48 protein-coding genes and 1 tRNA gene (1 of these 49 running past the window's edge) are annotated in these 57,671 nt (G+C 66.0%); 13 read left to right on the forward strand and 36 right to left on the reverse strand.

The window, feature by feature from the left end; genetic code table 11:
• The 8 genes from ASF51_RS12870 to ASF51_RS12905 form a co-directional block, all read right to left on the reverse strand.
• On the reverse strand, positions 1-1,714 hold the 5' portion of the coding sequence (locus ASF51_RS12870; RefSeq protein WP_235497233.1) for a DUF5605 domain-containing protein. The gene continues 113 nt to the left of window position 1, outside the view; the window shows 1,714 of its 1,827 coding nt (coding positions 1-1,714); its start codon is at positions 1,712-1,714; the stop codon falls past the left edge of the window.
• A 128-nt stretch (positions 1,715-1,842) separates the two neighbouring features.
• Positions 1,843-4,704 (reverse strand): GH116 family glycosyl-hydrolase, encoded by a 2,862-nt coding sequence (locus ASF51_RS12875; protein ID WP_055930212.1) that lies wholly within the window; start codon positions 4,702-4,704, stop codon positions 1,843-1,845.
• A 129-nt stretch (positions 4,705-4,833) separates the two neighbouring features.
• Positions 4,834-6,351, reverse strand: coding sequence for a glycoside hydrolase family 43 protein (locus ASF51_RS12880; RefSeq protein WP_082479850.1), 1,518 nt, complete (start codon positions 6,349-6,351; stop codon positions 4,834-4,836).
• Positions 6,344-9,187, reverse strand: coding sequence for a family 78 glycoside hydrolase catalytic domain (locus tag ASF51_RS12885; protein WP_055930215.1), 2,844 nt, complete (start codon positions 9,185-9,187; stop codon positions 6,344-6,346). Before ASF51_RS12885 ends, ASF51_RS12880 begins: the two co-directional genes overlap by 8 nt.
• 50 nt (positions 9,188-9,237) lie before the next feature.
• Complete coding sequence (locus ASF51_RS12890; RefSeq protein ID WP_055930218.1) at positions 9,238-10,077, reverse strand: ATP-binding cassette domain-containing protein; 840 nt, start codon at positions 10,075-10,077, stop codon at positions 9,238-9,240.
• Positions 10,070-11,863: a dipeptide/oligopeptide/nickel ABC transporter permease/ATP-binding protein gene (locus ASF51_RS12895; protein ID WP_055930221.1), complete on the reverse strand. Its 1,794-nt coding sequence runs from the start codon at positions 11,861-11,863 to the stop codon at positions 10,070-10,072. The genes ASF51_RS12890 and ASF51_RS12895 overlap by 8 nt, the downstream gene beginning before the upstream one ends.
• Positions 11,860-12,801, reverse strand: coding sequence for an ABC transporter permease (locus ASF51_RS12900; protein ID WP_055930224.1), 942 nt, complete (start codon positions 12,799-12,801; stop codon positions 11,860-11,862). Before ASF51_RS12900 ends, ASF51_RS12895 begins: the two co-directional genes overlap by 4 nt.
• A gap of 19 nt (positions 12,802-12,820) precedes the next feature.
• On the reverse strand, positions 12,821-14,344 hold the full coding sequence (locus ASF51_RS12905; protein ID WP_055930227.1) for an ABC transporter substrate-binding protein: 1,524 nt from the start codon (positions 14,342-14,344) through the stop codon (positions 12,821-12,823).
• 312 nt (positions 14,345-14,656) lie between these two features.
• Here ASF51_RS12905 and ASF51_RS12910 point away from each other — a divergent pair, with 312 nt between their 5' ends.
• The gene (locus tag ASF51_RS12910; RefSeq protein WP_055930229.1) at positions 14,657-15,673 is read left to right on the forward strand and encodes a substrate-binding domain-containing protein; all 1,017 of its coding nucleotides are present in this window, start codon (positions 14,657-14,659) and stop codon (positions 15,671-15,673) included.
• Positions 15,674-15,685: 12 nt separating this feature from the next.
• On the opposite strand, the gene ASF51_RS12915 is transcribed toward ASF51_RS12910, so the two are convergent.
• Positions 15,686-15,759, reverse strand: a tRNA-Leu gene (locus ASF51_RS12915).
• A gap of 104 nt (positions 15,760-15,863) precedes the next feature.
• Between ASF51_RS12915 and ASF51_RS12920 the strand changes: the two genes are divergently transcribed.
• The 5 genes from ASF51_RS12920 to ASF51_RS12940 are packed head-to-tail and all read left to right on the forward strand — an operon-like array spanning position 15,864 to position 21,023.
• On the forward strand, positions 15,864-16,916 hold the full coding sequence (locus ASF51_RS12920) for a LacI family DNA-binding transcriptional regulator (protein ID WP_055930233.1): 1,053 nt from the start codon (positions 15,864-15,866) through the stop codon (positions 16,914-16,916).
• Entirely contained in the window at positions 16,913-18,193 is a 1,281-nt protein-coding gene (locus tag ASF51_RS12925; protein WP_055930236.1) for an extracellular solute-binding protein, read from the forward strand. The genes ASF51_RS12920 and ASF51_RS12925 overlap by 4 nt, the downstream gene beginning before the upstream one ends.
• Before the next feature lie 12 nt (positions 18,194-18,205).
• Positions 18,206-19,126, forward strand: a complete 921-nt coding sequence (locus tag ASF51_RS12930; RefSeq protein WP_055930237.1) for a carbohydrate ABC transporter permease — start codon at positions 18,206-18,208, stop codon at positions 19,124-19,126.
• On the forward strand, positions 19,126-19,959 hold the full coding sequence (locus ASF51_RS12935) for a carbohydrate ABC transporter permease (RefSeq protein ID WP_055930240.1): 834 nt from the start codon (positions 19,126-19,128) through the stop codon (positions 19,957-19,959). The genes ASF51_RS12930 and ASF51_RS12935 overlap by 1 nt, the downstream gene beginning before the upstream one ends.
• A 2-nt stretch (positions 19,960-19,961) precedes the next feature.
• Positions 19,962-21,023, forward strand: coding sequence for a glycosidase (locus tag ASF51_RS12940; RefSeq protein ID WP_055930243.1), 1,062 nt, complete (start codon positions 19,962-19,964; stop codon positions 21,021-21,023).
• 4 nt (positions 21,024-21,027) lie between these two features.
• Here ASF51_RS12940 and ASF51_RS12945 read toward each other — a convergent pair whose 3' ends face one another.
• Positions 21,028-22,899 (reverse strand): alpha-amylase family protein, encoded by a 1,872-nt coding sequence (locus tag ASF51_RS12945; RefSeq protein WP_235497234.1) that lies wholly within the window; start codon positions 22,897-22,899, stop codon positions 21,028-21,030.
• Between the two features lie 69 nt (positions 22,900-22,968).
• Here ASF51_RS12945 and ASF51_RS12950 point away from each other — a divergent pair, with 69 nt between their 5' ends.
• On the forward strand, positions 22,969-23,955 hold the full coding sequence (locus tag ASF51_RS12950; protein WP_055930250.1) for an alpha/beta fold hydrolase: 987 nt from the start codon (positions 22,969-22,971) through the stop codon (positions 23,953-23,955).
• 56 nt (positions 23,956-24,011) lie between these two features.
• On the opposite strand, the gene ASF51_RS12955 is transcribed toward ASF51_RS12950, so the two are convergent.
• From ASF51_RS12955 to mfd, 11 genes are all read right to left on the reverse strand, one after another.
• Entirely contained in the window at positions 24,012-25,478 is a 1,467-nt protein-coding gene (locus tag ASF51_RS12955; protein WP_055930253.1) for an NAD(P)/FAD-dependent oxidoreductase, read from the reverse strand.
• Between the two features lie 38 nt (positions 25,479-25,516).
• Entirely contained in the window at positions 25,517-26,782 is a 1,266-nt protein-coding gene (locus ASF51_RS12960) for a S8 family serine peptidase (protein WP_055930256.1), read from the reverse strand.
• A complete protein-coding gene (locus tag ASF51_RS12965) occupies positions 26,779-27,297 on the reverse strand; it encodes a DUF501 domain-containing protein (RefSeq protein WP_055930258.1) in 519 nt (172 codons plus the stop codon). Before ASF51_RS12965 ends, ASF51_RS12960 begins: the two co-directional genes overlap by 4 nt.
• Complete coding sequence (locus tag ASF51_RS12970) at positions 27,294-27,845, reverse strand: septum formation initiator family protein (RefSeq protein WP_055930261.1); 552 nt, start codon at positions 27,843-27,845, stop codon at positions 27,294-27,296. Before ASF51_RS12970 ends, ASF51_RS12965 begins: the two co-directional genes overlap by 4 nt.
• 42 nt (positions 27,846-27,887) lie before the next feature.
• Positions 27,888-29,168, reverse strand: coding sequence for a phosphopyruvate hydratase (gene eno / locus ASF51_RS12975; protein ID WP_044439059.1), 1,281 nt, complete (start codon positions 29,166-29,168; stop codon positions 27,888-27,890).
• Positions 29,169-29,266: 98 nt separating this feature from the next.
• Positions 29,267-29,722, reverse strand: coding sequence for a MarR family winged helix-turn-helix transcriptional regulator (locus ASF51_RS12980; protein WP_055930264.1), 456 nt, complete (start codon positions 29,720-29,722; stop codon positions 29,267-29,269).
• Positions 29,723-29,732: 10 nt separating this feature from the next.
• Positions 29,733-31,334, reverse strand: a complete 1,602-nt coding sequence (locus tag ASF51_RS12985) for an MDR family MFS transporter (protein WP_055930883.1) — start codon at positions 31,332-31,334, stop codon at positions 29,733-29,735.
• 198 nt (positions 31,335-31,532) lie between these two features.
• Positions 31,533-31,976, reverse strand: coding sequence for a MarR family winged helix-turn-helix transcriptional regulator (locus ASF51_RS12990; RefSeq protein WP_055930267.1), 444 nt, complete (start codon positions 31,974-31,976; stop codon positions 31,533-31,535).
• 28 nt (positions 31,977-32,004) lie between these two features.
• On the reverse strand, positions 32,005-33,288 hold the full coding sequence (gene hisS, locus ASF51_RS12995; protein WP_082479852.1) for a histidine--tRNA ligase: 1,284 nt from the start codon (positions 33,286-33,288) through the stop codon (positions 32,005-32,007).
• A 41-nt stretch (positions 33,289-33,329) separates the two neighbouring features.
• Positions 33,330-33,980 carry a MazG family protein gene (locus ASF51_RS13000; protein ID WP_055930273.1) on the reverse strand — a complete coding sequence of 217 codons (651 nt, stop codon included), beginning with the start codon at positions 33,978-33,980 and terminating at the stop codon, positions 33,330-33,332.
• The gene (gene mfd, locus ASF51_RS13005; RefSeq protein WP_055930276.1) at positions 33,977-37,588 is read right to left on the reverse strand and encodes a transcription-repair coupling factor; all 3,612 of its coding nucleotides are present in this window, start codon (positions 37,586-37,588) and stop codon (positions 33,977-33,979) included. Before mfd ends, ASF51_RS13000 begins: the two co-directional genes overlap by 4 nt.
• A 59-nt stretch (positions 37,589-37,647) precedes the next feature.
• Between mfd and ASF51_RS13010 the strand changes: the two genes are divergently transcribed.
• Entirely contained in the window at positions 37,648-38,223 is a 576-nt protein-coding gene (locus tag ASF51_RS13010) for a hypothetical protein (protein WP_055930279.1), read from the forward strand.
• Positions 38,224-38,242: 19 nt separating this feature from the next.
• Here the strand turns inward: ASF51_RS13010 and pth are convergent, their stop codons facing one another.
• The 4 genes from pth to ASF51_RS13030 form a co-directional block, all read right to left on the reverse strand.
• Positions 38,243-38,827 carry an aminoacyl-tRNA hydrolase gene (gene pth, locus ASF51_RS13015; protein WP_082480010.1) on the reverse strand — a complete coding sequence of 195 codons (585 nt, stop codon included), beginning with the start codon at positions 38,825-38,827 and terminating at the stop codon, positions 38,243-38,245.
• 4 nt (positions 38,828-38,831) lie between these two features.
• Positions 38,832-39,452 carry a 50S ribosomal protein L25/general stress protein Ctc gene (locus ASF51_RS13020; RefSeq protein WP_055930890.1) on the reverse strand — a complete coding sequence of 207 codons (621 nt, stop codon included), beginning with the start codon at positions 39,450-39,452 and terminating at the stop codon, positions 38,832-38,834.
• A 196-nt stretch (positions 39,453-39,648) separates the two neighbouring features.
• A complete protein-coding gene (locus ASF51_RS13025) occupies positions 39,649-40,593 on the reverse strand; it encodes a hypothetical protein (RefSeq protein ID WP_055930282.1) in 945 nt (314 codons plus the stop codon).
• A 12-nt stretch (positions 40,594-40,605) separates the two neighbouring features.
• A complete protein-coding gene (locus ASF51_RS13030) occupies positions 40,606-41,496 on the reverse strand; it encodes an EamA family transporter (protein WP_055930284.1) in 891 nt (296 codons plus the stop codon).
• Between the two features lie 71 nt (positions 41,497-41,567).
• Between ASF51_RS13030 and ASF51_RS13035 the strand changes: the two genes are divergently transcribed.
• Entirely contained in the window at positions 41,568-42,470 is a 903-nt protein-coding gene (locus ASF51_RS13035; RefSeq protein WP_055930287.1) for a LysR family transcriptional regulator, read from the forward strand.
• Between the two features lie 6 nt (positions 42,471-42,476).
• On the opposite strand, the gene ASF51_RS13040 is transcribed toward ASF51_RS13035, so the two are convergent.
• The 6 genes from ASF51_RS13040 to ASF51_RS13065 form a co-directional block, all read right to left on the reverse strand.
• Positions 42,477-43,541 (reverse strand): L-idonate 5-dehydrogenase, encoded by a 1,065-nt coding sequence (locus ASF51_RS13040; protein WP_055930290.1) that lies wholly within the window; start codon positions 43,539-43,541, stop codon positions 42,477-42,479.
• A 12-nt stretch (positions 43,542-43,553) separates the two neighbouring features.
• Complete coding sequence (locus ASF51_RS13045; RefSeq protein ID WP_055930293.1) at positions 43,554-44,291, reverse strand: fumarylacetoacetate hydrolase family protein; 738 nt, start codon at positions 44,289-44,291, stop codon at positions 43,554-43,556.
• On the reverse strand, positions 44,291-45,070 hold the full coding sequence (locus tag ASF51_RS13050) for an SDR family oxidoreductase (RefSeq protein ID WP_055930296.1): 780 nt from the start codon (positions 45,068-45,070) through the stop codon (positions 44,291-44,293). Before ASF51_RS13050 ends, ASF51_RS13045 begins: the two co-directional genes overlap by 1 nt.
• Positions 45,057-46,475 (reverse strand): MFS transporter, encoded by a 1,419-nt coding sequence (locus tag ASF51_RS13055; protein WP_055930299.1) that lies wholly within the window; start codon positions 46,473-46,475, stop codon positions 45,057-45,059. The genes ASF51_RS13050 and ASF51_RS13055 overlap by 14 nt, the downstream gene beginning before the upstream one ends.
• A gap of 121 nt (positions 46,476-46,596) precedes the next feature.
• Entirely contained in the window at positions 46,597-47,385 is a 789-nt protein-coding gene (locus ASF51_RS13060; protein WP_055930302.1) for an IclR family transcriptional regulator, read from the reverse strand.
• 27 nt (positions 47,386-47,412) lie between these two features.
• A complete protein-coding gene (locus tag ASF51_RS13065; RefSeq protein ID WP_235497235.1) occupies positions 47,413-48,471 on the reverse strand; it encodes a D-2-hydroxyacid dehydrogenase in 1,059 nt (352 codons plus the stop codon).
• Positions 48,472-48,558: 87 nt separating this feature from the next.
• Here ASF51_RS13065 and ASF51_RS13070 point away from each other — a divergent pair, with 87 nt between their 5' ends.
• The 3 genes from ASF51_RS13070 (at position 48,559) to ASF51_RS13080 (ending at position 51,439) form a co-directional block, all read left to right on the forward strand.
• Positions 48,559-49,476, forward strand: coding sequence for an NAD(P)-dependent oxidoreductase (locus tag ASF51_RS13070; RefSeq protein ID WP_235497236.1), 918 nt, complete (start codon positions 48,559-48,561; stop codon positions 49,474-49,476).
• Between the two features lie 101 nt (positions 49,477-49,577).
• Positions 49,578-50,984 (forward strand): NADP-dependent phosphogluconate dehydrogenase, encoded by a 1,407-nt coding sequence (gene gndA / locus ASF51_RS13075; protein ID WP_055930897.1) that lies wholly within the window; start codon positions 49,578-49,580, stop codon positions 50,982-50,984.
• An 86-nt stretch (positions 50,985-51,070) separates the two neighbouring features.
• Positions 51,071-51,439 carry a hypothetical protein gene (locus ASF51_RS13080; RefSeq protein WP_055930308.1) on the forward strand — a complete coding sequence of 123 codons (369 nt, stop codon included), beginning with the start codon at positions 51,071-51,073 and terminating at the stop codon, positions 51,437-51,439.
• On the opposite strand, the gene ASF51_RS13085 is transcribed toward ASF51_RS13080, so the two are convergent.
• Genes ASF51_RS13085 through glmU form a run of 3 tightly spaced genes read right to left on the reverse strand, consistent with a single transcriptional unit; the run spans position 51,432 to position 54,147 of the window.
• Positions 51,432-51,686, reverse strand: a complete 255-nt coding sequence (locus tag ASF51_RS13085; protein ID WP_055930311.1) for a mycoredoxin — start codon at positions 51,684-51,686, stop codon at positions 51,432-51,434. The two genes, ASF51_RS13080 and ASF51_RS13085, sit on opposite strands and share 8 nt — an antisense overlap.
• Positions 51,687-51,713: 27 nt before the next feature.
• A complete protein-coding gene (locus ASF51_RS13090) occupies positions 51,714-52,691 on the reverse strand; it encodes a ribose-phosphate diphosphokinase (protein ID WP_055930314.1) in 978 nt (325 codons plus the stop codon).
• Position 52,692: 1 nt separating this feature from the next.
• The gene (gene glmU / locus ASF51_RS13095) at positions 52,693-54,147 is read right to left on the reverse strand and encodes a bifunctional UDP-N-acetylglucosamine diphosphorylase/glucosamine-1-phosphate N-acetyltransferase GlmU (RefSeq protein ID WP_055930317.1); all 1,455 of its coding nucleotides are present in this window, start codon (positions 54,145-54,147) and stop codon (positions 52,693-52,695) included.
• 145 nt (positions 54,148-54,292) lie between these two features.
• Between glmU and ASF51_RS13100 the strand changes: the two genes are divergently transcribed.
• Positions 54,293-55,084, forward strand: coding sequence for a LysM domain-containing protein (locus tag ASF51_RS13100; protein ID WP_162236960.1), 792 nt, complete (start codon positions 54,293-54,295; stop codon positions 55,082-55,084).
• A 357-nt stretch (positions 55,085-55,441) separates the two neighbouring features.
• Here the strand turns inward: ASF51_RS13100 and ASF51_RS13105 are convergent, their stop codons facing one another.
• The gene (locus ASF51_RS13105; protein WP_055930323.1) at positions 55,442-56,740 is read right to left on the reverse strand and encodes an HNH endonuclease signature motif containing protein; all 1,299 of its coding nucleotides are present in this window, start codon (positions 56,738-56,740) and stop codon (positions 55,442-55,444) included.
• Positions 56,741-57,133: 393 nt separating this feature from the next.
• A complete protein-coding gene (locus ASF51_RS19155) occupies positions 57,134-57,661 on the reverse strand; it encodes a hypothetical protein (RefSeq protein WP_055930332.1) in 528 nt (175 codons plus the stop codon).
• Positions 57,662-57,671: the final 10 nt, after the last annotated feature.

Consider the following 57,671-nt stretch of genomic DNA (forward strand, 5'->3'; position numbering starts at 1 on the left):
CGGGTAGGCGGTCGATCGTCATGTCCCACGTGTCGAGGACATCGATTTCTGCTGTACGGCCTTCGGGGATGCGGATGTCTCGGTAGCGAGGACGATGGCCACCGTAGTAGGTGACCCCGTAGTTTCCGGCACCGCCGGTGGGAAAGTCCCAGTCGCTGGGCAGCGGGTCGATGCGGCCGGAAGGCGACTGCTCGATGATCCGTCGCAGGAAGGCCAGACGGGGAAGGCTGTCACCCTGAAGGGTTCCTCCCTTGGACCACCAGAGAATGTCGTCGTCTGAGACGTACGTCTCGCCGTGGGTGAGGTAGCCCCCGAACATTGTCGCGTCCCAGAAGCGGCGAACCATTTCTTCGGCAGGGAGGTTTCCCCAGCCCTGGTCGATGTCGCCTTCATAGCCGGACTCGTCGACGACGACCGGTTTCTGCCAGCGCCGTTTCCACTGCGCCACAGACTTGCCGATGGTGTGGTCGCCCCGCTGGATGCTGCAATGGGTTGTCCAGTCGGCCGTGTAATCGAAAAGATCGACCCAGTTGTGGATAGAGAGCAGATGGTCGACGTGGTCGTTCTCCTGCACAATCCCTGCAAGACGGTCCCAGTCGTCGCGGTTCTTCGTTGTGATGAGGTCGTACTCGTTCGCCATCGACCACCACACGTTTGCGAAAGCGGCCAGACGTCGCGTTACGTACGAGGTATAGCGGTCATCTGCGGTGGTTCCCAGCGTGGCGAACCCCCATCGGTCATAGGGATGGAAAAGAATCAGGTCGGCTTCGATACCCAGCTGCTCGAGCTCGTCTAGGCGTCGTTCGAGGTTGCGGAAGTACTCCGGATCGAACCGCGTCGTGTCCCAGCCGCCCTCGGAATCCCGAGGAAAAACGAAGAGATCCGGCTCGTTCTCGTTGAACATGAATGACTTGGGGAACAGTCCCATCCTGATCTTGTTGAAAGGCGCATCCACGAGCGATTGGACAGTCTGATCCTGGAGCTCTGTGGTCTGGTTGGTCCAGGCGTAGGCGGTGGTACCGACGGGAACATGTGGGGTGCCGTTGGCATAAGCAAAATGTCCATCGACTACCCGCACCGGGCCTCGGCGGTCACTGTCCACGACCTGCAGCTCACCCGTGATGCCGTCCAGCGATCTGGCGTTGGACGACGTCGCGAATGTCCAGGTGCCTACTGCTGGCGCCAGGAAGCGAACGCGGTAGGTGCCGTCTTCGTCGTAGAAACCGCCGGCGCTGATTTCTGTCTGTCCAAGAATGAACGTGGCATTGAGCTCGACGTCGACAAACGGATTGCCGTGAGACGGGCCATGTAGCACGAGCTCGCTACGGCGATGCAGACGCGCTGTCGCTATCGGGTCGATCGAGGCGCTTCCTGCTACGACTTCTGACGGCTCGTAGTCCGTGCGAGGGATGATCGGGGGCGACGATGCCGGCACTGGGCTCAGGTCTTCGTAGTCTGCGATCGACTTCATGATCTCGTCGATACGAGGATCGTCGTCTCCAAGGATGAGCCCCATGATGGGTGCAACGGGGAAGTCGGCTAATTCCACCACCATCGGCGACTCCAGCACCTCGGGCGCGATCGAACTCAGGACTCTTCGCGCGTCGTCGTGCATCAACACTGAGGAGATGGGGGTAGATCGTTCGATCGTTCGCAACGGGTGCTCCTTGTTCGCGAGCCTCATCGTCCGGTCGGTCGACGGCGGCGTCTTCAACGACGATTCCAGACTCGACGCCGTCCTGGCCACCTGTTGCGCAAAAGTTCTTTGCAGACGAAGACGGCGAGGTTCCTTTCACGGGAACCTCGCCGTCGTCACTCTCGGCACTACTGGGAAGGCCGAATCTACTGCTGGAGGCGGCGACTTCTACGACGTAGCAGAACCAGTCCCGCGATGAGCAGCACTGCACCGGCCAGCATGGGCAGTTCGAGGTTCTGCCCGGTGGCCGCCAGCCTGTCCTGGGCAATAGCCGATGTTTCTGTGGCTGGTTGGTCACCAGGTGCTGGATCACCGGGGGTCGGAGTCGTTCCAGGCGTCTCCGTTGCCGGGTCCGGCCTGACAACGTCGATGAGCTGCCAGATCGCGAGGTTGTTCTCGAACGATGGGTAGATGTACCTGGCAGGGTTCACCGCGTCGTATTGGAACGGCGCATTGAACTCGTATCCGTTTTCTCTGACGTCCCAGATCTGGGCGGAAACCGCGGATGCCATCGTCAATCCGTCCTGTTTTAGCCGGTCGCTTCCAAAGCGCTCGCCCGCTGCGAAGTAGGTTGCACCCGCGGCGTAGTTCGCGCCCGGCCAGACGTTGGGTTCGTAGATGGTTCCGGAAGTCCCCACGAGCGGATACTGGGTGCTGCCGGCCGGAAGACCCATGTTGATTGCTCCGGTCAAACGACCCGCTGCGTCGGTTTTGCCACTCACGAGCGGATACATGGATTCAAGGTGCTGCCTGTACCGCTCCGGCTGCACGAGATCCGGAAGGCCGGCCCGCTCAGCCAGCGATTGTGCCAGGAAGGTGGTCAGCAGAACGCTGTCGTTCTCCGGCGTTCCCTGTGGCAGCGTGTACCGGTAGTACCCGTTCTGCTCACTCCAGAACGTCGTCTCGAACGCGTTCTTGGCCGCTACCAACTGGTCCTTGAGGTCCGCGATCCGTGCGGGGTCCTCGTTGACCTGCTCCCCCGCTGCGATCATCGATTCCAAAGCCAGGAGGTACAGCATCGACGTGTAGGAGTCGAATCTGTCCGACGGAATGATGTTGTAGATGTTCGACATCGCGATGGGACTGGACAGATCCGGTTTGGGATTGAGAGCCGACGGAACTTCAGGCAAAGGCAGATCGGCAGGGATCGTCTGCTGGAGGAATGCGAACGTCTTCTCCATCGCCGGGTACGCGAACTCGAGGAAGGCCTTGTCGTCGTGCCGTTGCGCGTAGTCGTACATCCTGAATATGTTCTCGGATGGCCGGTCAAGGAACCATGCGCGCCCGGGGCCTGGTGTGGCTCCCTGGTTCCAGGTAACGAACGGGTCGCCATCCGCGTTGTAAGCAGCAGGGTCTGTTGATCCGGTCATCCCGAAGTCCGAGGGATCTCCAGCCGTCGTACCGGCGAGAATTGCCTCAACTTTGCCTCTAAGCCGGTCACGTTCGATCGAGGGGAACATCTCTGTGTAGAGGATGTTGCTGTAGATTCCGACTTCGCCTCCCATGCCCAGCGTCGATACGCCTCCCGCGTTCGAGTCCACGCCGAGGTAGTTGTGAGTGTCCGGCACGGAAGTACCGATCCGATCCTCTCCGGTGATCACCGGCACCGAGTTCCTGACCAGCCCGCCTTCCCACAGCGAGGTATGGAAGGGAACATTGGCCAGATGATTCAAAGCGGACTCGCTCATCCAGTCGGGGTAGTCCCCGGACTCGGCTATCGGTGACCACCAGGACTTGACGTCGGCGAGGTTCTGCTCGCTCTCGTTGAGGGCGTCACGAGCGATCTCGTAGCTCTGATTGAACTGATAGGTGCCGGGAACGTAGTCGTTGGTCTGGTTCGTCTGCGCTCCGTAGAAGTTCGTGTAGCGGCGCATCCAGACCGTGTTGTTGTCAGCGAAACCGACCTCGGGGAAGTCCCAGGTCAGAACGAACGGGATGGTGGTGACTTCGCCGGGCTCGAGTGTTGCGGAGACTGCTACTGCCCCGGCGCTGGCCGAGTCATCGAGGGCCCCATCGTTGAGGGAACCGTCTGAAGAGAATAGGTCGTAGATGTCGGATCCGTCGCCCTCGCCGTCCCATGAGGTCGTGTAGCTGACGCTCTGGCCCTCGTCAACCTTTGCTGCGACGGTCCACTCGGACTTGTACGCGTCAGGAGTGTTGCTTTCGGAGTCTGCCGAGAGGGTCACCGCGTGAATGCCGGTTGTTTCGTCGACTTCGTAGCTGCTGGAAAGTCCCTCCCGGATCGTGGCCGGCTGCTTGCCGACATGGGCCGGGGCGTTCGGCATGGTGAACATGGTGGAGACTTCGGCCTGCTCGTCGGTGTGGTTGGCGATTCGCACATCGAAGTAAGCCACCGGTAGAGAACTCCGCCGGTCATCGCCCGCGACGATCGGCGAGTGGAAGCGCATGGAGATGTCCGTTGCGAACGGCTTGTAGGTCATCCATCCAAACGGGTACAGGGCGGAGTAGTCCGCGTCACCGGTTTCTAGCGTGTTCCAGGCCGGCAGCGGGCCTTCCCACGACCTGCTGGGCACGGGGCCGTTCGCCCCAACGTTTTCGACGCCGTCGGTGGCAAGCGTGCGGACCTCGGCGGGACCGTCGCCGATCTGCTCGCGTACATGGAGTGCTGCCTGCGGAAGGGTACGCACTTCCCACGCGTCGCTTTGCGATCCTCCGAAGTACCACGGGCCGAACATGCCCGACTGGTTGATCATGAAGGACCCGGCGCCGATGCCGCCGAGCGGAACACCCATTCCGGGCAGCGAGTTCGGGAAGAAGCCGGCGTTGCCATCGCATCCGGTCGGGAAGAAGCCCGCGCACGGACCCTGTACGACGTCGCCGAGCGGCCGCACCGTGGCAGCCGAGGGGATGTCGTACCAGTCGCGCCCAGCCACCGGCGCGGCCGACGCGCTTGAATCTGCGGAGGTCACGGAGATCGGCACGATGAGTGCAGCTGCGAGAACGGCGACGCCAAGTAGACGGGCGTGCGACCGGGCTCGTAATGTCATTTTTGGAGGGTTTAACAACGGGACTCCTTTGTCGGTTGCAAGGTGCGATGATGCTCGCAGAGACGCTGGCCCGGGCCCATCCTTTTGCGCAAAACATCTGCCAAGAAGGTCGACGCCGACCTCCTGCGTTTAGGCGGCGTCCGAGCTGTATTCGAACGAGATGATGCGGCCCCGAGCGTCAGGCGAGCCGATGGCGAGCATTCTTCCCGTGAAGCCCGCCGCGACCTCGGTCGAGAAATATCTGCCGTCAACACGGGCGAGCTCAGTGAATCCGTCCCCCGTATCGACTGACAGCGTGATGTCGTCCGGACCGGCAGAACCGAATGGAACCGGGGCGCTCCTGGGTGGCGACGCGCGCAATCGCACGGTCGCGATGGTGGCTGGGAGGGCAACAGATGCAAGCTCGAGCTGCATGTCCCCGACATGCAGCACCGCACGGACGCAGTCCCGATCTACGATGATTCCGCACCAGTGACGGTCGTCGATGAGAAGTCGGAGCTCTCCAGCTGATTCGATCACGGCGTCCGCGGTCCATTCGAAGTCCCGTACCCGTGTGTAGAGCATGTCGGAGGCTGCCCCTGATCGAGGGAATGCGATGCCGCCACGCGCGTCGCGAGCTGAGGCGTCTTCAGGCTCACCGTCCGCGACGACCCAGCGCTGATCGAATGATCCACCCAGGAATTCATCCCGGAACGACGTCTCACCCGGAGGGATCTCGAATTGGTACTCGTCGATTACTGGCCAGCCATCCGCCCAGGTCACGCCGGCGATAAATGTCTCGCGACCGAGTACGTGGAACCCGGGTGTGGAGCCGCGTGGCCGTGCGCCCAGGTAGACGACAGCCCACCGCCCGTCCGGGCCTTCGACGAGGTCGGCGTGACCAACGCTCTGCACCGGGTGGGACGTGCTTCTGTGGGTGAAGATCGGATTCCACGGACACGGTTCGAATGGACCCGACGGGCTCGTCGCGCGGGCCGCAGTGACGCAGTGACCTCGTTCAGTGCCTCCCTCGGCGAGAAGGATGTACCAGTATGCACCCACGTGGTACAGGTGCGGACCTTCGGCGGCCTGCATACCACTCCCCTGCCAAACCGGGTAGTCAGGCCCGACAAGCGTGCCTGTCTCGAGGTCGATGCGTGCTTGCCGGATGCCTTGGCCACCCACAATGAAATCCAGAACATGCCAGGTGAGAAAGCACTGCCCGTCGTCATCCCAGCTGAGATCCGGGTCAATACCGGTGGCATCCGGGACGAAGACCGGCTCGCTCCAGGGTCCTCGAGGATCGTCTGCGTGCACGATCACTTGGCCGGATTCGAAGTCGCTGACGTTCGTCGTGATGAACCAGAATGTGCCGTCGTGGTGACGCAGCGTGGAACCGTAAATGCCCGTGGACGGGCCTGGTGTCGTCAGTCGGAATTGCTCGCGGGTGGTGAGAATGTTGCCGATCTGCGTCCAACTCACGAGGTCGCGGCTGTGGAAGATCGGGGCACCGGGAAAGTATTCGAAGCTCGATGTTGCGAGGTAGAAATCGTCGCCGACTCGGCAGATGGTCGGGTCCGGGTAGAAGCCCGGCAGGATAGGTTGCACGGCGCCGTTGGCGGCGGGATTGGTGGCGGCGAGTTGAATTTCGGCCGTGCTGTCAGACATGAAGTGCTTTCGTGTCAAGAGGGTCAAAGTTGTCTGCCCCGGGTGATGTGAGCGAGCGCACGAATGCCGCAAGCTCTTTCTTGGCGGATTCCGAGGGCCACCCCTTTGTCCAAACCCCATCCACCAGACTCGCTACTGGGTGATTGAGGTAGGACGAGAGCAGCTGCGCAAGTCGCAACTCGTTGGGGGCTAGGTCGGCGCCCAAGGCGAGAGCCGTGAAACGCGCCCAGTGCTGCTCGTCGTCGATGAGGTCGCGAATCGTTGAGGTGGCCTGGATTGTGAGCTCAGGGGCCGGTATCTCCCAGCGATGCTGTCCGTGGCTGACGGAGAACTCGCCCGCGTTCCAGGGCAGCTCCACATCTGCGGTCGTCCCTACGGGAACTGTCACATCCAAGGTGAGGACGCCGCCCTCCCTTCTCCAGGCAACGCGTGCTTCGCCGTAAGGCGTGATGTGCCGCGCGGACGCCGAAGTGAGCTGAGCCGGCGGCAGCGGGCGAACGCTGATACCTCGGTATCCCGGAGCACTTGGAGCGAGACCTGCCACGCGCCGGTGAACCCAGTCGACGACGCTGCCCAACGCGTAGTGGTTGAAGGACGTCATGCCGCTGGGATTGATGGTGCCGTCCGGGAGTAGGGAATCCCACCTCTCCCACACCGTCGTTGCGTCCATTGTCACGGGATAAAGCCAGGAGGGCGCTGACGTCTGAAAAAGTAGTCTGTGAGCAAGGTCAGCATGGCCGGTGTCTGTCAGCGCGTCACAGATGATCGGAGTTCCGACGAATCCGGTTGCGATACGAAACGCGCTCCCCCGAACGAGATCGGCGAGCCGGTTTCCGGCTTCGAGCCGCTGGTCACTGTCGGTGACCAGATCCCATTGGAGCGCCATGGCATAGGCGGTCTGCGAGTCCGAGAGTACGCGACCGGTTCCCGTAACGAACTCGCGGACGAACGCTTCCCGGACTTGTCGGGCGAGAAGTCCGTAGTGCGCTCCTTCGTCTGCACGGCCCAGTTCAAGCGCAGCATCAGCTACGAGTTGCGCAGACTTGGCGAAATGGGCAGTGGCGACCACGTCTGGATCGGCTTTCGCAGCGGCGGGGTCGTCGAAGGGCGCCGTCGGATCCAGCCAGTCACCGTATTGGAAACCGCCGCGCCAGATGAGGTCGGGGCCGGCGATCCCGTTGAGGCGGTCGACCCACCCTCGCATGCTGTCGAATTGGCGAGCCAGGACTCCGGTGTCTCCGGTGCGTTGCCAGAGCGTCCATGGAACGACGGTTGCCGCGTCTCCCCATGCTGCCGCCGGCGCCGATGTCAGTGGCGTTCGCAGGATGTCGGGGATGACGTGCGGTACCGTGCCATCCGCGCTCTGTTCGGCGGCAAGGTCTTTGAGCCATGAGTCGAGGAACCCGGCGCTGTCAAACAGATAGGTTGCGGTCGGTGTGAATACCTGGATGTCGCCTGTCCAGCCGAGACGTTCGTCTCGTTGTGGACAGTCGGTCGGCACGCTGAGGAAGTTGCCGCGCATCCCCCAGACGACGTTCTCGTGGAAGCGATTGAGGAGTTCGTGTGAGGAGTCGAACCATCCGGTTCGCTGCAGATCGCTCGAGATGACGATGGCTTCCAGGTCTCTTGCTTCAATGCCGTCGAGGCCCTCGATTTCGGCATACCGGAATCCGTGGAACGTCAGCGATGGTTCCAGGATCTCCTCGTCATCACCGCGAATGAAGAATGTGTCCGTGGCTTTCGCACTTCGCAAAGGCTCGATGCCCAGTTCGCCGTTCTCAAGGACTTCCGCGTGTCGGAGAGTGACCTCGGTTCCTGCCTTTCGCGAATGGACTCGCAGTCGCATCCACCCGACCACGTTCTGGCCGAAGTCGACGAGCGTCTTGCCGGATGGTGAAGACCAGACACGTCGGGCCTGCAGCGTTTCGACGACGCGCATGGGAGGGCCGTCCTCGCCTGCAAGCGTGCGAAGATTCCCGGCGACCTCGTCGACTGGCACCGTGAACTCGGTTCTGTCGTCGAACCGGAGATCGGTGATTTGACCGTCGTAGATGTCGTCGGCAAGTATGCCGGTCGCTCGTGCGCGCCAGGTGCCGTCGGTCGAAAGGGTATGGCGAAGACCGTCGGTTGTCGTCACCTCGAGTTGCGCCAGCAGGGCGAGGGTGTCGCCGTAGAGGGCGCGTTCGCCGAGAAAGCCGAATCGACCTCGCCACCAGCCGTTGCCCAGCAGTACCGTCACCTGATTGAGCCCGTTTTGGACCAGTGCTGTGACGTCGTAGGCCCGGTAGCGGAGGCGATCCTGGTATGCCGTCCACCCCGGCGCCAGGACTGTGTCATCTGCTGGAACTCCATTGATGCGAGCCGACATGATGCCGTGCGCGGTTGCGAACAACCGCGCGGACGCGATCTCCCCGCTGATCACGATCGAACCCTGGAGTTCGGGCGCCGGCTGGTGGAGACCGCCGATACCTCGCGGCGAGATGAATCCCGCACTCCAGTCTTCGACTTCCAGCAACCCGGCCTCGACAACGCGAGCAGGACTCCAGTCGCTTTCATAACCAGCCGCCCGAACGCGAACCCGAACCGATGCACGTTCGCGCGAATGAAGGGCATCAGCAGGCCACGGCACGAGAACTTGCTCGGCCGACTCGACCGCGAATACTGTCACACCCGCCGGCCGACTGACCTCGACGTCATAGCCGCTCTGTACGTAGTCGTCAGGCGCCGTAGCCACCGTCCACGAGAGTCGAGGCGTGCCGGTGCCGAGCCCGAGGGTGTCTCCCGGATCCGTTCGATGTTCAAATCTGGGCGCCGTTGGCGGAGTGAGAGAAGCCATGAGGTCTCCTGTAGCTGAAGGGGAACTGTGGACGGGACGCGTTCAACGGCTCAGGCTGTCTCCGTACCCTCCAGTCGGTCGGCAGCGAGAATTCGTAGTCGCTCCGCGCGACGAGCCCGTTGTCTTGGTGGGTCCGCGATGGGCGCCGACATCTGGAGCTGGCGCGTATACGGGTGCTGCGGCGCGGTCGCGACCTGATGGGCGTCGCCAATTTCGACGATGCGCCCTCCTCGTAGAACGGCGATCCGGTCACTGATGGCGTGGACAACACCGAGATCGTGGCTGATGAACAAGTAGGCGACGCCCGTGTCTTTCTGCAGGTCGCGCAGGAGCGTGAGAACGCGAGCCTGGGTCGTTACGTCGAGAGCACTGGTCGGCTCGTCGCAGACGATGACTGCAGGGTCCATGGCCAGCGCACGGGCTATAGCAATGCGCTGCCGTTGCCCGCCGGAGAACTCGCGCGGGTACCGTGATCCCGAGTCGCCCGGCATGCCCACCGCGTCAAGTAGTTCACGAACGCGAGTCTTGCCCTCGGAGACTCCCGCAGCGCGAAGAGGCTCGACAAGGATACTTTCGATCGTCATGGACGGATTGAGCGATGAATACGGGTCTTGGAAGATGACCTGGATGTCTCGGGCGACCTGTCGTCGACGCTGGCGGCTGATGTTGCTGATCTCTTGATCGCGGAATCGGATGGTTCCGCCTGTGACCGGTGCCAGGCCGAGGATTGCCCGACCAATGGTGGTCTTGCCGGAGCCTGACTCGCCAACCAGACTTACCGTCTCACCGGCCCGCAAGTTGAGCGAGACGTCTTCAATAACGGTCTTTCCACCCCGGCGGCCGCCGTAACGAACGACCAGATCCTTGATCTCGAGCAGGTTCTCACTCATCGTCAGCCTCTTTCAGTTCGACGGTGCGCGAGGACACCAGGAGATCTTTGGTGTACTGATCGTGCGGGGCTGCGAATAGCGAGTCGACGTCATTGCTTTCAATGATTCGACCGTCTTTCATCACACTGACGGTGTCGCAGATGTCTGCGACAACGCCGAGGTTGTGCGTGACGATAATCATGGCCATCCCCCGTTCCCTGCTGAGTTCTCGAAGGAGTTCTAGAACGTCCGCTTGCACGGTCACATCCAGAGCAGTTGTCGGCTCGTCGGCGACGATCAGATGAGGTTTAGTCGCCACGGCGCCGCAGATCAGCACGCGTTGTGCCATGCCACCGGAGATCTCGTGCGGGTAGAGACTCATGACCCGTTCCGCATCCTGGATACCTACGCGGGTGAGGAGGTCGAGCAGCTCCCGGCGAGCCTGCGCCTTCGAGACACCAGTCGATGCGCGGAGCCCATAAATGAGCTGGGCGCCGATCGTGAATGACGGATCGAGATTCGACATGGGCTCCTGCGGCACATACGCGATACCACGACCGCGGGCCCGGCGCATGCGCATCTTGTCCGCAAGAAGGTCGCGGCCCTCGAAGAAGACACTGCCGCCTAGAACTACCGCTTCGCGCGGCAGAATGCCGAGCGTCGAGAATGCGAGCTGCGACTTTCCTGACCCGGATTCGCCCACGAGGCCGTGGATTTCGCCTTTTCGAACATCGAGGTCTACGCCGTGAACCACGGGGCGTACGTCATCGGCAGATGTCGGGTAGCCGATCCGCAGATTGCGGATTGAGAGAATGACGTCCTGCGCCGGAGTTAGGTCATTTACGCCAGCAACTCGCTCGTCCTGTGCCGACATCATCAAAGAACGTCGTCTGGCGCCTTTGAGCACCGCACTGCGGTTCGAGGCCTGGAGCGTGTCGCGCAGAGCATTACCCAGCAGCACGAATGACAGGATCGTCAGGCTGATAAGAATCGAAGGCCAGATGACGTTGGCTGGGTTTGTGTACAGGTTGTTGAACGCTTCCTGGAGCACTCGACCCCAGGATGGTGCCGAGGGGTCACCGAGTCCGAGGAAGTCGACTCCGGCGAGAATTGCGACGGCTGTAGCGAGCACGAACGAGCTCTGGACAATGACTGGCGCCCGCACAGCCGACAGCACATGCCGACCGATGATTCGCGCATCAGAAAGTCCGACGACCTTGGCGGCATCGATGTAGAGCTCGGACCGAACCGAGATGACAACGGAGCGGACCAGTCGGTAGAACGACGGGGCGACGATGACGCCGAATACAGCCATGGCGACGGGGATGTTCGGGCCAGTCAGCGCATACAGCGCGATCAGCAAGACGATTCCCGGGAGCGACATGATCACGTCTGAGACGAAGTTCACGACGGTCTCGAACTTGCCGCGATAGAAACCGGCGAGTAGTCCGAATGTGAGCCCCAAGACCAGGGAGACCCCCAAGACGAGCAGGCAGGCGATGATGGTCTGCTGCGTTCCCCACATGAGGCGCGAGAGGATATCGCGACCTGAGGCGTCGGCGCCGAAGAAGTGACCGTCGGTGAAAGGTGCCGCGTTGGTAGCCGCAAGGTCTGTCGCGTTCGGCGAGAATGGCGCAAGCCACGGCGTGGTGATCGCGATGAAGACAATAAGAAACAGGAAGGCAATGCTGACGGACGCGAAAGGATTCGCGAGCAATGATCGCAGCGGTGAGCGGCGGACACGTTCGCCGGTGATTGCTGCGGTGCCGTCTGCAGCAGGGTCGAGTTCGTGCTGATCGATGGTCATTTGATTCTCGACTTCGGGTTGAGGATTCCGACGAACAGGTCGGCGAGGAAATTGACGACGAGGATGAGGATCATTGCGAAGATCACGGTGCCCATCACCATGGGAACGTCTCCCGCCTGTGCAGACAGGTTGGCGAGCTGACCTACGCCGGGGAGGGCGAACACCGACTCGATGAACAGTGCGCCGCCCAGGAGTCCCAACGTGGTCAAGCTGAGGACGATCAAACCCGGACCCGCGGCATTACGCAGCACGTGCCTGAATACGATGGCGCGCTCTGAAATACCTCTGGACCGGAGTGTGCGGACGTAGTCCTGAGAAAGGGCGTCGGACACAGATCCGCGAAATTGCGAGGCGGCGTTGGCGATCGTGCCGATGAGAAGAGCTGTGACGGGAAGAGTCAGAGACCAAAGCCACCCCTGCGGGTCGTCTGTAATCCGGATGTAGCCCGTAGCCGGATAAAGAGGTATCGAGATCGCGAAAGCGAAGATGAGGGCAATAGCGATGATGAAGCCGGGGACAGCGGCGCCGAGAACAGCGATGAACTGGACGAGCTTGTCGACCCAGCCGCCATAGAGGGCGGCTGTGACACCGAGGATGACACTGATCACGGCGGTCAAGATGATGGTCAGGATGATGAGGGACAGAGTGACCGGTGCCCGGTTTGCCATTGCGTCCGTGACCGGTTGGCCGGTGAGGAACGAGGAGCCAAGGTCTCCTCGGACGGCACCGGCCAGCCAGCTGAAGTATTGCTCGTAGAGGGGGCGGGTAAGCCCCAACTCTGCAGCGCGCGCTGCTACCTGCGTGTCCGTTGCCGTCGGTCCCAGGACCGCTCGTGCAATACCGATGCCATCGCTGAACATCAGGCAGTAGGTGGCAAAGCTCACGACGAGCAGAACACCGACCGCGCGGACAAGATTGAGCAGGAGAGTGCGGAACATAGTTGGGGCCTACCGCCGGTTACTTGGTCTGGAAGTCGCGCAGCAGCGGGTGCAGTGCGGCGAAGTCAGACTCGGTGGGAATGGAGATGTCCGGGTTGTACACGTAGAACCCGTCCGGGTACGCCATCGGCACGAACCATGCCTGGTCGATGATGTACTGGTTGATTTCCTTCTGGGCCGAGACTCGTTCTTCGTCCGTTCCGGTCAGGACCTTCTGCCACAGTGCGTCGACTGTCGCGTCCGGCTGGTGCTCGACGTTCCAGATGCCGTCCGTCAGAACGTAGTCCTTAATGTCCTGGAGCGACTCGCCGTAGTTGCCGAGCTGCCAGAGCGGCACGGGGTACTCGCCACTGAGAAGGTCGGTGATGGCGTCCGGTCCGGTCAGGTTGACCTGCTCGACCTTGATGTTGAGCTGGGCGAGCTGCTCTGTGATGTACGGGAACAGGAGATCGTGATTCTGTCCTTCAAAGAACGGTATCTGCAGGGTGAAGCCATCTGCATAGCCGGCTTCGGCCATGAGCGCTTTGGCAGCGTCGACGTCGTAGGGGTACGGGTCTTCCGTCAGGTCATCCAGGTACGCATCGCTACCGACACGGAAGATCTGATAGGCGGGATCGGCGAAACCTCGGTACAGCTGCTCGGAGATCGCGTCACGGTCGAAGACCATGTTCATGGCCTGTCGCACGCGGACGTCGCCGAGTGCTGGGATCTTTTCTCCGTTGTGATCGGTGATGAGAAGACGAGTCGTGACACCGCGAAGAGTCACAACCTCCATGCCCGAGCTCTTGGCCTCATCGACCGTCGATGCGTCGGCCAGGATGCCGTCGATCTGCTTCGTCTTGATGGCGTTGATACCTGCCGTGCTGTCGGTGAACACCTTGAGCACGACCTTGTCGAAGGGATACGTTTCTGCGTCCCAGTAGTCCGGGTTCCTCGTCAAGGTGTACGACGAACCTTGTGTGCTCGCGCCGGCGTCATATATGTATGGACCCGAACCGACAACAGTGGTGTCCTGCGCATCACCGGCGTAGTACTCCGAGCTAGAGATGTTCGGCTCGCACAGTACAAGATCCAGGGTCGGGATCGGCTGCGGCCAGGTGAGGGTGATCGTGTTCTCGTCCTCGATGTCGAAAGCGACGTCCGCGAACCGGTCGTTGACCTCTCCCGCGGCAGTAATCGCAGCCTTAACGTCCTCTGCGTCGAAGTCGGTGCCGTCGGAGAACTTCACTCCTTCCCGCAGCTTCAGCTTGGCAGAACTGCGGTCGTCGTTGTATTCCCACTCGGTTGCCAACTGCGGTGAGGGCTTCCCCGACGAATCGCAGATCAGGAGGGTGTCCCAAGCCGCATCGGCGAACCATCCTTGATACGCGGGCTGGATTGCGACACCGAGACCGGGTAGGTCGGCAGTCATTCCCAGCGTCAGAGTGGATCCGCCTCCGCCTCCGGAGGTCCCGCCGCCGGGCGCGCATCCCGTGAGGGCGACAGCCGAGGCGAGGAGAGAGATCGACAGCGCCGATATGGCGCGTCGTCGGGTTTTGTTCATAACAACTCCTTTGTTGGTTTGGGTGTCACTGAGCTGTGAACCCGGGAGGAGAGCCAATCGTGATTGCAGGGGCTTCGATCTCCGAAGCTGACGCTACGCATAGCAATCTGCCGCGGCAAGAAAACCAGAGACTTTTGCGCAACTCGTCGGGTGTTGCCAAATCGTTGCAGACGAGCCCGCGCATCAACGCAGTCAGGTCAGCGTCATTCTTTGCTGTCCTCATCGCTTGGTGTGATCAGCCTCGGGTCCGAGCCGGTCTTCGTTCCTGTAGTAACGTGCCGGAAACAGCCGCCGCACGATCAAAGGAGATACATGACGGAGCATGGCCCTGACTCTGTCACTTTCGCGATGATCGCGGAAGCCGCAGGGGTGTCTGTGTCATCCGTGTCGCGGGTGCTTGCCGGTCGCGGTGATCTGAAGCGGCAGACGCGCGAGAAGGTTCTCGAGGCGGCCCGGGCACTGGGATACAACCGCAGTTCGGCCCTCCGGGGCAGACCGGCGACATTGGACCAGCGGCTCATCGAATTGGTGTTGGGCAGCTTCGACGACGCATGGACGAGCGCAGTGGTTGCCGGTACCAGGCAGGCAGCCTTTCGACTTGGATTCGATCTCGTGCTGACGCTGGAGCGCGACGATCCGTCCGACGATTGGCCGGCTCGCGTCGCAATGCGCAAACCCTCCGGAGTGATACTCGGAATCATCCGCCCGACACATAGTCAACTCGACGAACTACGAGGCCTTCGCATCCCCATAGTCCTGCTCGATCCACGCTCCGACCCCGAGGGCGAACTCGCCAGCGTCGGCACAACCGATTGGCAAGGCGGTTACGACGCCGGGGAACACCTTGCTCAATCTGGAGCCTTGAGCTTTATCGTCGTGACCGGAGTCCCCGCGTATCGATTCGGCCGCGCACGGGAAGAAGGTTTCCGGGCAGCACTAGCTGAACTGGCTCCGGAGGCCAGCATTCGGCGCGTCGAAAGTCAGTGGACCAACGCCGCTCCCACGACCGCATTGGTGCGTGCCCTGAAAGAGTCGGCATTACCCGTCGGGGTCTTCGCAGGCAACGACGAAATGGCTCTTTCCGTCTATGCCGCGGTCCAGCGATTGGACCTCGCCATTCCCGCAGACGTCCGCATCGTGGGGTTCAATGATGAACCTAGGGCTGTCGCTGCTACACCGCCGCTGACATCCGTTCGCCAACCGCTCCGAGAGATGGCAGGTCGTGCGGTGGAATTAGTGCGGGAACTCCGAGAACATCAAGACGACCAATTCGAGCGAGTGGAGATCCCCTCCCGTCTCATCATCCGCCGGTCCTCGAACCGAGACTGATAGCGCGGCTCGTACCCCCACAGGGACTCGAACCCTGACTGAAACGATTTTAAGTCGTCTGCCTCTGCCGATTGGGCTATGGGGGCCCGGCACCCTCGAGACTACCGAACACTCCCTTGACCGGGGCGCCGAACGGGTCTAGCTTGTCTCTAAACCGGTTTAGACCGTCCGACTCGATGAGGAGATCGCGATGCAGGCATCCCGCCCGACGATCGCCGACGTGGCCCGCGCCGCCGGGGTCAGCAAGGGCCTCGTGTCGTTCGCGCTCAATGACCGCCCGGGGGTGTCGCCCGAGAGCCGCACGCGCATCCTCGCCGCGGCCGAGGAGCTCGGCTGGTCCCCCAGCGTGCGGGCACGCTCGCTCAGCTCCGACGTGTCGTTCGCGGTGGGGCTCGTCATCGCCCGCGATCCCGAGATCATCGCCGACGACTCCTTCTTCCCCTCCTTCATCTCGGGCGTCGAACGGGTGCTGGCCCCTCGCGGCCAGTCGCTGGTTCTGAGCGTCGTGGGAGACGAACGCCTCGAAGAGGCCACCTACCGCAGGCTCGCGGCCGAGCGCCGCGTCGACGGCGTGATCCTCACCGACCTCAGGGCCGCGGATTCCCGCGTATCCCTGCTGCGAGAGATCGGCCTGCGTGCCATCTCGCTGGGCCGCACCGACGTCGACGCGAGCGCCATTCCCGCCGTCACCCTCGACGATGCCCCGGCCATCCACGACGCCGTTCGGCACCTCGTGAGTCTGGGCCACACGCGCATCGCCCATGTCGCGGGCCCGGATCGTCTGCTGCACGCCGCCCGACGCAAGGCGTCGTTCCTGCAGGCCCTCGCGTCGTCGAACCTCTCCGCGCCCGACGTCGTCGAGACCGACTTCAGCGCCGCCGACGGCGCGCGCGCCACCGCGGAGCTGCTCGACCGTGCAGAGAGGCCCACAGCGATCGTCTACGCGAACGACGCGATGGCGATCGCCGGCATCGGCGTGGCCCGGCGCGCCGGCCTCGACGTTCCGCGCGACGTGTCGATCGTCGGCTTCGACGACTCGGCGATCGGCCGCTACATCGAGCCGGCGCTCACGACGGTGGCGACGGATGCCCGGGGCTGGGGATTCACGGCCGCCGACGCCCTGCTGCGGCTGGTCGGCGGCGACGAGGTGGGCGACATCGAACTCGCCCCCGCAGAACTGGTGGTTCGGGATTCCACGGCGACGGCGCCGACGGAGACGAACACAGACAGGAGACAACGATGAAGAAGAGACGAGCTGTGGCCGCGGCCGCGCTGATCGTCGGGGCGCTGGCGCTCACGGCGTGCTCGCGCGGCGGCTCGGGCGGATCACCAGACGACCACGGACCCATCACGATCTGGTACTCGAACAACGAGCAGGAGGTCGCCTGGGGCAAGCAGATGGTCGAAGCCTGGAACGCCGAGCACCCCGACGAGAAGGTCACGGGCCAGGAGATCCCCGCCGGCCGGTCGAGCGAGGAGGTCATCGGCGCCGCCATCACGGCCGGAAACGCCCCCTGCCTGATCTATAACACCGCCCCGAGCGCGGTCGGCCAGTTCGAGAAGGCGGGCGGGCTCGTCGACATCTCGTCGCTGCCGGATGGCGCGGAGTACATCGAAGACCGGTCCGGCGAACTGTCGACGCAGTACCAGAACGCCGACGGCGACTACTTCCAGCTCCCGTGGAAGTCGAACCCCGTCGTGATCTTCTACAACAAGGACATCTTCGAAAAGGCCGGGCTCGATCCCGACGACCCCCAGTTGTCGACCTATGCCGACTTCCTCGCCGCGTCGAAGACCGTCGTCGAGAAGGGCGGCGCCGACTACGCGATCTGGCCCGCACCGACGAGCGAGTTCTTCCAGATGCAGTTCGACTTCTACCCGCTGTACGCTGCGCAGACCGGCGGCAAGCTGGTCGTGGAGGACGACAAGGCCACGTTCGACGACGAGGCCGGCGACGGCGTCGGCGAGTTCTGGTCGACCCTGTACGCCGACGGGCTCGCCGGCCAGGAGAAGTACACGGGTGACGCGTTCGGAGACGGCAAGGCGGCCATGGCGATCGTCGGTCCGTGGGCGGTCTCGGTCTACGACGGGGTGAACTGGGGTTCCGTTCCGGTTCCCACCCAAGACGGAATTCCCGCCGACGAGACCTACACGTTCAGTGACGCGAAGAACATCGGCTTCTACACAGCGTGCGTGAACCAGGGAACGGCGTGGGACGTGGCGAAGTTCTCGACGAGCCTCGATCAAGACAAGAAGCTGCTCGAGACCACGGGCCAGATGCCGCTGCGCGCCGATCTGCTCGACACTTTCCCCGACTACTTCGCGGCCAACCCCGCCTACGCCGAGTTCGGCGACCAGGCGGCCCGCACCGTCGACGTGCCCGCCGGACCCAACACGGTGCAGATGCTCCAGGCGTTCCGAGACGAATGGTCGCAATCCGTGATCTTCGGCGGCAAGGACGTGAAACAGGCGCTGGCGGATGCGGCGGCCAAGATCGACGACATCGCCAAGCAGCCGTAAGGGGAGACGACCATGACCACACTCATCGAGAACCCGCCCCGCCCTGTCGGCCGCACACGACGCATCCTCGGCCGCAACCCGCTCGGACTGCTGTTCAGCGCCCCCTACCTCATCTTCGTGATCGCGGTGTTCGCGTATCCGCTCATCTACTCCGTCTGGATCTCGTTCCACGACTTCTTCTTCACGGCGCCCGGCTTCGAGGCCGACAGGCCGTTCGTGGGCCTGACCAACTACCTGACGGCGTTCCAGGATCCCGCGGTCATCCGCTCGTTCGGCAACGTGGGCATCTTCCTGCTCATCAACGTTCCGCTGACCGTCGTGCTGTCGCTGCTGCTCGCCTCTGGCCTGAACCGCATCGTGCACTTCCGCACGTTCCTGAGGGTCGCCTACTACGTGCCCTACGTCACCGCGAGCGTCGCGGTCGTGGCGATCTGGCTGTTCCTGTTCAACGGCGACGGTCTCGTGAACGCGGTGCTCGGGCCGCTCGCCCCTGACCCGTCGTGGCTCATCAACTCGGCGTGGGCGATGCCCACGATCGCGTTCTTCGTCACCTGGAAGCAGCTCGGCTTCTACATCCTGCTCTACCTCGCGGCCCTCCAGGGCATTCCGAAAGAGCTCTACGAGTCGGCATCCACAGACGGGGCCGGGCCCATCCGGAGCTTCTTCTCGGTGACCGTGCCGGGCGTCAGGCCCGCCACCGTGCTCGTGCTCCTCGTCTCCACCGTCACGGGCGCGAACCTCTTCACCGAGCCGTACCTGCTGACGGGCGGCGGAGGCCCCGACGGCGCATCGGCCTCGCCGGTGCTCATCATGTATCAGAAGGGCCTCCAGCAGGGCCAGCCCGACGTGGCCGCCGCCATCGGCGTCGTGCTCGTCGTGCTGGTGCTCGTGGTCGCACTGCTGCAGAACCGCTTCGCGGGAGGGCGAGACTGATGTCGAGATTCCAGAAGATACTCCGGGGCGTCGTGCTCTTCATCGGCGCTGTCGCGTTCCTTTTCCCGTTCTACTACATGATCATCGGGTCGCTGCAGACCGCTCCCGACCCGACGATCGCGGGCGCGTTCCCGAATCCGTCGAACATCACGGGCGAGAACTACACCGCCATCAACGACCGCATCAACCTCTTCCAAGGGCTGCTCAACTCGGGCATCTTCACCGGAGGAGTGCTGCTCGGCACCCTCGTCTTCGGCGTGCTCGTCGGCTACGCCCTGGCGGTGCTGCAGTGGCGTGGTCGCGGCGTGACGTTCGCCCTGGCGCTGCTCGTGCAGGTGGTCCCGTTCCAGCTGCTGATGGTGCCGCTCTACGTGCTGATCGCCCGCGACTACGGGCTGAGCGACAACTACCTGGGCATGATCCTGCCGTTCGCCATCAACTCGACGGCGGTGATCATCTTCCGGCAGTACTTCCTGCAGCTGCCGAAAGAGCTCTTCGAAGCGGCCCGCATCGACGGGGCCGGCGAGTTCGCCGTGCTGCGCCGCATCGCCCTTCCCCTCGTGCGCCCGGCCCTCATCACGGTCGTACTGCTCACCTTCATCGGCCCGTGGAACGAGTTCCTCTGGCCGTTCCTGATCACGAAGGAGGCCGGTCTCCAGCCACTCGCCGTCTCGCTCGCCAACTACATCTCGAACGTCGCCGCCACTGCCGCCAATCCGTTCGGCGCCACCCTCGCGGGTGCCGCCGTGCTCGCGGGGCCCGTCGTCATTCTGTTCATCGTGTTCCAGCGCTACTTCATCTCGACCGACATCGGCTCGGGAGTGAAAGGATAACCATGCACACCACCCCATTCCCCTACGAGCTCACCCGGGTCGGCGTCATCATGACGCCCGAGGAGGGCAACGATCTCGAGGCCGAGGGAGTCCTCAATCCCGGCAGCGGGCACACTCCCGATGGCGCGCTGCATCTGCTTCCCCGTCTCGTGGCCACCGGCAATGTGAGCCGCGTGGGCCTCGCCCGCGTGGTGGTCGAAGACGGCGTTCCCGTGGGCGTCGAGCGCGAGGGCGTCGTGCTCGAGCCCGATCGCGGCTGGGAGCGCGGCGCCCACAACGCCGGCGTCGAAGACCCCCGGGTGACCTTCATTCCCGTTCTCGGCCTGCACGTGATGACGTACGTCGCCTACGGGCCGCTCGGGCCCCGCACCGCCATCGCGACCTCGTCGGATCTCCGCGAATGGACCCGCCTGGGGCCGGCGCTCTTCGACTACGACGACTCCCTCGACATGGACCTCAACCTCTTCCACAACAAGGACACGGTCTTCTTCCCCGAGCCGGTGACCGCCCCCGATGGAACGGAGAGCCTCGCCGTGCTGCACCGCCCGATGTGGGATCTCGGCGAGACCAAGCCGGGAGAGGGAATCCGTGTGCCGGAGGGGGTGCCCGACGACCGGCAGAGCATCTGGATCAGCTTCATCCCGTTGGCCGAGGTGCTGGCAGATCCGCGCACCCTCGTTCGCTGGGGACAGCACCGCTTCCTGGCCGGCCCCGAGTTCCCCTTCGAGGCCGTCAAGATCGGCGGAGGACCTCCTCCCCTCCGCGTCGAAGAGGGCTGGCTCGTCCTGCACCACGGCGTGACGGGCGTGATCAACAGTGCGTTCGCCCAGCAGCAGAAGGTCAACTACGCCGCGGGCGGCATGATCCTCGACGGCGACGACCCCACGAAGGTGATCGCCCGCAGCCCGGATCCGTTGCTCTTCGCCGAGACGGAGGACGAGCGCAGCGGCATCGTGCCGAACGTCGTGTTCCCGACGGCGATCGAGACGATCGACGGGGTGCGCTTCGTGTTCTACGGCATGGCCGACTCGAAGATCGGGGTCGCGCGGCTCGACAGGCGCTGAGCGGCTACAGCCTGAGCCACACGAACTGGTGCGGTTCCAGCACGAGATCGGTCCATAGATCGACCGTGCTGGCCGTCACCAGGTCGTCGGCCGTCGGGGGCAGCCCGGCCAGCGTCTCCCGCGTCACGGTCTGCGACGTCTCGGCGAAGTTCGCCAGCACCACCACCGTCGACGGCACACCGTAGAACGTACCCGTGCGCTGGTAACCCAGCACGTGCGGATTGTTCGTGCCGAAGGCCACGAGGTCTCCCCCGGCGAACTCCGGGGTCGCCTGCCGCACGGCGATCAGGTGACGCAGTCTCAGGTAGATACCCCCGGCATCCGTCGTCGCATCGAGCCGCGACGCGTAGCGGTCGGCCGGGTAGCGCGGCCGCCCCACCCAGCGGCTGTCGCCCTGCTGGCCGGGCACCTCGAGCTGGCCGTAGTCGTTCAGCTGCCCCACCTCGTCGCCGAGGTACAGCAGCGGAATGCCGCCGGTGCTCAGAATGATCGAGTGAGCCAGCACGATGCGATAGATCGCCTCGTCATCGCCCGCCTCGAGCCCGGCGAGGGATGCCGTGGTGCCCGACACGCGCGCATCCCCGGTCTTCGGGTTCTCCTGGAACGGCGCACCGCGCGAGAAGCTGCCATCGAAACGGTTGACATAGAACGCGTTGAGAAAGCGTCGATGATCGAAGCCGTCGATGCCCAGCTCGCGGGCGTCCTCGTCGGCGAAGGTCCAGCCGATGTCGTCGTGGCTGCGCACGTAGTTGACCCAGGCCGTTCCCGGTGCGATGGCGTGGCGGCGCTCGAGGGCCTGCGACAGCAGACCCACCTCCCTCGTCGCCAGCGAGTTCCAGATGAGTGCCATCTGCAGGGGGTTGTAGCTGAGCTGGCACTCCTCGAGAGAGATGTACTGAGCGACCTCGTCGGGGTGCACGATGGCCTCAGACTTGAACAGCAGCGAAGGCGCGGCGATGCGGCACACGGCGTTGAACGCCTGCAGCAGCAGATGCGCTTCGGGCAGGTTCTCGCTGGGGGTGCCGAGGCGTTTCCAGATGAAGGCCACCGCGTCCATGCGCACCACGTCGACCCCGGCGTTCGCCAGAAAGAGCAGCTCGCCCGCCATGGCCCGGAAGACCGCGGGATTCGAGTAGTTCAGGTCCCACTGGAACGAGTGGAACGTCGCCCAGATCCATCGCCCGTCGCCCAGCTGCACGAACGAGCCGGGATGGTCGTCGGGGAAGATCTCGCGCACCGTCTGCTCATAGGCATCCGGCATCTCGCGGTCGGGGAAGATCCAGTAGAAGTCCTCGAACTCCGGGTCGCGGGCGAGCGCCTTCTGCGCCCACTCGTGCTCATTCGAGGTGTGGTTGAAGATGAAGTCGATCACCAGCGAGATGCCGTGTCCGCGCAGCTCGGCCGCGAGCTCGGTGAGCTGCTGCATGGTTCCGAGCGACGGGTTCACCTGCCGGTAGCTCGACACCGCGTAGCCCCCGTCGGAGTTCTCGCTCGGCGCGAGGAACAGCGGCATGAGGTGCAGGTAGGTGAGGCCCATTTCGACGAAGTACGGGATGCGATCGCGGATGCCCGACAGGTCGCCTGCGTAGAGGTCGACGTAGCAGACACCGCCCAGCATGCGGTTCGACTGGAACCAGCCGGGGTCGGCCGCCCGCTTCGCGTCGAGCGTCCGCAGGTCGGCCGGGCGAGACTGCCACGACTCGGCGAGTTCGCCGACGAGGGATGCGAGATGGCCGGTCACCCTCGGATCGTCGCCGTAGATGCGGGTGAAGAGCGACTGGAGCCGAGGGAACTCCGCATCGAAACGCTCCGAGAATCCCTGCCAGTCGGCATCCGATGTGTCGGGGCGGCGCGCGCCGTCACGATGCTCGGTCATTGTCGTCATCGTTTCTCCCTCACGCACACTGCCAGCACTCTACCGATCACTCCTTAGTACCCTCTAATAATGAGCAGGCGTCGCCGATCGGAACCCCAGACGAATTCCTCCACCGAGGTCACCGTCGATCGCGTGTACGACGCAGAGCTCTACGTGCGCGTCAGCACCATCGGCAAGACCGGTGACCGGCCGTTCGTGCTCGTTCCGGGCATCGGCGTCTCGAGCAACTACTTCGAGCGACTCGCCCCCAACCTCAACCGCTTCGGCCCCGTGCACGCGCTCGACCTGCCGGGATTCGCGGGCGTGCCGCACCCGAAGTCGGCCCTGAGCATCCGGGGCTACGCCGATCTGGTGGGCAGGGTCATCGACGAACTCGACCTGATCGACCCGATCGTGGTCGGGCACTCGATGGGAACCCAGATCGTCACCGACCTCGCCTCTCGCCGGCCCGACATCACCACGCTGGTGCTCATCGGCCCCGTGGTGAACCCCGCGGAGAGGCGCATTCCCACTCAGGCGCTGCGCTTCCTGCAGTCCGCGTGGCACGAGCCCGGTAGGGTCAAGTTCCTCGCCGTCAGCTCGTATCTACTGTGCGGCTTCAAGTGGTTCTTCCGGGTGCTGCCGCGCATGATGCGCTTTCCGATCGAAGACCGACTACCGCTCGTTCAAGCGAACACCCTCGTCATCCGCGGAGAACACGATGCGGTGGCGCCCCGCGACTGGGTCACCCGGGTGGGCGAGCTCCTCCCCCACTCCCGCAGCTGGGAGATGCCCGACTCCGCGCACTCGGTCATGCACGCCCACGCCGACGAGGTGGCGCGTCTCTGCGTGGCGTTCGCCGAGCATCCGGGAACCGACGACGACACCCTGCGCACCTACGACCTGTCGGCCGACGACATCCCCGACGACGAAGACGAGAAGCCGCCCGCGGATGCCGCCAAGGCTGTCGCGGGTCGGGTCACAGAGACGGTCGGAATTCTCGCGCACGACGACGAGACCATCGCCCGCGGCAAGACGATGCACGCCGAGTCGATGGGCGACCCCGACGAGAAATGACGAAGCGCCCGCCCCCTGGAGGGAACGGGCGCTCTCGCCTTCGAGCTGCTGCTCGGTTACTTGGTGTCGACCGGGTCGCCGCCGCCGACCACGATCGGAGCGCCCTCGGGCGAGGGCAGGCTCTTCTCGGCGGTCTTCTTGGCGGGCGCGCGCTTGGCGGCGGGCCTCTTGGCCTCGGCTGCGGGCTCGGCGGGCGCTTCGGCTGCAGGGCGGGGACGCGAGGCGAACGCCTCGAACGCTGCGCGCGGGTGAACCCGGGCCTCGAGCGACGCGATGTCGCGGCCGAGCACGAAGTTGAACACCCAGTTGCCGATCACACGGATCTTGCGCTCCCACGTGGGCATGGCGAGTCCGTGGTAACCGCGGTGCATGAACCAGGCCGGGAGGCCCTTGACGGCGATCTTGCCCGACTGGAACGCACCGACGCCGATGCCGAGGCCTGCGACGGCTCCGAGGTTCTTGTGGTTGTACTCGACGAGCTTCTCGCCGCGCAGCTCCGCCACGATGTTCTTGGCCATGAGGCGCCCCTGGCGAACCGCGTGCTGTGCGTTCGGCACGCAGAAGCCGCCGACGCCGCCGCCCGAGAGGTCGGGGACAGCCGACACGTCTCCGGCGCCCCAGGCGTCGGGCACGATGTTGTCTGCGGTGCCCACGCGAAGGTCGGGGCGAACCTGCAGGCGCCCGCGCTCCTCGATGGGAAGATCGGTGCCCTTGAGCATCGGGCTCGCCATGACGCCGGCGGTCCAGATGATCGTGTCGGACTCGAAGCTGTCGCCGGTCGAGAGCTCGATGACTCCGTCGACGGCCGACTTGAGCTGCGTGTCGAGGTGGATCTCTGCTCCGCGCTCGGCCAGGTTCTTGATGACCCAGAGGCTCGTGGGCAGCGAGACCTCGGGCATGATGCGGCCCATCGCCTCGATGAGGTGGAAGTGGGTGTCTTCGAACTTGATCTCGGGGTACTGCTTGAGCAGGCCGCTGACGAACGAGCGCAGCTCGGCGAAGATCTCGATACCGGCGAAGCCACCGCCGACCACGACGATGGTGAGCAGGCGGTCGCGCTCGGGGCCGGCAGGCAGGCCCGCCGCCTTGTCCATGTTGGTGAGGATGCGGTCGCGGATGGCGACGGCCTCCTCGATCGTCTTGAGGCCGATGGCCTCGTCGGCGACGCCCGGGATCGGGAAGGTGCGCGAGACGGAACCGGCGGTGACGACGATCTGGTCGTAGGCGAACTCGTAGGGCTCACCGATGTTGGGCGTGATCGTGGCCGTCTTCGACGCGTGGTCGATGCCGGTGACCTTGGCCGCGACGATCTCGGTCTTCTTCAGGTGACGACGCAGGGGAACGATCGCGTGCCGCGGCTCGATGGAGCCGGCAGCCACCTCCGGCAGGAACGGCTGGTAGGTCATGTAGGGAAGCGGGTCGACGACGGTGACCTCTGCTTCGCCGGGCCGGAGCCACTTCTCGAGTTTCCATGCGGTGTAGAAACCGGCATAGCCGCCGCCGACGATCAGAATTCTGGGCACAGTGAAAGCTCTCCTAGGGGGAAGGTGTTGTAGTTAATCTACTCCCTGCGCCGCACGCGCCGAACATGCACCACTGCCGCCGTGATGATCACCGCGAGAAGCATCAGGAACACGGAGATCACTGCGATGGGAATTCCGTTCATCGTCAGTTTAGCAACGCTCGGCCACCAGGACGCGGCCCGGTCGGTGGTCTTGCCCGGCTCGTCGGTCTCGGGAGCCGCTATGACCTTCGGGCCCGCACCCGACGCATCCGGCGACGGCCTGTAGGTCGCGATCCACTGGGCGAGCGATCCCATGGGGTTGTCGGTGACCGCCGGAACGTCGGCCGTGACCGCCGCCTCGGCGTTGATGAGACCGTAGCCGTAGATCGGGCCGGGCACCGGGTCGCCCTTGGGCGTGGCCGTGCTGACGATGCGGTTGATGACCCCGGCGACGTCGAGGTCGGGATGTGCCGCGCGCACCAGCGCGACGAGGCCCGACACGATGGGCGTGGCTCCGGACGTGCCCGCCCAGGTCACGTATCCGCCACCCGGAACGACCCCGACCAGCTGCTCGCTGGGCGCGGAGACGGCGATCGTGATGCCCTGACTCGACGCGTCGAAGCTCGCATCGCCGTCGCGGTCGACGCCGGCGACGGTCAGAACACCGGGGATGGTGGCGGGAGCACCGACCTCGGTGGTTCCGCTGCCCCGGTTGCCGGCGGCCGCGACGATGACCACGTCGTGGTCCGCCGCGTAGAGGAAGGCGTCGTCCCAGCTCGTGGGCCAGTCGAGGCTGTTGCGGGTGAGCGACATGTTGATGACGTCGGCGCCGTTGTCGACGGCCCAGCGAACAGCGTTGGCGATCTGGTCGTCCGTCCCCACGACTCCCGCGCCCAGGGCGACGCTGATCGAGAGCAGGGAGGCTTCTGGAGCGACGCCGATCACGCCGTCGTTGCCGCCTGTTCCGCGGCCGGCGATCAGCGATCCGACCATCGTTCCGTGCTCGTCGTCGTCTCCGACCGGTGTCTGTCCGTCGGCCGTGCCGATTCCCGAGACGTCGGTTCCGCCGACGACGGCGCCCGACAGGTCGGCGACCGATCCGTCGACCCCGGTGTCGATCACGGCCACGGTCACGCCCGCGCCACGGGTCGTGTTCCAGGCCGCCTGCACGCCGTAGTCGGCGAGCCAGTACTCGGCGCTCCGCACCGCGTCGGCGTGGGCCGTTGGCACGTCGCCAATCGGGGCGACGGCGAGGATGCCGGTGGCGAGCGCCGCCGAGATCGCCACGACCCGGAGGGGTGACGTGCGGCGGCGTTCACTCACGCGATCGCCTCGTAGTCGATGCACTCGCAGACCGTCGGCGACCAGCGTCCGCGCTCGAGTGCGAGATCACCGATCGGGTTCACTCCGGGGCCGGCCGCGAGGGCGTGTCCGGCGAGGGCGTGCAGACATTTGACACGCACGGGCATTCCGCCGGCCGAGACCCCGGCGAGCTCGGGAACGACCTCGATGCCCTCCCTGTCGGCGATGTACGTCTCGTGCGCGGTCTGGTACCGGGCGCGCAGCTCATCGTCGTGCGGCAGCATGTCTTGGAACTCGGCCATGACCTGCGTGGCCTCGAGCGCCGACATCGCGGCGGTGGCAGCGGGGTGGCTCAGGTAGTAGAGAGTGGGGAACGGCGTTCCGTCTTCGAGGCGGGGCTTGGTGGCCACCACCGTCGGGGCGCCGCACACGCAGCGCGCCGCGATGCCGATGACGTTGCGCGCCGGGCGTCCGAGCTGCGCAGACACCGTGGCGACGTCTTTCTCGGTCGGCGGATCGAAGGGAGGGGTCGTCACTGGATCGTTCCGGATTCCTGGAGTTGTTCGGGGGTCTGGGTGCTCAGTCCCGCGCCGACGCCCGACGAGAAGATCGCGCCGAGCCAGTCGACCTTGGTGTTCTGGATGTCGGTGCTCACGGGCGTCTCGTCGACCGGCGCGGTCGGGGCCTGGTCGTCGATCACCAGGAAGCTCGTCTCGCCCGGCATGACGAAGTAGAGCCTCTCGCGTGCCTGCGCCTTGATGTACGCGGGGTCGCTCCATCTCGCCACCTCGGAATCGAGCTGGGCGTTCTGGGACTGCTTGTCGGCGACCGACTGCTGCAGTGCGGCGAGCTGCTGCCGTTGCTCGATGTAGAGCCGCAGGCTGGGAGCCAGCACGACGACGAACACGATGAGCACGCCGAGGATCACGAAGGTGAGACCCGAGACGCGGAAGCTGTGCTTCTGCGGCGAGGTGCTGCGGGAACGCGGAATGCGCGCACCCCGGGGGGTGCGCGCATTCCTCGGCGCCGATGCGTCGTGCGACGAGGGAGCCCCAAGGGGCATGCCCAGTGTCGGCTTGCGCATCGAGCGCCTTTCGTTCGGGTGGCTTCTGCTGCCGGTGAGGCTCTAGCCCTTGAAGCGGGGGAAGGCCGTGCGGCCGGCGTAGAACGCGGCGTCGCCCAGCTCTTCTTCGATCCTCAGAAGCTGATTGTACTTAGCGACGCGCTCGCTGCGGGCAGGCGCTCCGGTCTTGATCTGGCCCGAGTCGGTGGCGACGGCGAGGTCAGCGATCGTCGTGTCTTCGGTCTCGCCGGAGCGGTGCGACAGGATCGCGGTGTAGCCGTGGCGCTGGGCCAGGCTGACGGCGTCGAGCGTCTCGGTGAGCGTGCCGATCTGGTTGACCTTCACCAGGATCGAGTTGCCGGCGCCGAGATCGAGGCCCTTCTGCAGACGAACGGGGTTCGTGACGAACAGGTCGTCTCCGACGATCTGCAGCTTCGATCCGAGCTCTGCGGTGAAGTGCTGGTAGCCCTCCCAGTCGTCCTCCTGCAGCGGGTCTTCGATCGAGACCAGCGGGTAGTTGGCGGCCAGGTCGGCGAAGTACGCCGTGAGCTCGAGCGCCGAGAGCTGCTTGCCCTCGAAGTGGTACGAGCCGTCTTTGTAGAACTCGCTCGCGGCCACGTCGGTGGCGAGCGCGATGTCGCTTCCGAGCGTGAAGCCGGCGTTCTGGATCGCCTGGGCGATGAGGTCGAGGGCCTCGCGGTTGCTCGACAGGTTGGGGGCGAATCCGCCCTCGTCGCCGAGGCCGGTGCTCAGACCCTTGGAGTGCAGCAGCGACTTGAGCGAGTGGTAGGTCTCGACACCCCAGCGCAGCGCCTCGGAGAACGACTCCGCGCCCAGGGGAACGATCATGAACTCCTGCACGTCGATGTCGTTGTCGGCGTGCGATCCGCCGTTGATGATGTTGAGCAGCGGAACGGGCAGGGTGTGCGCGTTCGGTCCTCCGACGTAACGGAACAGGGGCAGGTCGGCCGAGTCGGCGGCAGCCTTGGCCACGGCGAGCGAGACGCCGAGGATGGCGTTGGCGCCCACGCGCTTCTTGTTCTCGGTGCCGTCGACGTTGATGAGCTCGGCGTCGATGAGGCGCTGGTCGGTGGCGTCGAGGCCCTCGATGGCCGGGCCGAGCTCGTCGATCACGGCGGCGACGGCCTTCTGCACGCCCTTGCCGAGGTAACGGCTCTTGTCGCCGTCGCGCAGTTCGTATGCCTCGAAGGCACCGGTGGAGGCTCCCGAGGGAACGGCGGCGCGCGAGACGATGCCGTCTTCGAGCAGCACCTCTACCTCAACGGTCGGGTTTCCCCGGGAATCCAGAATCTCGCGAGCGCCTACGGCTTCGATCAATGCCACTGGTGTATCTCCTCTATCAGAGCAAGGTGGTTTGCATGGAGAGCGCCTTCCGCTGTCCGATCGCAAGTCTAACGACCCGCCGGATGCGCGTGGCTGAGTCAGGCCCTCGGGTCGCTGGCGTTGAAGCGGGCGAGAAGCGCCGAGAAGGTCGCGAGGTCGTCGGAGGTCCACTCGCCGAGCCTGTCGCGGTAGTCGTTCTTGACCCGCTGCCGCAGAATCTCCATGCGCTCCTCGGCCAACGGCGTGGGAACGAGGAAGCTCGATCGCCCGTCGCGCGGATCAGGCTGAGTGTCGACCAGGCCGAGGTCGCGCAGTACCTTGATCTGCCTGCTCACGGCGCTCTTGTCGAGCCCCATCTGCTGGATGATCGTGCTCGCCTGCGCCGGAGCGCAGGTGAAGATCATGCGCAGGATGTTGAAGCCGGTGGGCTGCAGATCGGGGTGGAACCCCTTCGCATAGTCGCGCAGGGCCGACCGGCCCGAGCGGAAGAGCTCGACGATGCCCGCCTCGATGCCGAGCATCAGCTCCTGCTCGGAAGTCGTCGGGTCGGTCACAGCCACCAGATTACCGTTCTCTCACCGTAGGGCTCGAGCCGGTGCGGGGCGTCGCTCCGACCTCGTCGGCGCTGACGGCCACCAGGGTGTCGGCCGGGGTGTCCGTCATCTGCTCGAGAGCGGTCTTCGTGCCGAGCGGTTTGGCGGGCAGCAGCGCGATCGCGATGACCGTGATGACGGCCAGCGGAATCGCCAGCATGAACACGTCTCCGATCGCGTGGCCGTAGGCGGCTTCGACGATCACGCGCACCGGGGCCGGCAGTGTGCTCAGATCGGGGATCGCTCCCCCGCTCAGCCCCTGGGCGGCCTGCGCCCCGGCCGCGCCGAGCGTCGTCAGTCCGTCTTTCACGAACTGCGCCACCTGCGTGCCGAGCACGGCTCCCATGACCGAGACTCCGATCGTTCCTCCCAGGCTCCGGAAGAACGCGACCGACGCACTGGCCACACCGAGTTGGCGGGGATCTACAGAGTTCTGCACGACGAGCACGAGGTTCTGCATGACCATTCCCACACCGGATCCCATGATGAACATGAAGACCGCGACGAGAACGTAGCTGGTGTCGTAGCGCAGCGTCGACATCAGCGAGACGCCGATGGTGAGCAGGATGGATCCGGTGACCATGTAGCGCTTCCACTTGCCGGTGCGGCTGATCAGCTGGCCGACGATGGTCGAGGAGACGAGCACGCCTCCGATCATGGGGATCGTCAGCAGACCCGACTCCGTCGGCGTGGCGCCGCGGGCGAGCTGCATGTACTGGCCGAGGAAGACGCTGGTGCCGAACATGGCCACACCGACGGAGATGCTGGCGATGACCGCGAGCGTGAACGTGCGGTTCGTGAAGAGCGTCATCGGGATGATGGGCTCCTTCACCGTGAGCTCTACCCACACGGCGAGGCCGAGAAGCACGATGCTTCCGCCCACCATGAGGTAGCTCTGCCACGAGTTCCACTCGAAGTTGTTGCCCGCGAGCGTGACCCAGATGAGCAGGAGCGAGACGCCGGCCGCGATCAGCACCGCGCCCAGGTAGTCGATGGTGACCTTCTTGCGGATCTTCGGCAGCTTCAGAGTGAACTGCAGCAGGATGATCGCCGCGACGGCGAAGGGCACGGCGATGTAGAAGTTCCAGCGCCATCCGATCGAGTCGGTGACGATGCCGCCGACCAGCGGCCCGCCGACTGTGGCTACGGCCATGACCGCGCCGAGCAGCCCCATGTACTTGCCGCGCTCACGAGGGCTGATGATGTCGGCCATCACGACCTGCACGAGGGCCGTGAGTCCACCGGCACCGAGGCCCTGCAGAACGCGGAAAACAATCAGCGTGCCCGTGTCCTGCGAGAAGCCGGCCAGCATCGACCCGAGGGTGAAGATGACCAGCGAGATCTGGATGAGCAGCTTGCGGTTCGTGAGGTCGGCCAGCTTGCCCCAGATGGGCGTCGACACGGTCGTGGCGAGCAGGGTGGCCGTGACCACCCAGGTGAACGCGGCCTGGTTGCCGTTGAGGTCGCCGATGATCTTGGGCAGCGAGCTCGAGACGACGGTCGAGGCGAGAAGGGCGACGAACATGCCGAGCAGCAGACCCGACAGCGCCTGAAGGGTCTGGCGCTGGGTCATGCCGGTCGATGCGGTGCCGGGTTGAGATTCGGCGATGGAACGAGTGGACACGGAACTCCCAAAAGAAAACTCCCCACCGCTCATCGATGAGGAGAAAGTTGACTAGCATCAACTATAACAAGGTAGTTGCTAAAACGCAACGACCCCCGGATTTCTCCGGGGGTCGTAGGGCGTGGGCCCGTGTGGCGGCGAAACGAGTCAGGCGGCGATGACCTCGCCGCGCACGGCGATGCTGCACTCGAGCAGGTCGACGGTGCGCTGCAGCACGGCGACATCGTCGGGGTCGAGCTCGTCGAAGAGCGGTTCGAGCGCTTCGCCGAGACGGTCTCGCCAGTCGGCCAGGGCACGCTGGCCCTTCGGCGCGATGGCGATCTGCCAGGCGCGCGCGTCGGTGCTGTCGGCGATGCGCTTGATCCACTCCACCTCGTTGAGGTTGGCGACGATCTTGGTCATGGTGGGCTGGCTGACCCGGCTGTGCTTGGCGAGTTCGCCGAGACGCATGGGGCCGAAGGAGGTGAGCACGCTGAGCGTGCGCCACGTGGCAGGTGACGTTGAATCGCCGGTGGCCTGCGCAGCGAGGCGGGTGAGACGGTGGGTGACCGATACGAGGTCGCCGAGAATGGTGCTGAGTTCGCTGTTCACTTGATTCAGTGTATAGCCCGGCTATGGTCTACTGCCCCAGAGCCCGGAATCTCAGGTCGTCGACGCCCTCATCGCCGCTCTGAACCGTGGCCACGCGCGTGAAGCCCGCCGCAGCGAGCCGTTCGAGCTGCAGCTTGGCGTTCTTGGCCTTGCGCTCGAGTCGCACCCGCGATCCGGATGCGATCAGCTCGGTCTTCAGGGACTGCAGCAGCACCGCAGGGGTCGAGGCGTCGTGCAGCAGGGCCACCGAGTCCGCCGCCTTCTGATCGGGAAGGTCGACGAGGTCGACGATGCGTTCGAACCCGATGGAGAAGCCGACGGCCGGGACATCCGTTCCCAGGAATCGACCGATCATGCCGTCGTAGCGCCCGCCGCCGCCCAGCGAGAACGAGAAGTCGGGGTGGGCGATCTCGAAGATGGTGCCTGTGTAGTAGCCCATGCCTCGCACGAGGAACGGGTCGAACCGGATTCGGTCGGCGTCGAGGGCGTCACCGATCGAGGCGAGCTCGGCGACGAGCGCGGCGTCGATGCCCTCTGGAAGAGCGTGGGCGATGGCGTCGTGGCCGAACGGGCGCATCATGCGATCCTGCGGGCGCAGGAAGAACGCCTCGAGCGCATCCGTGGCCTCGGCCAGCTCGGGAGCCTTGGCGCGCAGCTCGTCGACCACGCCGGAGGTGCCGACCTTGTCGATCTTGTCGATCACGATCAGAACCGCATCGTGGCTCTCAGTCGAAAAGCCGAAGAGCTCGAGCATGCCGATGAGCAGCCGGCGGTCGTTGATACGTACCGTGCAGCCCTGCAGGCCGAGCGCATCCAATGTCGAGAGCGTCGCGGAGATCAACTCGACCTCGGCGAGCGCTGAGGCGTCGCCGATGATGTCGATGTCGCACTGCATGAACTGCCGGTAGCGACCCTTCTGCGGCCGCTCCGCCCTCCACACGGGCGCGATCTGCACGCTGCGGAACACCCCGGGGAGCTCTGCCCTGTGCGTGGCGTAGAACCGTGCGAGGGGAACAGTGAGGTCGAAGCGCAGCCCGAGGTCGGCCAGGGTCTGCGGGTCATCGGCGTCGACCGCCGTCTCGAGGTCTGACTTCTCGATGCCGCGCTTCAGCACGCTGAACGACAGTTTCTCGTTGTCACCGCCGAGGCCCGAGTGCAGGCGCTGGATGTCCTCCATCACCGGCGTCTCGATCTCATCGAAGCCGTGCGCCGAGTAGCTGCGACGGATCACGGCGAGAGCGTGCTCCCTCGTGGCCTTCTCTCGAGGGAGGAAGTCGCGCATGCCACGGGGAGGGGTTACTGCAGAAGCCATTGTTCGATTCTATTGATCGTCGGCTCTAGTGATCGTCGGCTCTAGTGATCGTCGGCCTCGGACTCGCGGATCTCGCCCTGCAGCTCGCGAAGCGCCCCGCGCAGGGCACGCTCGGCGTCGAGGCCCTGGGCCTTGGCAGACGCCACGATCGTGAGAAGCAGGCCGCCGAGCTCGTCTTCGGACTGCAGGGGCATGGACGCCTCGGCGTCTTTGTCGAGCACGCCGATCTTCTGCGCACGCCCGATGACCTTGTCGGCCAGGGCGAGCGCGGGCATGCCCTGAGGGATGCCGTCGAGCACGCTCGTGCGCCCGGGCTTCTCGACCGCCTTCAGGTCGTCCCAGACGGCCACGACATCGTCGGCCGTGTGAGCCACCGCGTCGCCGAAGACATGCGGATGCCGACCGACCATCTTGGCCGTCATGCGCTCGGCGACGGTCTCGATGTCGAACTCCTCGCCGGGAGTGTGCGCGGCCAGATCGGCGTGGAACAGCACCTGGTAGAGAACGTCGCCGAGCTCTTCGATGATGTCGTCACGTGTTCCCGACTCCAGCGCCTCGACGAGCTCATAGCTCTCTTCGACGAGGTATTGCACGAGGGACTCGTGGGTCTGGTCCGCGTCCCAGGCGCAGCCGCCCGGGCCGCGCAGCCGCGCGACCGTGCGAACGAGCTCGTCGAGCTTCGGATAGCTCACGACTGCTTCTCTTTCTCTGCCACCACCGGCGCAGGAAAGAGCGCCGTGAGAACGCTCTTCGTCCAGTCGATGAGGGCGGCGTCCTCCAGAACCTTGCCGTCGACGACGGGAAGCGGAATGGAGACGGCTGCAGCCTGGGCGAAGTACTTCGCGTCGGGGTACATGCGGCGCATGCGCACCTGGATGGAGTCGGGAAGGTCGGCCGGGGCCAGACGCAGGTTCGACCCCATGGTGACGACCTCGCCGAGGCCGGACTTCTGGGCCTGGCGACGTAGACGCGACACCGCCACGAGATTCGCCACCTGCGCCGGCGGCTGGCCGTAGCGGTCGGTGAGCTCGTCGATGACGAGGTCGATCTGCTCGTCGTTCGATGTGGGCGAGCTGGCGGTCGAGAGCTTCTGGTAGGCCTCGAGGCGCAGCCGCTCGCTGTCGACGTAGTCGTCGGGAATGTGGGCGTCGACCGGAAGCTCGAGCCGCAGCTCGGTCTGGCCCTCGGCCACGTCTCCGCGGAAGGTCGACACGGCCTCGCCGATCATGCGCAGGTAGAGGTCGAAGCCGACGCCCGCGATGTGGCCGGACTGCTCGCCGCCGAGCAGGTTTCCGGCGCCGCGGATCTCGAGGTCTTTCAACGCCACCTGGATGCCCGAGCCGAGCTCGTTGTTGGCTGCCAGGGTGGTGAGCCGGTCGTTCGCGAGCTCGGTGAGCGGCTTGTGCTCGTCGTAGAGCAGATAGGCGTAGGCCCGCTCTCGGCCACGGCCCACTCGCCCTCGCAGCTGGTGCAACTGGCTGAGGCCGTATTTGTCGGCGCGGTCGACGATGAGCGTATTGGCGTTGGCGATGTCGAGGCCCGTCTCGATGATGGTCGTCGACACGAGCACGTCGAACTTGCGCTCCCAGAAGTCGACGATCACCTGTTCGAGCTGGTGCTCGCCGAGCTGGCCGTGTGCCACGCCGATGCGCGCCTCGGGAACGAGCTCGGCGAGCTGCGCGGCGACCTTGTTGATGCTCGAGACGCGGTTGTGCACGAAGAAGACCTGGCCCTCGCGAAGGAGCTCGCGCCGGATGGCCGCACCGACCTGCTTGTCGGAGTAGGGGCCGACGAAGGTGAGGATCGGGTGCCGGTCTTCGGGCGGGGTGGCGAGCGTCGACATCTCCCGGATGCCGGTGACCGCCATCTCGAGCGTGCGGGGAATGGGGGTGGCGCTCATCGAGAGGATGTCGACGTTGGTCTTGAGCTTCTTCAGCGCGTCTTTATGCTCGACGCCGAAGCGCTGCTCCTCGTCGATGATCATGAGACCGAGGTCTTTGAAGCCGATGTTCTCGGAGAGCAGCCGGTGCGTGGCGATGACCACGTCGACGGTGCCGTCCTTCATTCCGGCGATCGTCTCGTTCGACTCCTTCTCGGTCTGAAACCTGCTCAACGGGCGGAGGTGCACCGGGAATCCGGCGAAGCGCTCCTGGAAGGTCTCGAGGTGCTGCCGCACGAGCAGCGTGGTGGGAACGAGCACGGCCACCTGCTTGCCGTCTTGCACCGCCTTGAAGGCTGCACGAACGGCGACCTCGGTCTTGCCGAAGCCGACGTCGCCCGACAGCAGGCGATCCATGGGAATGGGCCGCTCCATGTCGGCCTTCACCTCGTCGATCACGGTGAGCTGGTCGGGCGTCTCGGCGAAGGGGAACGCCTCTTCGAGCTCGCGCTGCCAGGGCGTGTCCGGCCCGAAGGCGTGACCCTTCGATGCCATGCGCGCCGAGTAGAGCTTCACGAGTTCGACCGCGATGTCGCGCACGGCCTTGCGGGCCTTGCCCTTGGCCGCGGACCAGTCGCTGCCGCCCATCTTCGACAGACCCGGCGCCTCGCCGCCGACGTAGCGCGACAGCAGGTCGAGCTGGTCTGTGGGCACGTAGAGCTTGTCGCCGGGATAGCCGCGCTTCGAGGGCGCGTATTCGATCACGAGGTATTCGCGGGTGGTCTTGATGGGGTTGCGCCCGCCCGACTTGACCTCGCGCTGCGTCAACTCGATGAACTTGCCGATGCCGTGGGTGGTGTGAACGACATAGTCGCCCTGCTTGAGCTGCAGAGGATCGACCACGTTGCGCCGTCGCGAGGCCAGCTTCTTGACCTGGCGGGAGTCGTAGCCCACCGTACGCCCGTAGAACTCGGACTCCGCGATGAGGGCGAGCTTGATCTCGGGCAGCTGGAAACCGTGGTCGACCGTGGCCTTCAGCAGGTAGGCCATGCCCGACTCGGCGTCGTCGGGGAAGAGCTCGACGACGCGCGCCGCGATCTCGTTCTCGGCCAGAACGTCGGCGGCCCGCTCGACCAGGCCCGCGCCCTGGGCGACGACCGCCACTGTCCAGCCGTCGGCGACGAGGCCGCGCACGTGCTCGATCGCGCCGTCGACGTTGCCCTGGAAGCTCGGAACCGGATCGGCGTCGATGCGCACCGTGAGGTGCTCCTCGATGTCGCGATGCTCCGGCAGCACCTCGATGAGACCATCGGCCGCGCCCGGCGCCGACTGGAAGGTCGACAGGGTCCACCAGGCGCGATCGGGGCCGGCGGCGGACCGCAGCTCATTGAGCGTGATGAACTCGCCGCTGGTGAGGTCGATGGGCGCCTCGGCACCCGCGGTCGCGGCCGTCCATGCCGCGGCGAGGAACTCGCGATTCGTCTCGGCGAGACTGACGGCGCGGCTGGCGACCTTCTCGGGCGAGAGAACAGCGATGGCCGCGCCCTCGGGCAGGTAGTGGGCGACCGTGACCAGCCTGTCGAGCAGGGCGGGAGCCAGCGACTCCATTCCCTCGACCGGGATGCCCTCGGCTATCTTGGCGAGCAGACCGGCAATGCTCGGGAACTCGTGCTGCATCTCGCGGGCGCGCTGGCGCACCGCCTCGGAGAGCAGCAGCTCGCGGCTGGGCGGCAGGTCGACGCTCGGCACAGCCGTGTCGAGCGAACGCTGGTCGGCCACCGAGAAGGCGCGGATGGACTCGACTTCGTCGCCGAAGAAGTCGACGCGATAGGGGTGCTCGGCCACGGGAGGGAAAACGTCGAGGATTCCGCCGCGCACCGCGTACTCGCCTCGGCGCGTGACCATGTCGACGCGCGAGTAGGCCAGATTCACCAGGTCGAGCGAGAGTCGGGCGAGGTCGTACCCGCGGCCGCCCGTGACCAGGTGGATCGGCTCGAGGTCGGCCAGGTTGTCGGCGAGGGGCTGCAGCGCCGCGCGCACGGAGGCCACGACGACGATCGGCTTCTCGCCGTTCCACGTGGCGAGCCGGCGCAGCGCGTCGATGCGCTTGCCGACGATCTCGGCACTCGGGCTGAGGCGCTCGTGGGGCAGGGTCTCCCACGCCGGGAACTCGACGATCTCGGCGTCGGGGCTCATGGATGCGAGGGTGCCGCGAAGCATCTCTGACTCACGGCCGGTCGCGGTGACGACCAGCAGCGCCTGCGGAAGATCGTTCGCGCCGCGCTGGTCGAGGAGACCGGCGAGAAGCGGAGCCCGCAGGCCCTCGGTGAGCGAGAAGTCCACAGCGCGTGCCGCGTACGCGAGGGCGTTGTCGAACGTGGAGGCGCGCGAAAGCGCACGAGTCAAGCCCTGGAGGATCACCGTTCAAGCTTACGCGGGCCCACCGACACGCGCCCCCGTGCGCGGGTAGAGTTCAGTGGATGTCCCACATTCCCCCCATCGAGCCGTCGAAGCCGGTTCGCGACGAGCGGCCTCGGCCGCGTTTCGGCGAGTACGCCCCCGAGTCGCAGCAGCAGCAGTCGCCGGCGGCTCCCTCGCAAGAGAGTCCGTTCGCCGCGACGAGCCACACGCCGTCGGCCGCGGTGTTCCACAACGCACCTCCGGCGCTGCCGAAGACCCTGGGGGTCGTCGCCTTCATCGCAGCCCTCGTGGTGCTCGTGTTCGCCCTCGTGCTCTCGGTCGTCGCAGGTCTCGCCTTCGCTCCCCTCGCCGGGCAGATGATCACCGACGGCGGCACGATCGACCAGTCGGCGATCTCGGCCGACGATCCCGGTGTCGCCGCCTTCGGCGTGCTGAGCATGGCGTTCTTCGTCGGCGGGACGCTGCTGGGCCTGTGGGCGCTCGTGCAGGGCCTGATCGCCACGCTCAAGAAGCGCGGACGGGCGTTCGGAATCGTGGCCATCGCCTTGGCCGTGGCGACGCCCGTGATCTCGTTCGTCGTGTTCTACGGCGTGACCTTCGCCTCGGCTCCGGAGATCTTCAGCTCCGTCGGCTGACGTCAGGCGGGCGAGTGCGTCAAGCCGGTGAGTGAAACTGCTGCTGGGCGGCAGTGAGGCCGTCGTCGGCGATCTTCTCGACCGCGTCCGCGGCATCCACCAGGAGATTCGGCAGGGCCTGGCGCTCGGTGCCGGAGAAGTCGCGCAGCACGAAGTCCGCCGCATCCATACGACCGGGCGGGCGGCCCACCCCCACGCGAACGCGGATGAAATCGGGCGTGCCCGCGGCGCTGATGATGTCTCGGATGCCGTTGTGTCCGCCGGGGCCTCCCCCGGACTTCAGCCGAACGGTGTCGAAGGGGATGTCGAGTTCGTCGTGCACGACGATCAGGCGCGACGGCTCGAGGCTGTAGAAGTTGAGCAGCTGCGAGACCGGGCCGCCCGAGTTGTTCATGAATGAATTCGGCTTGGCCAGGATCAGCTTCGGACCGCCGGGGCGCAGAAAGCCCTCCGCCACGGTCGAGTTCGTCTTGTGCCTGCCGAACTTCGAGCCGATGCGCGAGGCGAGCTCGTCGAGCACCATCTGGCCCACATTGTGCCGGTTGCCAGCGTAGCCGGGCCCGGGATTCCCGAGCCCGGCTACGAGCCAGACGTTGTCAGACAGTGAACTACTCGGCAGTCTCGGGCGTGCCCGTGGCCTCGTCACCGGCGCTCAGCGAGTCGCCGAGGTCGGCCTCTTCCGGAACGGTGACGTTGATGACGAGAAGCTCGGGGTCGCTGACCAGCGTCGCGCCCTCGGGCAGCACGACGTCTTTCGCGAAGATCTGGGTGCCTTCGACGGCACCCTCGATGTCGACGGTGATGCGCTCGGGGATGCTGATGGCCAGCACCTCGACGAGCAGCGTGTTCTCGTCGAGCGACGCCAGCGTGCCGGCGAAGGACTCACCCTCGACGTGGATCGGGACCTCGACCTGGACCTTTTCGCCCTTGCGCAGCACGATGAGGTCGATGTGCTCGATGATCTGCAGCACGGGGTCCTTCTGAACGTCCTTGACCAGCGCGGCCTGCTCGGTGCCCTCGATGTCGAGGTCGAGAACGGCGTTCGCCTTGCGCAGGATGAGCGCGACCTGGTGGCCGGGCAGCGTGATGTGCACCGGCTCGGTTCCGTGGCCGTAGAGAACGGCGGGGATCTTGCCGATCGCGCGGATCTTGCGGGCGGCGCCCTTGCCGAACGAGGTGCGGACCTCGGCGGATACGCGGTTTTCGGTCTGGGTGTTCTTGTCAGCCATGAGAATGTGCTCCTTGGCGAGCCGTGAGGCCCGCATCGTTAGTGTCAATGATTCAACTCGACCGCGTGTAGCGAGAGGAAAGACAGGGGTGTTGCGTGCCTCATCCACCGCGTCGATAACGGATGCGCCCGGGCACGTGATCGCACGCCGAACGGCATCCCTCGCCGAAGTTCAGTAGTCAGTGTACACGGCCGGGTCAGCGCCGGATGCGTCGCGCCCTGGCGCCCGAGGCAGCCGATCCGAGGAACACGATGCCCAGCACGGCGATGAATCCCAGAGCGACGGCCGAGCTCAGTCCGCTCGCGCCGTCGGTGCCGAGCGGCCCGGACGCCGTGGTGAAGATCCAGACGACGGCGGTCGGCACGACGGCGAGGAGGCCGAGGAGCAGGGAGAGGACGCCGGCCACCGAGACGCCGACGGAGCTCCACCCGGAGGTGAGGGCGACCCCGGCCAGAACGACCGCACCGGCGAGCAGCAGGCCGAGCGTGTTCGGCACCGGGGTGGTCGACTCGGCAGCGGTGCCGAACGACCGGAGCAGGCCGGTCGACCCGAAGGAGACCAGGACGATGCCGAGAGGTGTCGCGACGAGGCCGACGACGAGGGAGACGACCGTCTTCGCCCCTCTCCGGCTCGCCCGATCGCTGCGGGCGGCGATCACGCGGCCGAGGGCTGCGCCGAGGAACACGATTCCGGTCGCGAGCAGGAGCCCGGACTGGCACCAGAACACGAGAAGGCTCAACGGGCTCACACCCATGGCGGGCAGGCTGACGGCGACCGAGGTCGACAGGGTCGGGATCGCCAGGAACGCGATGCCGAGTCCCGTTGCGACGAGTCCGGCGACGAGCGGCCCGAGTGAGGAGAAGAGCCCGGTCAACGAGACGATGAGCACCAGCACGAGTCCAGCGGAGAGCAGCAGGATCGCGGCCGGCACGAGCTCGGTGTTCAGCCGCTGGAGCGTTTCGGAGTAGGAGCGCGCCCCGCCGGCCATCACGAGCAGCAGCGCCGGAGCCGTGATGAGCAGCGCGACAAGGGCGCTGACGATCCGACCCGCGACCGACCCTCCCCCTGATCGGCCGTTCGAGCGCCCGCCGCGAGCGGGAGGATCCTGGAAGTCTGATGCGGAGAAGATGCGCTGGGACATGCAGCGATCCTGTCAGCCCGCGGCCGTCACCGCCACACGACGACGCCGGGTGCTCGCGAACAGCACGCCGCCCACCACGAAGATTCCCGCGATCAGTTCGACCTGGTCGATCACCTCGCCGAAGGCGAGCCACGAGGCGAGCACGCCCACGACCGGAACCAGCATCGAGAACGGGGCGACGACGCTCGACGGGTTTCGTTTGAGCAGGCCTCCCCAGATTCCGTAGCCCACGAGTGTCGCGATGAGCACGATATAGAGGAGTCCGAGAACAGCGGGGAGCGCGTCCATCGTGAAGCTCGTCGCGAGACTGTCGCCGATCCGCTCCGGGCCCTCGACCAGCAGGGCCAACCCGAGCATCGGTACCGGCGGCACCACCGACATCCAGAGCGTGAGCCGGAACGGATTCGGGGCCTCTGCCTTTCGCGTCGAGATGTTGCCGATCGCCCAGCCGAGCGCTCCGCACAGGGTGAGGATGACGGGCAGCAGGGCGGCCACCTGTGCTCGGTGCACGGCGATCGCGGCGAGCCCCAGCACGGCGACGGCGATGCCGACGGCCTGGCGCTGGGTTATCCGCTCGTGCAGCCAGATGCCGGCGATCAGCACAGTGAAGGGCGCGGATGCCTGCAGCACGAGCGAGGCGAGGCCGCTCGGCATCCCGGCGGCCATGCCGGCGTAGAGGAAGGCGAACTGCAGGAGGCCGATGCCGAGCCCGGCACCGAGAAGCCAGCGGAACCGGATCTGCGGGCGTGGGACGAACAGCACGGTCGGTACGGCGATCAGGGCGAACCGAAGGGCCACCATGAAGAACGGCGGAAAGTGATCGAGGGCGAGCGCGGTGGCCGGGAAGTTGAGCCCCCAGCACACGGCGACGAGCACGGCGAGGAGTCGATCACGAGGAGACATGTGCCCATCGTGTCCGAGATGTCACTGAAGGACAATTGCATCAGACGTCATCCACTTTGTAGCCTGCCTACATGGACCTCAATCAGCTTGCCCTCCTTCGGGAGTTGGCCGAGCGCGGAAGCGTGACCGAAGTCGCCTACGCCCTCGGCAAGACGCCGAGCGCTGTGTCGCAGCAGCTGCGCACGCTGCAGAGGCAGATGGGCACGGCACTCGTGGAACGCGTAGGACGCGGAGTGCGTCTCACCGACGCGGGGTACGCGCTGGCAGAGAGCTCCGTGCGCGTGGCGACAGCGATGGCTGAGGCGGAGGCGACCTGGAGTGCATTCCAGGGCGGAGCATCCGGCACCGTGCGCCTGGCGGTCTTCTACTCGGCGGCCGAACTCCTGGTGCCCGGCCTGCTCACGCGCATGCGCGCGCATCCCGGCATCACGCTGGAGATCTCGGACCGCGACGTCTCGCAGGACGATTTCGCCGCGCTCACAAGCGACTTCGACATCGTCGTGGCGCACCGCTCCGACGATGTGCTGCCGCCCGACCGCGAGCGCCTGACCGTCGTCCCCCTGCTGAGGGAGCCGCTCGACGTGGCTCTGCCGATCGGTCACCCCCTCGCCTCACACCAGAAGGTCTCCCCCGCCGATGTCATCCACGAGGACTGGATCGGCGTTCCGGTCGACTTTCCGCTCGACCGGGTGCTCCAGGCCATGTCCGCCCAGGTCGGCGCACCCGCACGGGTCGTGCATCGAACCACTCACCTGCCCCTCACAGAGAAGCTGGTCGCAGCAGGACACGGCGTCGCGCTGCTGCCCCGCAACACCTCCCTGGAACGGGCGCCGGGACGGTACGTGCTGCTTCCCCTCACGGATCTCCGGGCCGGCCGCCGCATCGAGGTCCTGATGAGCCCCGACCGCGCTGCCAGGCGGGCCGTGGGCCTCGTGCTCGACGAGCTCGTGGCGGAGGCGGCCATCAGCGGCTGAGTCGTGTCAGAACGTCAGCAGCACTTTTCCCGACACCGCAGAGTCCCGTGCGACCTCGAAGGCCCGCAGGGAGTCCTCGACCGCGAACTCGTGGGTGACGACCGGGCTCACCTGCAGCGAACCGTCCGCGAGCGCGGCGATCACGTCGTCGATCTCGTCGTTGAATCGGAACGACCCGACGAGCTCGAGTTCCCGTGTGATCGCGATCGAGATGAGTGCGGGCTGTTCACCGGATGGCAGCAGCCCGACCATCACGACGCGTCCGCCCCGGGTCACCCCGCGCACGGCGGAGGCGAGGCCGCGGTGGCTGCCGGACGACTCGAGGGCGATGTCGGCGTCGACCGCGGCGATCGCGTCGGCATCCGTCGCCAGGATCGTCTTGTGCGCTCCCACGGCGGATGCGACGGCCAATGGTCCGTCGAACATGTCGGTCGCGATGATCTCGGCAGCGCCGGCACGTTTCAGGACCGCGACGATGAGGGTTCCGATCGGGCCGCTTCCGATCACCAGTACCCGTTTGCCCCGAACGTCACCCGCCCGCGTCACCGCGTGCCAGGCCACACTGGCGGGCTCGACCAGGGCCGCGTCTCGCAGTGACAGGCCCTCGGGAAGCGCACGAAGCATCCGGCTGTCGAGCACGACGCGCGAGGCGAAGGCGCCGTCGGTATGCGGATCTCTCGCCGCGCTGCCCAGGTAGGTGCACCCCGGCGACAGATTGGGACGGTCTTCTGGATAGCGCGAGCCGTCGCCCGCACCCGGCGTGGCCGGGTGCACAGCGACGGGAGTGCCCGCCGCGGGACCGCTGCCGTCTGCGGCGGCGATGCGCACCGTGCCCACGACCTCGTGCCCCAGCAGCATGGGGCGCCTGAGGATCGACTCTCCGGCCGCGCCGTGCAGCCAGTAGTGCAGATCGGAGCCGCAGATGCCGCCGTAGGCGATGTCGACGACGGCCTGGTCTGCCCGGGGTGTCGGCACCTCCACGCTCTCGACCCGCAGATCGTCCTTGGCATGCGCCACGACGCCGACCGCGGTCGACTCCTCGGCCGCACGTGCTGCTGTGGTGGTGGTCATCGGGTGCTTCTCCTAGACGATCGTGCTGCTGAGGGTTCCGATCCCCCCGAGGCTGATGTCGACCCGGTCGCCGGGCACGACGGGAAGGAATGTCCGCGGCGCGCCCGTCATGATGACGTCGCCCGCCTCGAGGTCGAGCCAACCGGTCACGTAGACGAGGGTCTGCACCACGGTCGAACCGAGGTTGAACGAGCCCGACTCCGCGAGCACGACGCCGTTGATCGCCACCTCGGTGGGAACGGACTCGGGGTCGGCGATGTCCGTCTCGATCCACGGCCCGAGCGGGGTGTAGTTCGCCCCGCTCTTGCTCTGGAAGTTCTTCTCGTCGATCGGAACCTGGTCGACGTTGGTGACGTCGTTGGCGATCGTGTAGCCGAGGACCGCATCGAGGGCGTTCTCCGCGGTGAGCTTGGAGGCGTGACGACCGATCACCACGGCGAGCTCTCCCTCGATATTCACGGTACCGACGTCGCGCACGATCGCGACGCGGGCTTCCGGGCCGGTGACGCTGTGCGGCGACTTGTACCAGGCCTGGATCGGCAGCACGTGGTCGTTGTTGCCCTTGTTCTGCGCGATGCCGAGCAGAACGCGCGGGTCGGCCGGAGCGAGCAGTACGGCGTCGTCGAAGGCCGTCGAGGCGCCGGTGTACTGCAGTCGATCGGCGAAGGGATCGACGATGTGCTGCCAGCCGGTCGCATCGGCCACGGCGTAGCTCGGACCGGCGGATGTCTGGAGTCGCGCGATCCGCATCAGACGACCGCCGTCATTCCGCCGTCGACGTAGACGACCTGGCCGTTGACGAAGTCCGAGGCGCGTGAAGAGAGAAACACGAGGGTGCCCACGAGGTCTCGGGTGTCGCCCCATCGCCCCGCCGGGGTGCGCGTCTTCACCCACGCACTGAACGCTTCGTCGTCGACGAGCGCCTGCGTGAGCTCCGTCGCGAAGTAGCCGGGCGCCAGCGCGTTGACCTGGATGCCGCTGGGGCCGAGATCGGCGCACATGCCCTTGGTCAGCATTGCTATGCCACCCTTGGTCGCCGCGTAGGCGGCGATGCCGGGACGACCGAGCTGCGATTGCACCGAGCCGATGTTCACGATCTTCCCCGATCCGCGGAGCACCATGCCCCGCGCGACCCGCTGGCCCACGAAGAACGCGCTCGACAGGTTGGTGGCGACCAGGTCGTTCCAGTCGCCGAGGCCGAACTCCGTGAAGGGCGCCCGGCGCTGGATACCCGCGTTGTTGACGAGGATGTCGATATCGCCCATCTCCTGTTCGATGCGCGTGATGCCCGAGTCGACGGCGTCCGGATCGGTGACGTCGAACGTGGCGGTGCCGATCTCGGCGTCGGCGGCATCCAGCACCGATAGCCGAGCGGCGTCGAGCGTCTTCTGGTCGCGACCGTGCAGCACGACCCGCGCGCCCGCAGCCGCCAGGCCGCCAGCGAGCGTCAGGCCGATTCCGCGGCTCGATCCGGTGACGAGGGCGGTGCGCCCCGTGAGGTCGAAGAGGTCTGTCTCAGCGCGAGGCACGGGCAAGGTATTCCTTTCGCGAGACGATGGCGGTGGGGCGGGTGCGTACGTCCTCGTCCGTGTCGAGCGACGCATCCTGCAGCGAGGTCAGGTCGCGACCGCGGGTCTCCGGCACGATGAATGTGGTGGCGAACGTGATCGCGGCGAGCACGAACACGTAGGTCGCCAGGGGCCACCACGCGCCGCCGGAGATTCCGATGAACCACGCGCCGAGAACGGGAGCCAGTCCGCCGGCGAGGACAGCGCTCAGTTCGCGCGATGTGGCGACGCCGATGTACCGGTGCCGGTTGCCGAACAGTTCGGGCAGCAGCGCACACTGCGATCCGAGCATCGTGTTCACACCGAATCCGATGGCCACGGCGATCACCACGATCACGATGACGGGATTGCCCAGCGACAGCAGCCACCAGCCGGGGAAGGCGAGCACCAGAAGGAACAGCGCGCCGAACCGGTAGACGGGCAGTCGACCGAAACGGTCGGAGAGGTGACCGGCGAACGGCACCGAGACGATGCCGACGAGCGATCCCACAGCGACGGCCAGCGGGCCGATCCACGCGCCGACGCCGATGGTGCCGACGACGAAGCTCACAGCCAGCGTATTGAAGAGGTAGGAGCCGCCGTTCTCGGCCATGCGCAGTCCGATGCCGCGAAGCACGTTGGGGAAGGAACTGGTGAAGATCTCCTTGAGGGGGCTGTCCGCGACCTGGTCCTGCTTCTCGAGCTGCACGAACGTCGGGCTCTCTCGCAGGCGGAGCCGAATGAACAGCGCGACGCCGATCAGCACGATCGATGCCAGGAACGGGATGCGCCACACACCGGCGAGCAGCACCTCGGTGGGCAGCGTGCCGAGATACACGAAGACACCCGCTGCGAGCAGCGTGCCCGCCTGGATGCCGATGAACGGCAGGGCGGCGAAGAATCCGCGACGACGCACGGGCGCGTACTCGGCCATCAGCACGGTTGCTCCTGCCTGTTCGGCGCCTGCGCCGAATCCCTGCAGCAGGCGCATGAGCACGAGCAGTGCCGGGGCCCAGAGCCCGATCTGGTCGTAGGTCGGCAGCGCGCCCACGAGCGTGGATGCCCCGCCCATCAGCGCGATGGTGACCAGCAGCACCCACTTGCGGCCGAGCCTGTCTCCGATGGTTCCGAAGAAGATGCCTCCGAGCGGACGGGCGATGAAGCCGACTCCGAACGTGGCGAAGCTGGCCACGAGGCCGGCGGCCGGGTCGAGGTCTGTGAAGAAGACCTTCGAGAAGATGAGCGCCGAGGCCAGACCGTACAGCGCGAAGTCGTAGTACTCGAGAGCACTGCCGACACTGGAGGCGAGGGTGGCCCGCCGAAGATTCGCCGCGTAGTCCGGGTCGTCTGATGCCCTGGCGGGTGTGGATGGTTGGTTCGTCGTCACGGTCGTTCCCCTTGCCCGGGCTGCTCTGCCCGACGAGACCGACGCTAACACCATGCTGAACGGAGTTCAACATTCTGAACGAACTAAATTCGGGTCATTTTCCGATGCGCTGCCCTACGAGTCACACGACGAGGAGCGGCCTCGTCAACTCGTCTGCGGCGGCGCGCAGGGCGTCGAGAACCTCGGAGCGCAGCTGCTCGGTGTCCCCCGGGTGCACGAGCGAGGCACCGATACTGAATGAGGGCTCACCCACCCGGCTCGAGGGGATGAGCACGGCCAGTCCGAGCACGCTGAGGTGCACTTCGCCGTCGTCGACGGCATACCCCTGCGCTCGCGTCTCCTCGAGCTTCGCCTGGAGCGACGCCAAGTCGGCGGTGGAACGATTCGTCAGGGTCACGAGATGACTCGGCTCCCGGAAGAGCGCCTCGATGCGCGCAGGATCGAGTTCGGACAGCAACGCGGTGCCGACGGCGGTCGCCGAAGCCGGATACCGGTCTCCGACGCTCGCCGACAGAGGAAAACGTTCGCGCCCCTCGTAGACGGCGAGGTACAGCACCCTCACCCCGTCGAGCATCGCAATCTGCACGAGCTGCGTGCGCAGCACCTCGGATTCCTCGCAGATGCGATAGAACTCGCGAATCTGGTCGAACCCGGCGAGATAGGCGCTGCCCAACTCGACCGCGCGACGACCGAGCAGAAAACCCCCCTCGGTGCGGCGCACCAGGCCGCCTTCCTCGAGAGAGGCGCACAGGTTCGAGGTCGACGACTTGGCGATGCCGAGTTCCCGCGCGATATCGCTGAGTGCCCGCGCACGCCCCGGCGTCTCGGCCAGCAGATCGAGGATCTTGACCGCCTTCACGACAGCGGGGGCGAGTGCACCCTTGTCGGCGTCGATGTCTGGAACCGCCATCGTCTCCCTCTCGGCCCGAGCCGTCGGTTAGTAGAACTCGACCGTATCAACCCGGTTGATGAGTTCCTCACCGTCGAGGTAGCGTCGCGCGTTCTCGGCGAAGAGCTCGGCGATCAGCCTGTCCTCCTCCGAATTGAGGGCCGCCGTATGCGGACTGACGAGCACATGCGGCGAATCCCAGAGCGGGCTCTGGGCGGAGAGAGGCTCGGACGCGAATACATCGAGAGCGGCGAAGCCGATGCGGCCGTCGTCGAGGGCGGCGACAAGCGCCTCCTCGTCGATGACCGTTCCTCGACCTACGTTGACCAGCGTCGTTCCCGGCACCACGTTCGCCAGAACCCGCGCGTCGATCATCTTCTCCGTGGCCGCCGTGCCCGGCAGCGTCACGACGATCCCGTCGACCCGTGACACGACATCCGCGAGGTCGTCGGTGCTCACGAGCTCGTCGACACCCTCCACCGGCGTGCTGTGCCTGCTCGTTCCGACCACGGTCGCGCCGAGCGCCTTCAGTTTTCGGGCGGTCTCGCGACCGATGCTTCCCAGCCCCACGACGAGGATGGTCTGCTGGCCGAGGTGCTTCATGTTCCACCGGCCGGTCCAGCGGTGCTCGCGCTGCTGCTGCTGCAGGCGCGGGAGTGTCTTCGCCCCGGCGAGCAGTCCGAACAGGGCGAACTCGGCGAGGGGTCCGACGTGCACCCCGGCAGATGAGGTGACGGCCACGCGCTCGAGCTGTTCCTCCGTCAGACCCGCCTTCTTCACCTGGGCGCCCACACCGGCGGGCATCCCCTGCACCCAGCGCAGACCGGGGTTCGAATCGGCCGCTCGCTTGAGCGCGGTGGCCGACTCGTCAGGCAGGCCGTAGAGCACCTCGGCACTGTCGATCAGCTCCTCGAACCGTGCCTGCTGGTCGGGAGTGCGCTCGAACGCGGGGTCTCCTGAATGGTCTCCGGCGAAGCGCATCGGAGGCAGTAGGGCCTGGTCGCGGATGAAGTCGATGCGCGGTTCTCGCGAAACGACCATCTCGATGAGCTCTTCGCTGATCGGGGTCGCCGCCACCACGCGGAGTCGCTGGTCTTCTCGGGTCACGTCGTCGTCCTTAGAAATCCGTAAACTGGTCGAGATCAGTCTACCCGGCTATTCACTCCAGTGAACAGTGTTCTATATGCTGGTCGCATGTCAATGGCGCATGAGGCTTCCTCCCCCGCACACCCATCTATCGGCATGATCGGGCTCGGCAACATGGGAACGCCCATGGCCCTGAACCTCATCGCGGCCTTCCCCGACCGGGTCTCCGTGACCGGCCGGTCGAAGGATCGGGCCGCCGATGTTCTCGCCGCCGGCGCGACCTGGGCCGAGACTCCCGCCCAGCTGGCCGAGGCCAGCGACGTCGTCATCCTCATGGTCCCCGATCTCCCCCAGGTCGACGAGCTTCTCCTCGGCGACAACGGCGTCGCCGTGGCCGACACCGAGTGCGTGGTGGTCGTCTGCTCCTCGGTCTCGCCCACGGGCATCCGCTCGACCGACGAACGACTGCGCGAGCGGACCGACGGTCGGATGCGCGTCGTCGACGCTCCCGTCTCTGGCGGAACGGAGGGCGCATCTGCGGCAACACTGTCGATCATGGTCGGCGGCGCCGACGGCGATGTCGCCATCGCCCTGCCGGTTCTCGCAGCCTGCGGAACGCCTGTGCACCTCGGCCCGCTCGGCTCCGGCGACATCGCCAAGGCATGCAACCAGCTGATCGTGGCCGCGACGATGGCCGCCGTCAGCGAGGCCAGCGTCATCGCCGAACGATCGGGCCTCGACCTCGACACTCTCCTGACACTCCTGCAGGGCGGCTACGCGGGCAGTCGCGTGCTCGAGACCAAGAAAGACAGGCTCGTCGCACGCGACTACTCGCCTTCGGGCGTCGCCCGCTTCATGGTCAAAGACCTGTCATTCGCCCACGCCGCGGCCGTCGAGACGGCCACGACGACGCCGATTCTGGATGCGCTCCGCTCCCAGTTCGACGGCCTCGTCGCAGCGGGTCTCGGCGACGACGACCTCGCCGTCATTCACCGGTATATCGAAGACCTCGACCAACCCCGTTAGCTACGCTGTAGAACACAGACCAACACCTAGGAGACCAGACAGTGTCAGACACTTCAAGTTCGACGGCCACCGCCAACATCGGCGTGGTCGGCCTCGCCGTGATGGGGTCCAACCTCGCCCGCAACCTCGCCAGCCGCGAGGGCAACACGGTCGCCGTGTACAACCGCTCCCCCGAGCGCACCGACCTGCTCACCTCGGAGCACCCCGAGGCCGAATTCGTCGCGTCGAAGACGATCGAGGAATTCGTGGCCTCACTGCAGAAGCCGCGCACCGCGATCATCATGGTGCAGGCAGGCAAGGGCACCGACGCCGTCATCAGCCAGCTCTCCGACCTCTTCGAAGAGGGCGACATCATCGTCGACGGCGGAAACGCGCTCTTCACCGACACCATCCGTCGCGAGAAGGCCGTTCGCGAGCGCGGCATCAACTTCGTCGGCGCAGGCATCTCCGGCGGCGAGGAGGGCGCGCTCAACGGACCGAGCATCATGCCCGGCGGGTCCGCCGAGGCCTATGAGACGCTCGGCCCGATCCTCGCGTCGATCGCGGCCGTCGCCGAGGGCGAGCCCTGCGTGACCCACGTCGGCACCGACGGTGCGGGGCATTTCGTCAAGATGATCCACAACGGCATCGAGTACGCCGACATGCAGCTCATCGCCGAGGCCTACGACCTGATCCGCCGCGGAACGGGCTACACCCCCGCCCAGATCGCCGACGTCTTCGCCGAGTGGAACAAGGGCGAGCTCGAGAGCTACCTCATCGAGATCACCGCCGAGGTGCTGCGCCAGGTCGACGCCGAGACGGGCCGCCCGCTCGTCGACGTGATCCTCGACCAGGCCGGCTCGAAGGGAACCGGAGTCTGGACCGTGCAGACCGCGCTCGACCTCGGCATCCCCGTTTCGGGCATCGCCGAAGCCGTCTTCGCCCGCGCCCTGTCGTCCAAGCCCGCCCAGCGCGCCGCATCCAGCGACCTGCCCGGCCCGAGCGAGACGGTCGCCGTCGACGACCCGGCCGGCTTCATCGAAGACGTGCGCAAGGCGCTCTACGCGTCGAAGATCATCGCCTACTCGCAGGGCTTCGACGCCATCGTCGCCGGTGCCGAGCACTACGGCTGGGACATCAAGAAGGGCGAGATCGCGAAGATCTGGCGCGGCGGCTGCATCATCCGCGCCCGCTTCCTCAACCGCATCACCGAGGCGTACGCCGAGAACCCGGGCCTGGTCGCCCTGGTCACCGCGCCGTACTTCACCGAGGCGATCGCCGGCACGCAGGATGCCTGGCGCCGGGTCGTCGTGAGCGCCGTGCAGGCCGGAATCCCGACCCCCGCGTTCTCGTCGTCGCTCGCCTACTACGACGGGCTTCGTGCAGACCGTCTTCCGGCGTCGATCGTTCAGGGCCAGCGCGACTTCTTCGGGGCGCACACCTACAAGCGCATCGACAAGGAGGGCACGTTCCACACCCTCTGGTCGGGCGACCGCACCGAGATCGAGTCCGAGGGCTCCTCGCACTAGCACCTGTCGTTCCCTGAGCCTGTCGAAGGGCCCCCTTCGACAGGCTCAGGGAACGAAGCCGCTCGGAGTGCAAGACTGGAGGCGATATGTCCTCGTACTCAGACGAACCGGAACTCGAGGGGTACGTGCCGCATGGCGATCGGCCCCTCAGAAGCGAGCGCATGCGCCGGGCGATGCGCATCGTCGTCATCGTCGGTCTGGTCTGTCTCGTGCTCCCCGGCATTCTCACGACCGCGAGTTTCAGCCACGCCACAGCGGAGCGGGCGTGCGCCATCATCGCCCCGTACCAGGACCCCACGACCCAGGGGTCGTCTGCCCACTTCGAGCTGTTCGGCGACGGCGGCCTGGGCTGGCAGTGCTACACGGTGGGAGCCTACGGCGGCGACCGCAATGTCGCGCCGCTCGGGCTCTTCCCCGCCATTCCCACCCGGCCGGAGCCGGGCCAGGTCAGCTGAGGCGGGTCGCGACCTCTCGGGCCGACGGGTTCGTGGCGCTGGAGCCGTCGGGGAAGATCACCGTCGGAACCGTCTGGTTGCCGCCGTTGAACGATGCCACCAGTTCGGCGGTGCCGTCGACCTCTTCGATGTTGACCTCGGTGTAGCCGATGCCCTGCTTGTCGAGCTGGCTCTTCAGGCGTGCACAGTAACCGCACCACGACGTGGAGAACATGGTGATGGTGCCGGCCGCGGGTGTGTAATCCATGCGTGAAAGCCTACGCTCGAATCGAGCTCAGGCGTCCCCGTCGAACATGCTCGTGACGGAGCCGTCTTCGAAGACCTCGTGGATGGCTCGCGCGATCAGCGGAGCGATCGGAAGGATCGTCAGCTTGTCGAAACGCTTGTCGAGAGACAGGGGAAGCGTGTCGGTGACGACGACCGAGTCGATGAAGTCCGACTGCAGGATCTCGGTGGCCGGGTCGGAGAACACCGCGTGGGTGGCCGCGACGACGACACTGAGCGCGCCGGCCTTCTTCAAGGCCTCCGATGCCGCGACGATCGTGCGTCCGGTGTCGATGAGGTCGTCGACCAGCAGGCAGACACGCCCGCTGACATCGCCGACGATCTCGTGAACCGAGACCTGGTTGGGCACGAGTGGATCGCGGCGCTTGTGGATGATGGCCAGAGGCGCGCCGAGCTTGTCGCTCCAGATGTCGGCGACGCGCACGCGCCCCATGTCGGGCGAGACCACGGTGAGGGTCGACGGGTCGAGCTCGGTGCGCATGTGCGCCATCAGAACGGGCATCGCGAAGAGGTGGTCGACGGGGCCGTCGAAGAATCCCTGGATCTGGGCGGCGTGCAGGTCGACCGACATGATGCGGTCGGCGCCGGCGGCCTTGAACAGGTCGGCTACGAGTCGGGCCGAGATGGGCTCACGCCCGCGACCCTTCTTGTCTTGCCGCGCATAGGGGTAGAAGGGGGCGACGACGGTGATGCGCTTGGCGGATGCGCGCTTCAGGGCGTCGACCATGATGAGCTGCTCCATGAGCCACTCGTTGATGGGCGCACTGTGCGATTGGATGACGAAGACGTCGGCGCCTCGCACGCTCTCGTCGTAGCGCACGTAGAGCTCGCCGTTGGCGAAGGTGCGGGCGTCGGTCGGAAGCAGGTCGGTGCCGAGTGCGGCCGCGACATCGATCGCCAGCTGCGGGTGGGCGCGTCCGGATGCGACCAGAAGGCGCTTCTCCCCGGTGGAGGTGATGTCCGACAAATTAGTCTCCACTCTGTTCTGACGCACTCTGTTCAGATGCATCGCCGTCTGCCGCGATCGCCGCAGCTGTTCCCGGTCGGTTCGTGGCGACCCAGCCCTCGAGGTTCCGCTGCGGAGCGACGTTGATTGCCAGCGCTCCGGCCGGCACGTCTTTTCGGACGACCGTTCCCGCACCTGTGTACGCTCCGTCGCCAATTCTAACGGGGGCGACGAACACGTTGTGCGACCCGGTGCGCACGTGCGATCCGACGATCGTCTTGTTCTTGTTCACCCCGTCGTAGTTCGCGGTGATCGTGCCCGCGCCCACGTTCGACGCGACACCGACCGTGGTGTCGCCGATATACGAGAGGTGCGGAACCTTGCTGCCCGCCCCGATGGTCGAGTTCTTCGTCTCGACGAATGTGCCGATCTTGCCTCCGGCCTCGAGGATCGTGTTCGGGCGCAGGTAGGCGAAGGGGCCGACGCTGGCACCGGCACCGATGACCGACAGGGTCGCATCCGTTCGTTTCACCTCGGCGCCCTCACCGATCTCGCAGTCGAGCAGGGTGGTATCGGGGCCGACGATCGCCCCGGTCGCGATAACGGTCGCGCCCCGGATCTGCGTTCCGGGAAGAATCTCGACATCGTTGGCGATGGTCGCCTTGAGGTCGATCCAGGTGGTGGCCGGGTCGTGCACGGTCACGCCCGCCAGCTGCCAGCCGCGCACGATGAGCGCGTTGAGCTTGGCGGCGGCCACGCTCAACTGCGCACGATCGTTGATGCCCTCGACCAGCCAGGGTTCCGAGACAGGGACGGCGGCGACCTCCGAGCCGGCCGCACGAAGCAGGCCGACGACGTCGGTGAGGTACTTCTCGCCCTGCGAGTTCTGGGTGTCGAGCGAGGCGAGCGTGTCGCGCAGCTCGGACAGCCCGAAGAGGTAGACGCCCGCATTGATCTCGGCGATGGCGAGTTCGGACTCGGATGCGTCGCGGTGCTCGACGATGCTCTGCAGTCGACCGTCGTCGTCGCGAACGATGCGACCGTAGCCCGTGGCGTCGTCGAGGAAGGCCGACAACAGCGTCGCCGACGACGAACCGGCACGGTGCGACTCGATGAGCGCCGTGAGCGTCGCCGCGTCGAGCAGGGGCACATCGCCGTTGACGACGAGGACCTCGCCGGTGAAGTCGGCAGGAAGGGCGGCGACGGCCTGTTCGACCGCTCGACCCGTTCCGGGAACCTCGTCCTGGTCGACGATCATTCCGCCGGGCAGCTGCTCGTCGATCACCTCGGCCAGCTGATCGCGCTCGTGACGAACGACGGCGACCGTGTATGCGGCATCCATTTCACGGGCGGTGGCGAGCACATGGCTCACGATCGGGATGCCCGCGAGGGTGTGCAGCAGCTTGGGCTTGGCGGACTTCATGCGCGTGCCCTGGCCTGCAGCCAGGATCACGATGGCCAGGTGGGAATCGGTCAATGCTCTGCTCCGTTTTCTGGCTGCGGCGCGACGTCCATCGTCGTCCGCGGTGCGGTGTGCGTCGCCTCAACGATACCGGCAGCGGGCTCGCCGATGCTGCACGTGGGCGGTGCGCGCGAGGGTCGGGGCGAGGCATACTTGCGCTATGACACGAGGAGTCGGCCCTCTGGCCATGGCGCTCGGCATTCTGCTTCTGGCCGGATGCTCGGCCGACGGCGCACCGGCCCCGAGCGAGACGGGTACGACCCAGGATGGCGCGGCCGCCGAGGACTCGCGCCCCGTGATCGCCCCCGGCACCACGGCCGCCACCGGTGCATTCGTCGACACGGCAGCCGTGACCGGGTCTGTGTCGATCCGGGTGAACGACGCCGGCATCTTCGAGCTCGTCGTGACCGATCTGGTGGTGCCGGATTCCTCTGCCGTGCAGTTCACACTCACGGCCGACGCCCTCTCCGCCGACGAGCAATGTCTCGACTCCGACTGGCGTTTCGGCCTCGGCCAGGCGGAGCAGGGTCACGATCCGTCGGTTCCCCTGGTGTTTCCCATCGGCGGCAGCGACGGAATCGGCCAGGGCGATCTCTCGTTCATCCGCGAGGTCGTCGTCACGCGCGCAGCTTCTGGGGCCGCCCCAGACAAGGCCTGCCCCATCCCCCTGCTCTCGCACGCTCCCCTCGTGTGGAGCACACCCGATCTGCGCCCCGGCCTCGAGGTCGTCGACTCCGGACCGGCCACGGGCGCCATGGGCACCGTGACGCTCGCCGGCGCAGAGCCGGCTACGTACACCGTCGCTCAGGGTGACACGCTCGCCGCCGTGGCGGATCGCTTCGGCGTCGCCCTCGACGACCTCTTCTATCTGAACCCGCGACGCTCGCCGAACCCCGAGGACTCGCACGCCTTCACCGGCGAGGTTCTCAACCTGTCTCGCACGAACCGCTGACGCCGGCCGGCGTCAACCCGGTGTTCAAGGGTGTTTCGGGGCGCGCGAAAGCGCCGAACGTGCCCGCTCGGGCGTTCGGATCGGATTGGTCTGCGGGGTGATCTCGATACGCGATGCTCGTTCCTCGCGCCGCTACTCGATCGGCGCAGGGGTGAGTGTCGGTCGCGGCTACTCCTCGGGTAGCACTGTGCGGAATCCGGGCGCGCTGCATTGTCGACGCTCGGCGGAGGCGCTCTCGTCGACCCTGCGTCCGACGAGTGGGACGCCCTTCGACAGGCTCAGGGAACGGCGCGGTTCTCGTCTCCCCTGCGTTGGTCGAGTAGGCCGCCCGCGGCCGTATCGAGACCCCGGGATTGGTTAGAAGGGGCAGTCGGCGAGGTCCTCCTCCGGGGTCGTCATGTTCTGTGTGGCGGCCTTGATGAGTGCCTGTGGTGCGGGCCTCATCTTGCCTTCTGGGTGGACTGTATAGATGTGTCCTGCGGGTGAGGTGGCGGTGAGGGTGTCGTCTCCGTTCTGGATGAACTGCCACCTCGTGTGGTGCTTCACCCGATGATGTCCGGCGCTCAGGGGTGCGAGGTTCTCCGGGATGGTGCCGCCGCCGTAGGCGTGGTCCTCCGTGTGATCCATGTCGGCTTGCTCGGATGGGACCGTGCATCCCGGGAACACGCATTCCGGGTGGACGAGTCGGGCGTGGTCGATCATCGCTGCGGTGGGCCGGTAGTCCCGCGGGTCGGTGGTGAGGATGCGTCCCGTGATGGGGTCTGTCAGGATGCGCCGCCACGATGTCGCATCCGCGGTCAGTTGGGCGGCGGTGGCGGGGTCGATGGGTCCGTAGCCGCGGAGGATCGCCGCCTCGTCACCCACGCCGAGGAGTGTCATCGCGGGAACCATGACATGCACCCTGCCGCGGATACCCCGGGTGGCTCCGGGGATGGAGGTTTCCCCGTTGAGGAGCAGGTCGGTGAGGACATCGACCTTCAGGTGCCCCATGCTGCGCGGATCACCTGCAGTCTTGAGTCCCGCAGCCAGGCGTACGGCGCGGTCTGCGATGGCGTGGATCTCCGGTGCCGGGGCGAGGAGGGTGAGTTGGGCCATGCCGTCCGCGGCCGGATCCACATAGATACGTCGCGTGCCCGCTGCCTTCTCTGCCCGTTCGACGGCAGTGGTGGGTTGGGCGAGTTCGACTTCGTGGCGGGCTTTCTTCTCGAGCTGCTTAGGGTTCACCTCCGCCGCGAGCACCGCCAGGCGGGCGTCGTAGGTATCCAGTGCGTCGCCCTCGAGGCCATCGGCGTGCTTCGCGATGACCTCGGCGTGCTCCCACGACAGTCGCCCAGAAGAAAGCGCGGCCAGGGTCGCCGGGAGGCGGTCGACGAGGGCTGTACTGGTATCAACCAGCGTGGCGGTGCGGTACTCGGTGCGGCGGGTCAGGAGCGCGAGCTCAGTGACGAGTTCGATGCGTTCGACCCGGGCGGTAGACCAGACCGGACCGGCGGTGGACGTGTCAACGGGTGCTTGCCGGTGGAGCTGGCGGGCGGCTTTGGTGACGCGTCTGGCCCTGACCGCGGATAGGCGGGCTATCTGCGTGTCGAGGGCGGCGACCTCATCGAGCGCGACCACGTACGGGTCGGCCGAGAGGGGCGGGGGTGGGGGTGTCATGGGACAAGTCAAACAGTGACCGCCGACATCGGGTCGGAACCTGCATTCGATACTTGATCAGGGTAAACGGGTGTGGATAAGTGTCGTGAGGGGTGGACTGTGGAGGAGAAGTCGTCGGGTTGGTGGGGCGCCCTTCGACAAGCTCAGGGAACGAGGTCTCTTCCGAACGCGGGTGCCCTTCGACAGGCTCAGGGAGCGGGTCTCGATACGGCCGTGGGCGGCCTACTCGACCGGCGCAAGGGGCGGAGCGGGGTCGGGACCGGCGTGCCCTTCGACAGGCTCAGGGAACGGGTCTCGATACGGCCGCAGGCGGCCTACTCGACCGGCGCGGAATGGGGTACGGTGCTCGTTCCTCGCGGCCCCTGCTGGACCAGCCAACCAGGGCAGGGCTGGTCAGCAGCCTCCGCCGATCTGCTCGGAATCGACGGGCCAGCGGATGTCGAGGACGTCGCCCGGCTGCACCTCGAGATAGTCCGAGCAGCGGAAGTTCACGCGGACCACATCGTCGACCTGCAGGTTGAAGCGCGAAGCGATCGCCAGCACCTGGTCTTGACTGGCGACCGTGTAGCTGTATTCGTAGTCGTTCAGCGCGACCGCCGGCCCCATGGCGAACTGCTGCGGACCCGAGTCGCTGACCCACGGCGTCGTCGCCGTGTTCCCTCCGTCGGTCTGCCCACCCATGGCGTTGGGTGAGACGGGAGGCGCAGGCGGTTCGGGAGCAGGAGCCGGCTCGGGCTCGGCAGCCGCAGTCGGTGTGGGTGTCGGGGTCGGCGTAGGCGTCGGAGTGATGGTGACCGCAGGCGCGCTCTGGGTGACCGTGACCGTCGGCGCGGGCTCGGGCGCCGGAACGCAGGCGCTGAGGCCGACGAGCAGAACCGTGGCGATGACGACGAGAGGCGCTCTGCGCTGGGCACGATTCATACGATCATTG

Source organism: Agreia sp. Leaf283 (assembly GCF_001422485.1).
GTDB lineage: Bacteria > Actinomycetota > Actinomycetes > Actinomycetales > Microbacteriaceae > Agreia.

What these genes read in the sequence shown, in the direction of transcription:
- ASF51_RS12875 (WP_055930212.1), bottom strand. Translation starts at nt 4,704, where the DNA reads ATGACATTACGAGCCCGGTCGCACGCCCGTCTACTTGGCGTCGCCGTT.
- ASF51_RS12880 (WP_082479850.1), bottom strand. Translation starts at nt 6,351, where the DNA reads ATGTCTGACAGCACGGCCGAAATTCAACTCGCCGCCACCAATCCCGCC.
- ASF51_RS12885 (WP_055930215.1), bottom strand. Translation starts at nt 9,187, where the DNA reads ATGGCTTCTCTCACTCCGCCAACGGCGCCCAGATTTGAACATCGAACG.
- ASF51_RS12890 (WP_055930218.1), bottom strand. Translation starts at nt 10,077, where the DNA reads ATGAGTGAGAACCTGCTCGAGATCAAGGATCTGGTCGTTCGTTACGGC.
- ASF51_RS12895 (WP_055930221.1), bottom strand. Translation starts at nt 11,863, where the DNA reads ATGACCATCGATCAGCACGAACTCGACCCTGCTGCAGACGGCACCGCA.
- ASF51_RS12900 (WP_055930224.1), bottom strand. Translation starts at nt 12,801, where the DNA reads ATGTTCCGCACTCTCCTGCTCAATCTTGTCCGCGCGGTCGGTGTTCTG.
- ASF51_RS12905 (WP_055930227.1), bottom strand. Translation starts at nt 14,344, where the DNA reads ATGAACAAAACCCGACGACGCGCCATATCGGCGCTGTCGATCTCTCTC.
- ASF51_RS12910 (WP_055930229.1), top strand. Translation starts at nt 14,657, where the DNA reads ATGACGGAGCATGGCCCTGACTCTGTCACTTTCGCGATGATCGCGGAA.
- ASF51_RS12920 (WP_055930233.1), top strand. Translation starts at nt 15,864, where the DNA reads ATGCAGGCATCCCGCCCGACGATCGCCGACGTGGCCCGCGCCGCCGGG.
- ASF51_RS12925 (WP_055930236.1), top strand. Translation starts at nt 16,913, where the DNA reads ATGAAGAAGAGACGAGCTGTGGCCGCGGCCGCGCTGATCGTCGGGGCG.
- ASF51_RS12930 (WP_055930237.1), top strand. Translation starts at nt 18,206, where the DNA reads ATGACCACACTCATCGAGAACCCGCCCCGCCCTGTCGGCCGCACACGA.
- ASF51_RS12935 (WP_055930240.1), top strand. Translation starts at nt 19,126, where the DNA reads ATGTCGAGATTCCAGAAGATACTCCGGGGCGTCGTGCTCTTCATCGGC.
- ASF51_RS12940 (WP_055930243.1), top strand. Translation starts at nt 19,962, where the DNA reads ATGCACACCACCCCATTCCCCTACGAGCTCACCCGGGTCGGCGTCATC.
- ASF51_RS12945 (WP_235497234.1), bottom strand. Translation starts at nt 22,899, where the DNA reads ATGACCGAGCATCGTGACGGCGCGCGCCGCCCCGACACATCGGATGCC.
- ASF51_RS12950 (WP_055930250.1), top strand. Translation starts at nt 22,969, where the DNA reads ATGAGCAGGCGTCGCCGATCGGAACCCCAGACGAATTCCTCCACCGAG.
- ASF51_RS12970 (WP_055930261.1), bottom strand. Translation starts at nt 27,845, where the DNA reads ATGCGCAAGCCGACACTGGGCATGCCCCTTGGGGCTCCCTCGTCGCAC.
- ASF51_RS12985 (WP_055930883.1), bottom strand. Translation starts at nt 31,334, where the DNA reads ATGACCCAGCGCCAGACCCTTCAGGCGCTGTCGGGTCTGCTGCTCGGC.
- hisS (WP_082479852.1), bottom strand. Translation starts at nt 33,288, where the DNA reads ATGGCTTCTGCAGTAACCCCTCCCCGTGGCATGCGCGACTTCCTCCCT.
- ASF51_RS13010 (WP_055930279.1), top strand. Translation starts at nt 37,648, where the DNA reads ATGTCCCACATTCCCCCCATCGAGCCGTCGAAGCCGGTTCGCGACGAG.
- ASF51_RS13020 (WP_055930890.1), bottom strand. Translation starts at nt 39,452, where the DNA reads ATGGCTGACAAGAACACCCAGACCGAAAACCGCGTATCCGCCGAGGTC.
- ASF51_RS13025 (WP_055930282.1), bottom strand. Translation starts at nt 40,593, where the DNA reads ATGTCCCAGCGCATCTTCTCCGCATCAGACTTCCAGGATCCTCCCGCT.
- ASF51_RS13030 (WP_055930284.1), bottom strand. Translation starts at nt 41,496, where the DNA reads ATGTCTCCTCGTGATCGACTCCTCGCCGTGCTCGTCGCCGTGTGCTGG.
- ASF51_RS13035 (WP_055930287.1), top strand. Translation starts at nt 41,568, where the DNA reads ATGGACCTCAATCAGCTTGCCCTCCTTCGGGAGTTGGCCGAGCGCGGA.
- ASF51_RS13040 (WP_055930290.1), bottom strand. Translation starts at nt 43,541, where the DNA reads ATGACCACCACCACAGCAGCACGTGCGGCCGAGGAGTCGACCGCGGTC.
- ASF51_RS13045 (WP_055930293.1), bottom strand. Translation starts at nt 44,291, where the DNA reads ATGCGGATCGCGCGACTCCAGACATCCGCCGGTCCGAGCTACGCCGTG.
- ASF51_RS13060 (WP_055930302.1), bottom strand. Translation starts at nt 47,385, where the DNA reads ATGGCGGTTCCAGACATCGACGCCGACAAGGGTGCACTCGCCCCCGCT.
- ASF51_RS13070 (WP_235497236.1), top strand. Translation starts at nt 48,559, where the DNA reads ATGTCAATGGCGCATGAGGCTTCCTCCCCCGCACACCCATCTATCGGC.
- gndA (WP_055930897.1), top strand. Translation starts at nt 49,578, where the DNA reads ATGGGGTCCAACCTCGCCCGCAACCTCGCCAGCCGCGAGGGCAACACG.
- ASF51_RS13080 (WP_055930308.1), top strand. Translation starts at nt 51,071, where the DNA reads ATGTCCTCGTACTCAGACGAACCGGAACTCGAGGGGTACGTGCCGCAT.
- ASF51_RS13085 (WP_055930311.1), bottom strand. Translation starts at nt 51,686, where the DNA reads ATGGATTACACACCCGCGGCCGGCACCATCACCATGTTCTCCACGTCG.
- ASF51_RS13100 (WP_162236960.1), top strand. Translation starts at nt 54,293, where the DNA reads ATGACACGAGGAGTCGGCCCTCTGGCCATGGCGCTCGGCATTCTGCTT.
- ASF51_RS13105 (WP_055930323.1), bottom strand. Translation starts at nt 56,740, where the DNA reads ATGACACCCCCACCCCCGCCCCTCTCGGCCGACCCGTACGTGGTCGCG.
- ASF51_RS19155 (WP_055930332.1), bottom strand. Translation starts at nt 57,661, where the DNA reads ATGAATCGTGCCCAGCGCAGAGCGCCTCTCGTCGTCATCGCCACGGTT.